Here is a 57,266-nt window from a genome sequence, read left to right as displayed (position 1 = left end):
GGAAACGGTCTTTCATATCAAGACCTTATAAAAAAAGCTCTGCAAATCAATGATTCACAGAGCTTACTCGAGTACTCGAAGCGGGACTTGAACCCGCACAGCCGCAATGGCCAAAGGATTTTAAGTCCTTCGTGTCTACCATTCCACCATTCGAGCATCCTAAAAAGGGAAAAGAGAGCGGAAAACGAGACTCGAACTCGCGACCCTAACCTTGGCAAGGTTATGCTCTACCAACTGAGCTATTTCCGCATTTGGAGAACGGGTGCAAAGATAAACAGTTTTCCCGTTTCTGCCAAATTTTTTTTTATAAAAGTACAGTACTCAAAGCGGGACTTGAACCCGCAGAACCTTTTACCTGCCCAGCAACTCTTTCTCTGCAGCTTGCATGGTCTCAAAATTGAAACTATCTACCACTTTCTGCATCAGGGCAGAGACTTCATCGTTGCAAAGGTTTCCGATACTGCCTTCATGAGTATGATGTACCTCTTTGCTGTGCGAGAAGTTTCCGGCTTCAATATCCAGTCCCACCTTCTTGTAGGCATCGCGGAAAGGCATCCCTTCACGTGCCAAGCGGTTGACTTCCTCCACACTGAAAATAAGCAGATACTTGTCATCATCAAGAATATGTTCGTTCACCTTGATTTCATTCATAATGTAAGTCGTCATCTGCAGACAGTCTTTCAGTTCCTGAAAAGCAGGCAGGAAGACCTCTTTGATAATCTGCAAGTCACGGAAATAGCCGGAAGGAAGATTGTTGGCTATCATCATAATCTGCTGGGGAAGGGATTGCAGTTTGTTGCACTTGGCACGCGTCAGTTCAAAGACGTCCGGGTTCTTCTTGTGAGGCATGATGCTGGAACCGGTAGTGCAATCGTCCGGCAGCTTCACAAAACCAAAGTTCTGACTGTTGAACATACATGCGTCAAAAGCCAATTTCGATATGGTTCCGGCCACACTGGCAAGGGCGAAAGCTACATTACGCTCCATCTTGCCACGCCCCATCTGGGCATACACTACGTTGTAGTTGAGGGAATCAAATCCCAAAAGACGGGTAGTCATCGTACGGTTCAGCGGGAACGAGGAACCGTATCCCGCAGCAGAGCCCAAAGGATTGCGGTTGCACATCTTGAAAGCTGCCTGAAGGAACATCATATCGTCCACCAGGCTCTCGGCGTATGCACCAAACCAAAGTCCGAAAGAAGACGGCATGGCTATCTGCAAGTGTGTATAGCCCGGCATCAGTACATCCTTGTAGCGTTCGCTCTGCATAACCAGCACATGGAACAATTGTTCCACAGCTTCCGCCACCTCCTTTATCTCTGCACGGGTAAAGAGCTTCAAATCGAGCAACACCTGGTCGTTGCGCGAACGTCCGCTGTGTATTTTCTTACCTATATCACCCAAATTGCGCGTCAGCATAAGTTCCACTTGTGAGTGAACATCTTCCACTCCCTCTTCTATCACAAATTCTCCACGCTCGGCCATCGCATAGATTTCCTTCAATTCGGTCAGCAATTGCCGCAGTTCTTCCTTCGTCAACAAACCAATGCTTTCGAGCATCGTGATGTGCGCCATAGACCCCAGCACATCGTGCTTTGCCAAATAAAGGTCCATTTCACGGTCACGGCCTACCGTGAAGCGTTCGATATCCTCATTTACCTGAACGGATTTTTCCCAAAGTTTCTGAGCCACGTTGTTTCTAATGATTAATGATTAATATTGTATCAGTGCCAGCATATCTGCCATCTTCTCCAATCCTTCCTGCAAAGGTTTCTGCACCATGGTCTTCATAAACGGATTTATATCCATGCCGATGGTCAGCTTCATTTTACATTCGGTTTCGGTGACGGGTACCATCTGTATCCACAGATTGAAGGGCAGCGGTGAAGTGGTTGTTGCAAACTTGATACACTTGCAGGGTTCCTTCTCCACAATCTGCAACGTAATCTTTCCTACGGGAGCCACCTCTATCGTCATGCTCTCCGCATCAAAACTCAAGTTCTTCACTTTGTCTTCAGGCAGACGGTCTTTCACCTTCTCCAGATTGCTCAGGTCGGAAAGCTTTTCATAAACAGCTGCTTGTGAAGCCGGTACAACTTTCACTCCACTCTCAAATTTCGTCATAATCAATCGTATTCAAACAGAAAAAAGAACTATCCGGACAGAATCTATCCGAATGGCTCTTTTATCCATATTTATATTCTTACAAATAAGTTCTTATTTTCCAGATTCCCAATGTGCAGGGTCTTTACGCCATTCATTCAGAGTCTCCACATCTTCTTCCTCGATATAGCCCGTACGCAGTGCCACTTCCATTACAGCCTCGTAATTGGTCAGCGTCACCAAAGGCACTTTGGCATCCTTGAAAGCCTTTTCGGCAACCGGGAAACCATAAGTATAGGCAGCCACCATACCGATGACCTCACATCCGTCACGGCGGATAGCTTCTACAGCCTTCAAGCTGCTTCCACCCGTAGAAATCAAATCTTCCACGACTACCACCTTCATACCGGGACGAAGTTCACCTTCAATCAAATTCTCCAGTCCATGGTCTTTCGGAGTGGAGCGTACATATACAAACGGCAAGTTCAATGCATCGGCCACCAAGGCACCTTGCGGGATAGCTCCCGTTGCCACACCGGCAATGGCATCCACTTGTCCGAAACGTTCCAAAATCAGACGCGTAATTTCAATCTTCACGAAATTACGGAGAGAAGGATAAGAAAGGGTTTTGCGGTTATCACAATAAAACGGAGACTTCCATCCGGATGCCCAAGTGAACGGGTTAGCCGGTTGTAGTTTAATCGCTTTTATCTTCAGCAACTTCTCTGCAAACAATCTTTCTAAAGTTTTCATAGCAAAACTAATCTATATATGATAAATATGGCACAAAAATACGGAAACAGAATGAGAATAAAAAAGAGAAAGCCGATAATTTTTATTCGGAGTAGTCATTTTCCTCAGAAACCTCTATGCAACGACATATATCCTTCATTTCGAACCCCCTGCTCAAGGCAAAACGCACCAGTTTGCCATTCAACTCATACTCACTTTCGGCACGGACGCTTTTACGCTTTGCCGCCAGCAGTTTCTGCAAGACGGCGTGGTATTCCTCCTCATCAATCTCGTTCAAATAGGGCCAATAGACAGATGAAGATATCTTTTTCAACTGGAGCGCCTGCCCTATCTTCATCTTGCCCCATTTGGCAAAACGGTATTTGTCGTTGATGAAAGCACGGCAGAAGCGCTCTTCATCAATGTACTTCTCTTGTTCCAGACGGTTGATGATACGGTCTATGGCATCATAGGCAATGCCCCAGCGTTGCAGTTTCTCCGCAATCTCCGCCCGGCAATGCTCGGCAGTGGAGCAATATGCCGCCACTCTGTTCAAAGCTTCAGTTTCAGTTATTTCTATCATCGTTCTGCAATTACGTACCGGTCGTTGCCGGAAATATCTTTTCGGATACGGACATTCGTATAGCCTTGCTTGCGAAGCATCGAAGCGACAGCCTCTCCAAATGCCCGGTTGATTTCAAAATAGAGTCGGCCGCCGGCCGTCAGCATGCTCCGTCCCAGTTCACCTATACGCCGATAGAAACGGAGCGGGTCGCTATCTGGAACAAACAAAGCCCCCGAAGGTTCCCAGTTCAAGACGTTTGGTTCCATATCCCGCTTTTCTATTTCCGTAACATAAGGCGGATTACTGACGATTACATCAAAACATTCACCCTCAACCGGTTGATACGTCAGGACATCACGCTGTACAAATTGCACGGAGGCCTGCAAAAGGCGGTTATTGTCGCCGGCTATGGCAAGAGCTTCTCCGGAAATGTCCCAAGCGGTCACTTCCGCTTCCGGCAACTCCTTAGACAAAGTGACGGCAATACACCCGCTTCCGGTGCCAATATCGAGAACACGGGAAACCGGAGCGACTTCCTTCAGCATCCCCTCCACCAACTCTTCCGTTTCGGGACGGGGAATAAGCACCCCCGGAGCCACCCGAAAAGTACGCCCCAGGAAACGGGCAGTACCCTGTACATACTGTATGGGCTCAAAATTGCACAGACGGGAAAGAATGCTTTCCAATTCCCTTTCATCGTTTGGAGATAAAATCATATCTTTGCCCAGGTAATAGTCAATATGACTCTGACCAAACATTTCACAGCAGACAATACGGGAAAGATTGGCTGCCTCCCGGGGAGGGTAGCATTCCTGCAAAGCACTGCGGATATGTGAAACGGTTGCATTCATTCGGAGTCCGGTTTTATTCGGGCTGCAAAAGTAATCATTAATTTTGATTATTCAACCAAAAGACAAGCAAGGATATGAATTCAGAAGAAGAGAAATACATGCTGCGATGTATCCAACTGGCACAAAACGGGCTATGCAATGCAGCGCCCAACCCGATGGTGGGGGCGGTAATAGTATGTGACGGGAAAATCATAGGCGAGGGATACCATGTGCGCTGTGGAGAAGCCCACGCCGAGGTCAACGCCATCCGTTCCGTGAAAGACACGTCCCTGCTGAAACGTTCCACCATCTATGTCAGCCTGGAGCCGTGTTCGCACTATGGCAAGACTCCTCCTTGTGCAGACCTCATCATCGAGAAGCAGATTCCACGCATCGTCATCGGGTGCCGGGACCCTTTTTCTAAGGTTGCGGGCCGGGGCATACAGAAACTGAAGGATGCCGGACGTGAAGTTATTGTCGGAGTGCTGGAAACAGAATGTCGGCAGCTCATCCGCAGGTTCATCACTTTCCATACTTTGCGACGCCCCTACATCACCCTGAAATGGGCGGAATCTTCTGACAGATATATCGATTACTCCCGCACGGACGGTAAACCGGTTATTCTCTCCAGCCCGCTAACTTCGATGCTGGTACACAAGAAACGGGCAGAGCATAGCGCCATATTAGTAGGTACCCGCACGGCTGAGCTGGACAATCCCGGCCTGAATGTCCGCCATTGGTACGGTCGTTCACCGGTACGTATCGTGCTGGACCGGCAGCAAAAGTTATCCCCCAACCTTCACCTATTTGACGGTAGCGTGCCGACCCTCGTTTTTACAGAAGCCCCGCACGCTCCGCTACCGAATGTAGAGTATCTGCCAATCAGCGACTACCAGCGGAATGTACTCCCCGAAATCATGGAAACGCTGTATACACGCGGATTACAATCCCTTTTGGTAGAGGGTGGCAGCCAAACGCTCCAATCCTTCATTGATGCCGGATTGTGGGACGAAATCTTTGTGGAAGAAGCTCCGCACCTTCTTCATTCCGGCGTCAAAGCACCCGAAATAAGTGACGGACATCCATTTGCAACAGAACATTCTTTCGACAGGAGTTTTCGCCATTACACGGCCTCAAGAAACAGTCAATAGCCTCATTTCAGGGCTTTTTTATCGAGAAAAAGGGGGATATTATCTATAATTTTATATAAAACTTCTTCGTAAAGCTGTTTATAGAAAAAAAATGTTCCTATTTTTGCAACTTGTAAATAAACACTAACTTTCAAAATGAGAATAAAGTTTCTATCAGTAATTGTGAGTTTTCTTATTGTGTCTGTGTCATTTGCCGTGACCTCGTGCCTTGACTCCGACAATGATTACGAATATAGCTCCGATGCTACTATACATGCTTTTGCCATCGACACCATACATGGTAAAGACTATACATTTACAATCGACCAGTTGAATCGCCTCATTTACAACAGAGATTCACTGCCCATGGATGCCGATACCATCATCGACAGTATCTTGATTAAAAAAATGGACGTCACCGGTTGGATTAGTTCCGGCTCACCTACAGACACCTTATTCAACATAAGCAATGTGGTAGACCTGACACCCGCCATGAACAACGATGCCGGCATGCTGTTCAAAGCACATGCCGCCGACGGTGTTACAGCCCGCGAATATAAACTGAAAGTAAACGTACACTTGCAGGATCCGGACTCACTCGTCTGGACAGACATGCAGAAAAGGGGGAATATATTCTCCAGCACCATCAATCCTGGTCAGCAAAAAGCGGTTGTACTGGGTGACGAACTGTTTGTCTACACTTCCAACACTACCGCTTACAAGACATCGACTGCGCCCGATAAATACAACTGGAGTGAAGTCTATGTCAGCAACCTCCCCTCAGACGTAAAGCTGACATCTGCCGTAGAGTATAACAATACACTCTACATGGTTACAAAAAGCAAGAGAGTATTCAGCTCCACCAACGGCGCCGCCTGGACAGAAGTCACTACATTGGGAGACAATGTCATAGTCCTCATCAATGGTTTCTCCGACCGGCTCTCGGGTATTGTGGAAATCAACGGAAAGCAATATTTCAACATCTGTAAAGACGGAAAGAATTGGGAAGCGGAAAACACGGCTGACAACCTTACCCTTGAGGAAGTCCCGGTAGGATTCCCTACCGAAAACATATCCACCACCCAGACTAGCACCGGCAATGGTGTAGAGAAGGTGGTTCTGGCAGGAATGCCGCTGGCCAACGAAAAAGAGACAATACCCTGGTTCTCATTGGACGGCAAAGGCTGGGCAAGCTTGGCCAACACAGTGTACGACACATATTGTCCCGGCATGGTCAACCCTGCCATCATGTACTATGGCGACATGTTCTATTGCTTTGGAGGAGAACTTGACGCCATCTACAACTCCATCACAGGCATTGCGTGGAGCAAGACAGAAACCAAGTTCCTGCTGCCCCAGGAATTCAAAGGGAAAGGCGCGTACTCCATTATAGTGGAACCGACGAAAGACAAGACTGTGGCCCCGGCAGACAAACGGGACTTCATTTGGGTGATATTCGGCGGCAACGGCACCAAGAATGAGGTATGGCGCGGACGTCTTAACAGATTGGGCTTCGAAATACAATAATAATGATGTCATATAAGGAAGAAATCGATCTAAGCCGGATACCCCAGCACGTGGCGATTATCATGGACGGTAACGGACGGTGGGCCAAGCAGCGTGGACACGAACGCAGCTATGGACATCAGGCCGGCGCAGAGACTGTGCACGTCATTGCAGAGGAAGCCGCTAAATTAGGAGTCAGATACCTTACTTTATATACGTTCTCTACCGAGAACTGGAATCGTCCGTCGGAGAGGTAGCCGCCTTGATGGGACTGCTCTTCGACTCCATAGAGGAAGAGACGTTCATGAAGAACAATATCAGTTTCCGGGTAATAGGAGATATTGAAAAACTGCCTGCCAACGTACAGCAACGGCTCAACACTTGCGTGTCACACACCTCCCACAACACGGGAATGTGCCTGGTACTGGCATTGAGTTACTCTTCCCGCTGGGAAATAACGGAAGCTGCCCGGCAAATAGCCGACCTGGTACAGAAAGGTGAACTGAAACCCGAACAAATCGACAGTGAGTTCATATCCCGTCATCTGACAACCCACTTCATGCCCGACCCCGACCTGCTGATACGTACCGGAGGAGAGCTCCGCCTCAGTAACTACATGCTCTGGCAATGCGCCTATTCGGAACTTTATTTCTGTGATACCTATTGGCCCGACTTCCGTGAAGAAGAACTACGCAAAGCCATTTGTGACTATCAGAAACGCGAACGCAGGTTCGGCAAAACCAGCGAGCAAATCAATTAATCACCGGACACACAAATAGTAAATAGTAAATTGTAAAATAGTAAATAAAAAGATGCACTATCGTATTTTCTCCATACTCGTAACGTTTGTCTGCCTTTTCGGCTGCGCACTGACAACAGCAGCACAGGACGTAAACAACACCGATGAAACCGAAAAGCCGGTTATACTCTATTCGGGAACCCCCAAGAAGTATGAAATAGCCGACATTAAGGTCGAAGGAGCCCAAAACTATGAAGATTATGTAATTGTCGGATTGTCCGGACTATCCAAAGGGCAGACTATCACCGTGCCGGGTGACGAGATTACACAAGCTTGTAAGCGCTACTGGCGCCACGGCCTGTTCTCTGACGTGGAAATTACAGCAGACAAGATTGAAGGCGACCAAATTTGGCTGACCATTCATCTGACCATGCGTCCGCGTGTTTCCGACATACGCTACAACGGTGTGAAGAAGTCAGAGCGCGAAGACCTGGAAAGCAGAATCGGCATGATAAAGGGCGGTCAGATTACACCTAACCTGGTGGACCGCGCCAAGACCTTGATAAAGCGCTACTTTGACGACAAGGGCTTCAAGAATGCAGATGTAATCATCACCCAACGTGATGATCCGGAAAAGAAGAATGAAGTGATTGTCAACATCGACATCGACAAGAAGGAGAAAGTGAAAGTACATCAAATCACCATTGTAGGCAACGAGGCCCTCACGACCAAGAAGCTGAAGCGTGTGATGAAGAAAACAAACGAAAAGGGCAAGCTGCTCAATCTGTTCCGCACCAAGAAATTCATTGAGGACAACTACGAAGCGGACAAACAGCTGATTATCGACAAATACAACGAACTGGGTTATCGTGACGCCATCATCGTGACAGACAGTATCAAGCCTTACGATGACCGCACGGTGGACATCTTCATGCAGATTGAGGAAGGACAGAAATACTACCTCCGCAATGTAACCTGGGTAGGTAACACACTGTATCCTTCCGAACAACTGAACTTCCTCCTCCAGATGAAGAAGGGTGACGTCTATAACCAAAAGTTACTTGAAGAACGTACAATGACCGATGACGATGCCATCGGTAACCTTTATTACAACAACGGTTATCTGTTCTACAGCCTCGAACCGGTGGAAGTAAACATCGTGGGCGACTCCATCGACCTGGAAATGCGTATCTACGAAGGCCGCCAGGCTACCATCAACAAAGTCAGCATCAACGGTAACGACCGTTTGTATGAAAACGTAGTACGCCGTGAACTCCGTACCCGTCCGGGCGAACTCTTCAGCCGTGAAGACCTGATGCGTTCCATGCGTGAAATCCAGCAGATGGGACACTTCGACCCCGAACAAATCCAGCCCGACATCCAGCCGAGACCGGAAGACGGCACGGTAGACATCGGTTATGACCTTGTATCCAAAGCCAACGACCAGGTAGAGTTCTCCGCCGGTTGGGGACAAACGGGTATTATCGGTAAGCTGAGCCTGAAGTTCACCAACTTCTCTCTGTCCAACCTGCTGCATCCGGGTGAGAACTACCGCGGTATCCTCCCGCAAGGTGACGGTCAGACATTGACCATCAGCGGCCAGACCAATGCCAAATACTATCAGTCATACAGCGTTTCATTCTACGACCCGTGGTTTGGTGGTAAACGCCCGAATGCGTTCTCCGTATCGGCTTTCTATTCCCGCCAGACCGACATCAGTAGCCGTTATTACAATTCGGCCTACATGAACAGCTATTACAACAGCTATTATAGTGGTATGTATGGCTACGGTATGTACAACTACGGCAATTACAACAACTACGAGAATTATTACGACCCGGACAAATCTATCCAGATGTATGGTCTTGCAGTGATGTTCGGTAAGCGCTTGAAGTGGCCGGATGACTACTTCCAGTTCACAGCCGAGTTGTCTTACCAACGCTATGTTCTGAGTGACTGGCAGTACTTCCCGGTTACCAACGGTAAGTGTAATAACCTCAGCCTCAACCTGACCTTGTCCCGTAGCTCTATCGACAACCCGATTTATCCGCGCCAAGGTTCCGAGTTCTCGTTGTCTGCACAAATCACACCGCCTTTCTCTCTGTTCGACGGTACCGATTACAGCAAGTATAGCACCAGCAGCCAGGAAGACATGAACAAGATGCACAAGTGGATTGAATACCACAAGTGGAAATTCAAATCCAAAATCTATATCCCGTTGATGGACCCGATTACCGTTAAACGTACTCCGGTATTGATGGGACGTGTAGAATTCGGTTTGCTGGGACATTACAACAAATACAAGAAGTCTCCGTTCGAAACGTTCGACGTGGGTGGTGACGGTATGACCGGCTACTCCAGCTATGCTACAGAAAGTATCGCCCTCCGTGGTTATGAGAACAGCTCATTGACTCCATACGGCTCTGAAGGTTATGCCTATACACGTCTCGGACTGGAATTAAGATATCCTTTGATGCTCGAAACAAGTACCAGTATTTATGCGTTAACGTTTGTGGAAGCCGGTAATGCATGGCATGATGTCAATAAGTTCAACCCGTTCGAATTGAAGCGTTCAGCCGGTGTCGGTGTCCGCATCTTCCTCCCGATGATTGGTATGATGGGTATCGACTGGGCTTACGGTTTCGACAAGATAATGGGCGCCTCGCAATATGGCGGCAGCCAGTTCCACTTCATCCTGGGACAAGAGTTTTAAACAATTGACAATTGACAGTTGACAATTGATAGGTGATAGGTGATAAACAAGAAAACGATAAAGCAATAATTGTCAATTTTCAATTGTCAATTGTTAATCGTTAATTGTCAATTTAAAAAATAAGGTTATGAAGAAGAGTTTATTGATCCTTTTTACGCTGTTTGCAGTAAGCATAACAGCCGGTGCACAGAAGTTCGCCTTGATTGACATGGAATATATCCTGGAAAATATTCCTGCTTACGAACGTGCCAATGAACAATTGGAGCAAGCCTCCAGACAATGGCAGAGTGAGGTCGAAAAGATTTCCGAAGAAGCCAAGACTCTATACAAGAACTATCAATCTCAGATAGCTTCTCTTTCTGAAACACAGAGAGGTAAAAAGGAAGAAGAGATTGTCGCTAAAGAGAAATCAGCAGCCGAACTGCGCCGCAAATACTTCGGCCCCGAAGGCGAACTGTATAAAAAACGTGAAAGTCTGATGCAACCCATTCAAGACGAAATATACAATGCTGTAAAGGAAATTGCTACACAGAACGGATATGCGGCAGTTGTAGACCGCGCTTCCGCATCAAGTATCATTTTCGCCTCACCGAGCATTGACATCAGCAATGAGGTACTTGCAAAACTGGGATATTCAAATTAATTTCATACATTTATTTCAGATATAGGCTGCATTCAGAGTTAAAAATAACCAAGCTTATTTTGTATTGCGTTCAGTTTGCGCTATATTTGCCCCCGACGAATAATCATTCAAATAAATAATAAACATTATGCTAAAAAAAATCGTATTACTCGTAGTTATGTTCGCCCTCCCGCTGGGAGCTATGGCGCAAGCTAAATTCGCCCACATGAATTCTCAAGAAGTAATCGCTGTTATGCCTGAATTTACCAAAGCCCAAGCTGACTTGGACGCCATGTCTAAGAAATACCAGGATGAAATGCAGCGTACCAACGAAGAATTCCAGAAGAAGTATCAGGAATTCCTGGCACAAGCCGACTCTCTGCCGAAAAACATTGCAGAAAGACGTCAGAAAGAGCTGCAGGATATGGCTCAACGCCAAGAACAGTTCCAACAAGAAGCTTATCAAAGTATGCAGAAAGCACAGCAAGATGCTATGGCTCCCATCTATCAGAAACTGGACGAAGCCATCCAGGCTGTCGGCAAGGCTGAAGGCGTGGTCTATATCTTCGACCTGGCACGTACCCCGATACCTTTCGTTGGTACGCAGAGCGTTGATGTAACAGCCAAAGTTAAAACGCAATTGGGTATTAAATAATAGAATTATCTATGATAGAGCAAGCGCGGATAGTTTTATCCGCGCTTATTTTTTATACATTACTGAGAAATTTGCATTATCTTTGCATGGTACATAGTCTTTAGAAAGCATGAAACAGACATTACCTTCTGCAGCCGGTCCCATCGGAGTATTCGATTCCGGATATGGCGGACTGACCATCTTGAGCAAGATACGGGAAGCCCTTCCCCAATATGATTACATTTATCTGGGTGACAACGCGCGCGCGCCTTACGGAACCCGCTCATTCGAGATTGTCTATGAGTTCACCCTGCAGGCAGTCACCAAACTGTTTGAGATGGGTTGCCACCTCGTCATCCTGGCCTGCAATACAGCTTCGGCAAAAGCCCTGCGCAACATACAAATGAACGATTTGCCCCGCCTCGACCCCATGCGCCGTGTGTTGGGAGTAATCCGCCCGACCGTAGAATGCATAGGCAGCATCACCCAAAGCCGCCATGTGGGAGTGCTTGCCACGGCAGGAACCATCAAGTCCGAATCCTACCCGCTGGAAGTGCACAAGCTCTTCCCCGACATCAAAGTGAGCGGTGAAGCCTGCCCTCTATGGGTGTCCCTCGTAGAAAACAATGAGGCACAAGGTGAGGGTACCGACTACTTCATACGCAAGAACATCGGCAACCTGCTGGCCAAAGACACACAGATAGACACCGTCATCCTGGGCTGCACACACTTCCCGCTGTTGCTGCCCAAGATACGACAATACATGCCCGACGGCATCACGACCGTCACCCAGGGGGAACTGGTAGCAGACAGCCTGAAAGACTATCTTCACCGCCATCCGGAAATGGACAGAAAATGTACCAAAGGCGGAAGATGCGTCTACCGCACCACGGAATCGGAGGAGAAATTCACAGAATCGGCTTCCACCTTCTTGAATGAATCGATAAGAGTTGAGAGGATTGAACTATAAATTCGTCAGCATTAAACTTTAAAACAAAAACATTTGTTATATTTGTAAGACAGAAACCTCTAAATTCATATCATCATGAAAGAAGAAGATAAAAGCAAACTCATTGAGGTGTTCACCGGTTCACCGTGGGAAGCAGAACTTGTAAAGAGCCTGCTGGGAAATAGTGATATTGAAGCTGTAACAAAAGACGGAATGGTAGTAAACGTTGTACTGCCTGCCACTGCGGTCGATGTTTCCGTTCTCGTCAATGAGAAGGACTACGAAGCCGCCATGGAAGTAGTCCGCGAATACGAAAAGAGAGAAAATGGAGATTGATTTCAATAGAATTGCTGTCAAGATAGGCAGCAATGTTTTGACACGTCGTGACGGCACTCTCGACGTCACCCGCATGTCCGCTTTGGTGGACCAGATAGCCGAGCTGCACAAGGCCGGCATAGAAATAATACTTGTCTCTTCCGGAGCCGTTGCTTCGGGACGTAGTGAAGTGCGCCCCACCAAGAAGTTGGACAGCGTAGACCAGCGCCAGCTCTTTTCCGCTGTAGGGCAGGCCAAACTCATCAACCGCTACTACGAGCTGTTCCGGGAGCATGGCATCCCCGTGGGACAAGTGCTCACAATGAAAGAGAACTTTTCCACCCGCCGCCATTACCTCAACCAGAAAAACTGTATGACCGTAATGCTGGAGAACGGCGTCATTCCCATTGTCAATGAGAACGACACCATCTCCGTGAGCGAACTGATGTTCACCGACAACGACGAGCTGTCCGGCCTGATAGCTCCATGATGGATGCCCAGGCACTAATCATTCTCAGCAATATAGACGGTATCTACAACGGTTCACCCACCGATCCGGACTCTCAAGTCATCCGTGAAATAGAACAAGGCAAAGACCTCTCCTCCTACATACAAACCTCCAAGTCCAGCTTCGGACGCGGCGGCATGCTGACAAAAACCAACATTGCCCGCAAAGTGGCAGATGAGGGCATCACAGTAATCATAGCCAACGGGAAGCGGGACAACATCCTCGTAAAAATAATGAAGAATGAAGAATTAAACTATACCCGCTTCATTCCGTCTCCGCAGCCGGTATCGAGCATCAAGAAATGGATTGCGCACAGCGAAGGGTTTGCCAAAGGGGAACTGCACATCAATCATTGTGCCACCGAGCTGCTCTTCTCGGACAAAGCAGTAAGCATCCTACCGGTAGGCATCACTGACGTTATAGGCGAGTTCGAGAAGGACGACATCGTACGGATTATCGACTTCGGCGGTAAACCCATCGGTGTGGGAAAAGCCAACTGTGACTCCAGCCAGGCACGGGAAACGATGGGAAAACATGGAAAGAAACCCGTAGTGCACTACGACTACCTCTATATAGAATAGGCCACAGACGGATACTATCTACGATATATATACTTGCATATTTATCACTCTATACTCAGTAAGAAAATGAACTTAAACAAAACTTTTGTCGCCGTACAAGATGCCAGCCGTAACATGTTAGCGTTGGGCGACAAAGAAATCAACCAAATATTACTGGCTGTTGCAGACGCTGCCATAAACAAAACAGACTTCATTCTGAGTGAAAACCAGAAGGATTTGGAGCGTATGCCTTCTACCGACCCTAAATACGACCGCCTGAAACTGACCAAAAGCCGTTTGCAGGACATCGCTGCGGACATCCGCAACGTAGCCGCCCTCCCTTCTCCTTTGGGAAAAGTCCTTAAAGAGAACGTATTACCCAATGGATTGAAGATAAAAAGGGTCAGTGTACCTTTCGGCGTCATAGGCATTATCTACGAAGCCCGCCCCAACGTCAGTTTCGATGTATTCTCACTCTGCCTTAAAAGCGGCAATGCTTGTATTCTGAAAGGCGGAAGCGATGCAGACTATTCCAACCGTGCCATAATCAGCGTGATACACGAGGTACTGGAGCATTTCAACGTAGATACACATATCGTGGAACTGCTTCCTGCCGACAGAGAGGCGACTGCCGAACTACTGCATGCCAACGATTATGTAGATTTGATAATTCCGCGCGGCAGCAGCAGCCTGATAAACTTCGTACGCCAGAATGCCACAGTACCGGTTATAGAGACAGGTGCCGGCGTATGCCATACGTTCTTCGACCGCTATGGCGATACAAGCATAGGTCCATCCATCATTGCCAATGCAAAGACACGCCGTGTCAGTGTATGCAACGCTTTGGATTGCCTGATTATCGAAGCCGACAGCCTGGCTGATTTGCCCGGCCTATGCCTGCCGCTACAATCAAGCCATGTAGAGATATTTGCCGATGAACCCGCCTACCACAGTTTGCGTGGCAAATATCCCGCCGAGCTGTTGAGACTTGCCACTGAAGACTGCTACGGCAGAGAGTTCCTGGACTACAAGATGGCCATTAAAACCGTGAATTCTTTCCAAGAAGCATTGGCACATATCCGGAAGTACGGTTCCAAACATAGCGAATGCATCATTACGGACGACAAGACACGTGCCGAATGGTTCTGCCGAGAAGTGGACGCCGCTTGCGTATACGTCAATGCACCGACCTCTTTCACCGATGGTGCACAATTCGGACTCGGTGCCGAGATCGGCATCAGCACACAGAAGTTGCACGCCCGCGGTCCGATGGCTCTGGAAGAAATCACCACATACAAATGGATTGTCGAAGGTTCTGGACAGACCAGACCTTGACAGCCGAATAACGAAGATATAGATACACTAAAAAGACTGTAAATATGAAGAACTTTACTTGCGTGCAGGACATCGGTAACCTGAAGTCTGCACTGGACGAAGCATTCGAGATTAAAAAAGACCGTTTCAAATATGTGGAACTGGGACGTAACAAAACGCTGATGATGATTTTCTTCAACTCCAGCCTGCGCACCCGTCTCAGTACACAGAAGGCCGCATTGAATCTGGGCATGAACGTAATTGTACTGGACATCAACCAGGGAGCCTGGAAACTGGAGACAGAGCGTGGCGTCATCATGGACGGTGACAAACCGGAACACTTGCTGGAAGCCATTCCCGTAATGGGCTGCTATTGCGACGTCATCGGCGTACGCTCTTTTGCACGTTTCGAAAGTAAGGAAGACGATTACAATGAAGTGATACTGGAGCAGTTCATCAAGCATTCCGGTCGACCGGTATTCTCCATGGAGCTGCCACACGCCATCCGCTGCAGAGTTTTGCCGACCTGATAACCATTGAGGAATATAAGAAGACGGCACGCCCCAAAGTAGTGATGACATGGGCTCCACATCCGCGTCCATTGCCCCAGGCTGTCCCCAACTCCTTTGCCGAATGGATGAATGCAACTGATTATGACTTCGTGATTACGCACCCCGAAGGCTATGAGCTCGACCCCAAGTTCGTAGGAAATGCCCGCATAGAATATGACCAGATGAAAGCTTTTGAAGGGGCCGACTTCGTCTATGCCAAGAACTGGGCTGCCTATACGGGCGACAACTATGGACAAATATTGAGCAAAGACCGCACCTGGACCGTAAGCGACCGCCAGATGGCCGTTACCAACAATGCCTACTTCATGCACTGCCTGCCGGTCCGCCGCAACATGATTGTGACGGATGATGTGATAGAAAGCCCGCAGTCCATCGTAATCCCCGAAGCGGCCAACCGGGAGATTTCAGCAACAGTAGTGCTGAAGAGACTGCTTGAAAGCCTCTAACCAGAGGAGAAGATACTTTATTCTTTTTGGGCGCGGATTACACGGAAAACGCGGATTTTTTTCTTTAATGTTTCCGTGAAATCCGCGTAATCCGCGCCTGAAAAGAAATTATGGCAAGTGCATTTCAGCCACATCGCCATTACTTTTCCACTTCCTTGCCCGCAGCTTCCCAGCTAATGAAGCCCTTGTCGAGCTCATAAACCGTATATCCTTTTTTGCCCAATATGGCAGCGGCCTTTTTACTGCGCTTACCACTACGACAATATACAGCAACCGGTTTGTCCTTCTGCAGAGTGGAGTCGGCCATCGTTTCAAACGACTCATCCAGCACATTGATATTGATACTGTGGGGCACGTGTCCTTCCGAGTATTCGGCAACAGTACGCACATCCAGAAGCTGCACCTCCGGATTGGCTATCAATGTGGAAAAGTCATCTACCGAAACAGACTTGAACTGTCCCTCTTTCTGCTGGCAGGAAAAGAGGGTGGTAAAAACAAGGCAAAGGCCCGCGAACAATGTTTTCATCGAATATTTCATTTTAATCAGGGTTATAAACAAAATCGTAAGTCTTGATGTCACCGGAATAAGTGTGCACACTGAAATGAAGCATAACCTTCTGTATACCCTCTGCCGCATACTGCCGCAAAGGTACGGAAGCGTAGGCACGCCGGGTATAAGAAGCCACCTCCTCCTTTGCGTCATGATACAGCGTCAGATATACTTCACTACACCCGGTAGCAGTATCCACAATCACTTCATCCTCAATAAAATGGAACTTATGCTCACCATTCTCCTTGACTATCAGTGTCATATTGAGATAGTTGAGTCCCATCCAGATACCCAGCACATCAGCAGGGTCTGTCTTGACGCCCTCCTCGAACTTGTCGGCCGTTTGGGGAGCGACAGAAAGAACACCGCTCAAGGCATACAGCACCGCACTGGCAGTTCCATCGGCAGTCACCTCCGAAGCATAATTACTGATGACACGTACCGAGGCGTTTGCCTCTATGTTCGTCTTTGTCTTGTCCTCCACTACCGGCAAGGTTTCCCCTTCATCTGTCACAACAGACTGCAGATAGCCGTCAGCCCCCGAAAAGGCAGTCAGGAACTCCAGCTTCACGGAAGGATAATGATAATCATCATCGCCACAACCAGCCAACAGACAGGCCAACAATGGCAAAAGCCACCAATCACAGTACTTCTTCATGTATTCATTCTTTTATAGCCGCCAGATAATTCTTCAACGGATTGGCATACATCAGCAGCATTTTTCCGCGCAGGAAGTCCACGTCCTTGTTAGGAATGGAGATACGCTCCAACTGTTGTTCTATATAGGTCGTGAAGCGCTGCTTATCCTCGGCAGTGTAATGGTCGGAAAAATCCTCCTTCCCCTCGAGAAGGTCGTGCGCCACATAATTATTGGGATACATCCGATAACCGGCATGAATGCGTTTGTCTACCAATGCAGACATGCGTGCAAAGAGTTCGGGCTTCGGAAGCGAGCGGTCCATCTTCGCCAGCTCGTCGTTTATGCAGGCAGCCACTTGGAAATGTACCCGCCCTTTATAGCCGAACAGTCCGGTCTGCATATTCAGCAAGTCGTCAGCCGTCGTTTTCTTATAGCCTTCAATGTCCCGTTTCAGTTGGAACTCCTGCGCTTTCAGAAAGTCGCAAGGGTCGTACTCATAGGAAATGGCAAGCGGGGCTATATTCATTTCCATCAGGCGGTCAATGACGTCGCCTTCACCGCCCATTGCCAGCATCTTCAGCACACTGTCCTGCGTACGGTCGTTGGAGTCCTTGGCACGCCCTTCGCGTTGTGCAATCCAGATAGACTGTTTCTTCTCACTGATGGTATGGTGCATATAGCGGGACATGCGTGCGGAAGCCTCCAGCATCTGGCGCATGGTCAACGCACGCTGCACGATGAAGGACTTGTTGACACGCACGAATTTCTTAATCCACGGATAGACAAGCAGGTTGTCGCCAATGGCTATCTCTACCGTATCCATACCCTGGTCTACCAAAAGAATGGACAAGAAGCCGGAATCGAGAATAATATCGCGATGGTTGGAGATATAGGTATACGCCGCCGACTTGTCTGCCGGCAACGCGGTATGGTCCAAAGTCAATCCATCCGTAGCCTCCTTCGCCAGCTTCCACAGAAGCCCATAGCAGAAGGTCTTCTGAAATTCCAGCTTGGTTTTACACGCGCGCATTTTCTGCGACCAGACTTCAAAAGGTACACCAGGCATCACAGTATCCACTGCCTGCCGGAACGCCGCATCGGCAATCAGTTCCTCATAGACTTGAGGAAGTTCCTCATCATGATAAGGACGGATTTCATCAAATTCTACGTTCGCATTCATAATGATTAATGATTAAACCTATTTTCTATAATATCTGTCATTACATCCTTCATCTCCATTCCGGCAGCACGAACCTGCTGGGGAATAAAGCTGGTGGCAGTCATTCCGGGGGTGGTATTCACCTCCAGCAGATTGATTTTTTCTCCTTCGGTGATGATGTAGTCCACACGGATAATGCCGTAGGCCCCGAGTATATCATAAATGGCAGAAGTCAGCGTCTGCACCCGGCGGGTCAAATCGTCCGAGATGCGGGCGGGAGTAATCTCATCGGACTCACCATTATACTTGGCTTCATAATCGAAGTACTCGTTGTGGCTCACCACCTCCGTAATGGGGAACACTACGGACTTGTCTTTTGTTTTGTAGCAGCCGCAGGTAATCTCGGTTCCGTCCATAAAGGCCTCCACCAGCACTTCCTGCGCTTCCACAAATGCCTTGGCTATGGCAGGTTGTATCTGCTCTTTCGCCGTCACCTTGGTCACGCCGAAGCTGGAACCTCCCAAGCTGGGCTTGATGAAGCAAGGCAGACCGATTTTCTCTATCACATCTTCATCCGTCACCGACTGTCCGCCGCGCAGCAACAACGATTCGGCAATGCGCACACCGAAACCTTTCAGATACTGGTTGCAGGCAAACTTATCGTACGTGAGCGACGCTGCCAGTACTCCGCAACACGAATAAGGGATATGGAGCATATCGAAATAGCCCTGCAGACGGCCGTCCTCACCCGGAGTTCCGTGGATAGTGATATAGGCAAAGTCGAATGTCACTTTCCCGCCATCCAGCATGAAGCTGAAGTCATTGCGGTCTACCGGAGCCTTAGCGCCGTCGGGCAGCTGTACATGCCAGTCCAGTCCGTGCATTTCTACAATATATAAGGTATACTTCTCCTTGTCGATGAAGGAGTAAATCCCCTGTGCACTACGCAGGGAGACGTGGAATTCGGAGGTATCTCCTCCGGCTACAATAGCAATCGTGCGTTTCATTCTAATTCTCTGTTACTGATATAGCCTCTCCATTTGTCTATCAGCCGGGTCATGTCATCGGGCAATTCCGAAGTGAAGTACATTTCTTCTCCGGTGACGGGATGCACAAACCCCAGCGTCATGGCATGCAATGCCTGCCGCGGACAAGTGTCGAAGCAGTTGTTTACAAATTGTTTGTATTTGGCGAAATGGGTTCCTTTCAGGATTTCGTGTCCGCCGTAACGTTCGTCGTTGAAAAGTATGTGTCCGATGTGCTTCATGTGCACACGGATTTGATGGGTACGTCCCGTTTCAAGGATACATTCCACCAATGTGACGTATCCCAAACGTTCAAGCACCCGGTAATGGGTGACGGCATGCTTTCCCTGGTCGTCGGGGAGGACGGTCATCTGCATGCGGTCTCTGGGATTACGGCCTATATTGCCGACAACGGTCCCTTCATCCTGCTCCACATTTCCCCAGACCAGCGCCCGGTAACGGCGTTTGGTCGTCTTGTTGAAGAACTGGCTGCGAGATTCGTCTTGGCATCCGGAGTCTTGGCTATCACCAGCAGGCCGGAGGTGTCCTTGTCGATGCGGTGCACCAGCCCCACATGCGGGTCATTGGCATCATAATCGGGATTATCCTTCATGTGCCAGGCTATGGCGTTGACAAGCGTACCGTGATAGTTGCCATGACCGGGGTGCACCACCAGACCGGCAGGTTTGTTCACTACCATCAGATACTTGTCCTCATATACTATATCAAGGGGGATGTCTTCGGGGATGACTTCATTCTCATAGCGTGGACGGTCCATCATCACAGTGATTACATCCATCGGCTTCACCTTATAGCTGCTTTTCACAGCCTTGCCGTTCGCCATCACGAAGCCTGCATCGGCAGCCTTCTGGATGCGGTTGCGCGAGGAGTTCGTCAGGCGGTCGAACAGATACTTGTCCACCCGCATCATCTCCTGCCCCTTGTCCACCACCACACGGAAGTGTTCATAGAGTTGCGCCTCGTCACCCACCGGTTCTACGTCGTCCAGCTCATCATTATCTATATCATCCGGCAATTCTTCTATCATCGCGGCATTTACAATTTGACAATTTACAATTTACGATTGGAGCCAGGTGTTTATCAGAACCAGGACTCGTCTGTTGCGGAGTCTTCGGACAACACGGGTTCAACGGTACCTCCCACGGAATCCACTCCCAAGGAGTCTGCCTTCAAGGCGCCTCCATCTCCCACTATCAGTGTCAGCACTGCGCCGGTGGGCACTTTCTCGCCGATGGAAAGCTGACGGCCCTTATACTTCACGCCATATACCCAGTCCTTCTCGCCCGGAATATACTGTATCTCGCCAGCTTGAAGCCCGAAGCCAGAATACGCGCTTCCGCCTGCCGCAGCGAACTGTTGTCCGCCACATCGGGCACTATGTGCAGAGGGACTTCAATCGTATTGATTGTAAGATAGATGGTACGTCCTTCCTTTACCTTTTGTCCGGCTGCCGGATTATATTCGAGGATGCAGCCGGCAGGAAGAGTCTTGACATAACTGGAATCCGAAACGATGCAGACCAAGCCGCGGTTACGGAACACTTTCTCGGCTTCCTCCACTCCCATGCCCTTCACATCAGGCACTATCACAGCCTCGCCGTGGCGGGTATATATATCCAGTCCTTTCAGCACCCCGAACAACAATCCCACTACCACAACGACCATCGCAAGGATGTTCGCCCAGAAGAACCTGTTCTGCCGGAAAGAGAAAAAATCTTTTATTGTCATAGTCGATAATGCATTATTTGGGGCAAAGATACAATTTTCACCACATAGTACACGGAGTTGGCAATAGTTTTTTCCGGAGAACCGGGCACAATCCAAAAGAAAAGCTGCAAAAGACCAGAATCAGTCTTTTGCAGCTCCCTTATTTCTTTAATACGAACGAGAACGGCCTATTATGCCTTTACTCCGTTGTATTCGTCAGAAACAGTCAGTTTCTTTCTGCCTTTAGCACGACGTGCTGCCAATACTCTGCGGCCGTTTGCTGTAGCCATTCTCTCACGGAAACCGTGTTTGTTCTTTCTCTTTCTGTTCGAGGGTTGAAATGTTCTTTTCATTACTGTATCTTGTTTTATGTTATTATTCTCACGAATTCGGGCTGCAAAAATAGGTACTTTTTTCAAATAAACCAAGAGATAACTCATTTTCTCTCAAAAGTTTTTGTGTTTTTTACCGATTTCCATTACTTTTGCACCCGCAAACCAGCACTAAAGAAGTAAATACCAATATAATAATATTAAAGACTATAAGTATGATTAATGCCCAAGACATTAAAATCGGAACTTGCATCCGTATGGACGGCAAGCTGTATTTCTGTATCGACTTCCTGCATGTAAAGCCGGGAAAAGGTAATACCTTCATGCGTACCAAACTGAAAGACGTGGTGAACGGCTACGTTTTGGAACGCCGTTTCAATATCGGTGAGAAGCTGGAAGACGTACGTGTAGAACGTCGTCCCCACCAATACCTCTATCATGACGGTGACAACTACCAATTCATGAACCAGGAGACTTTTGACCAGATTCCTATCGCCCACGACCTCATCAACGGCGTTGACTTCCTGCTCGAAGGAATGATAGTAGACGTGGTATCAGACGCTTCTACAGAAACCGTGCTCTATGCCGATGTACCCATCAAGGTTCAGCAGAAGATTACCTATACGGAGCCGGGACTGAAAGGCGACACTGCCACCAACACACTGAAGCCCGCTACCGTAGAATCCGGTGCAACGGTCCGCGTTCCTTTGTTCATCAACGAAGGAGAGACTATCGAAATCGATACGCGCGACGGCTCTTACGTAAGCCGTGTAAAGGCATAAGTTCTTTGGGAAATCCAATGCCCTTTTCATATCATCCCCGGTGCCGCTTGGCATCCGGGGATTTTTCTTGCCATTTATTCATCTGCAAAGCTTAAATGATATATCTTTGCGGAGATAATCAAAACATAGAGCCATACCCCAATGAGATACTCCGTCATCATCCCCGTATACAACCGCCCCGATGAGGTGGACGAACTGCTGCAAAGCCTGACGCAGCAAAGTTTCAAGGATTTTGAAGTGATTGTGGTGGAGGACGGCTCCTCCATCCCCTGCAAGCCGGTCACAGAAAAGTATCAAGAACTATTGGACGTGCATTACTATGACAAGCCCAACTCCGGCCCCGGGCAGACCCGTAACTACGGGGCGGAACGAAGCAAGGGCGAATACCTGATCATACTGGACTCGGACTGCATCCTGCCCGAAGGTTATTTCCTTGCTGTGGAAGAAGAGCTGCAGCACGAAACCGCCGATGCCTTCGGAGGCCCCGACCGCGCGCACGAATCATTCACAGACATACAGAAAGCCATCAACTACTCCATGACCTCCTTCTTCACCACCGGCGGTATCCGTGGGGGGAAGAAGAAGATGGACAAGTTCTATCCGCGCAGCTTCAACATGGGTGTGCGGCGGGAAGTGTACCAAGCCCTGGGCGGATTCTCGCGGATGCGCTTCGGGGAGGACATTGACTTCAGCATCCGAATCTTCAAGGGAGGATATACATGCCGGCTGTTCCCCGGCGCCTGGGTATACCACAAGCGACGGACAGACTTCCGGAAGTTCTTCAAGCAAGTACACAATTCCGGTATTGCCCGCATCAATCTGTACAAGAAGTATCCGGAATCGCTGAAACTCGTCCACCTGCTGCCGGCCGCATTTACTCTGGGAGTAGCCATATTCCTGCTGGGAGCGCCCGTCTGTCCGTACAGCCTGCTGCCCATCGCCCTTTATGCGCTTCTGGTATGCATGGACTCCACTATCCGGAACCGTAGCCTCAGTATCGGACTCTACTCCGTTGCCGCCTCCTTCATCCAGCTCATCGGATACGGGACGGGATTCCTGCGCGCCTGGTGGAACCGCTGCATACTTGGCAAGGACGAGTTCGAGGCGTTCAAAAAGAACTTTTACAAATAGGGATTAGGGATTAAGGATTAGGGATGATATGGAGAAACTGAATATCAACCAGTGGGCTGCAGAGGACCGCCCGCGGGAAAAGATGATGCAGAAAGGGGCGGAAGCCTTGAGCGATGCCGAACTGCTAGCCATCCTCATCGGCTCCGGCAATACGGAAGAAACCGCCGTGACACTGATGCAGCGCATACTCGCCGCCTGCGGCAACGACCTCAACCGCCTGGGCAAATGGGAGGTGCGGGACTTCTCCCGATTCAAAGGCATGGGCCCCGCCAAAAGCATCACCGTCATGGCATCCCTGGAACTGGGCAAACGCCGCAAGCTGCAGGAACGCTCCGGACATACTGCCATCCGCTCTTCCGCCGACATCTACGAGCTGTTCCATCCCCTGCTCTGCGACCTTGCCACAGAAGAGTTCTGGGTACTGCTTATGAACCACGCCGCCAAAGTGATAGACAAGGTACGCATCAGCCGCGGCGGCATCGACCAGACCACCGCCGACGTGCGCAGCATCCTGCGCGAAGCCCTGCTGCAACGCGCCACACAGATAGCCCTTATCCACAACCATCCCTCCGGCAACCCGCACCCCAGCAACGACGACCGGCGGCTGACGGAACTCGTGAGGAAAGCCGCCCAAACCATGAACATACACCTGACCGACCACGTCATCGTCACGGACGGAAGCCATTACAGCTTCAACGACGAAGGATTGCTATAAACAATCCAAGTTACGGACATACTATACGAAAGACAAAAGCGGTCATAGCACTAACTATCAACACATTGTATTTACCTGCTATTTACCAGCTAATGTAAAAGCCGTTACCGCAGCATGTAAACGCCTTTACCCTATATTGTAACGCCCTTTACCACATATTGTAAAGGCCTTTACCGCGTATTGTAAAAGGAGTTTCCCCAGGGGTAAAGGGAGTTCCCCCCAGAAGGTGAAGCATGTTCACCCACCGTCAAACCCTCCCCGAAGTAATGAAAAGGAGGGCGTTCCTTTGCATTTTCAATTAAATTCCATAGCTTTGTTCTTTGAAAACCTATATATAAAACCCTACGAATATGACCAGATTTGAAATAGAAGAGAAAATTGTCTCCATGCTCAAGACCGTATATGACCCCGAAATACCGGTCAACGTATACGACCTGGGACTGATTTACAAAATAGACGTCTCCGACCAGGGAGAAGCCTCCATCGACATGACGCTGACTGCCCCCAACTGTCCGGCAGCCGACTTCATCATGGAAGATGTGCGCCAGAAGGTGGAATCCATCGACGGCGTAACCTCCGCCACCATCAATCTCGTCTTCGAACCCGAGTGGGACAAGGACATGATGAGCGAAGAAGCGAAACTGGAGCTGGGATTCCTTTAGGAAAATTGACAGTTGACAATTGATAATTGACAATATGAAGAATGTATATTTCCTCTCGGATGCTCACCTGGCTCACGAGCCATCGAACACGGACGAACCCAAGAACGGAGGCTGGTCAACTTCTTGGACAGCATCAAGCACAAGGCATCGGCCGTATACCTGCTGGGAGACATGTTCGACTTCTGGTACGAATTCCGTACCGTAGTGCCCAAAGGCTACACCCGCTTTCTGGGCAAGCTGTCCGAACTGACCGACCTGGGAGTGGAAGTCCACTTTTTCACGGGGAACCATGACCTTTGGTGTGGCGACTATCTGACCAAGGAGTGCGGCGTCATGATACACCGCAAACCGCTGACCACCGAAATCTTCGGAAAAGAGTTCTACCTTGCCCACGGCGACGGGCTGGGCGACCCGGACAAGAAGTTCAAGATGCTGCGCGCCATGTTCCGCAGCCGTACCCTACAGACGCTGTTCTCTGCCCTGCACCCCCGCTGGAGCATGGAGCTGGGACTGAACTGGGCCAAGCACAGCCGCTTGAAACGCATAGACGGGAAAGAACCCGAATACATGGGAGAAAATAACGAATACCTGGTGCTCTACACCAAGGAATACCTGAAAAGCCATCCCAACATCAACTACTTCATCTACGGTCACCGCCACATCGAACTGGACCTGATGCTGAGCAGTACCGCCCGCATCCTCATCCTCGGCGACTGGATAAACTACTTCTCGTACGCCGTCTTCGACGGCGAGAACCTCTTCCTTGAGAATTTTGTGGAGGGAGAGACAAAGCTATAGCCTGCATTTCCAGACTGTTAACCATCATACCATTACCACCCATGAAACCTTTAAGACTGAAAAACATGATTGCCGGATGCCTGCTCGCAGCAGGAGCATTGCCGGTATGGGGACAATCTGGCGCCCCGACACTTGTCATCCGCATTGACGATCTCGGCGCCCTGCATTCCGTCAACGAAGCCTGCATCCAGACCTACCGCTCGGGTATTGCCCGCAGCGTGGAAGTGATGCCCGTAGCAGCCTGGTATCCGGAAGCCATCAAGATGTTGAAAGAAAATCCGGGACTGGACGTCGGCCTGCACCTCGTCATCACCAGCGAGTGGGAGAACGTGAAGTGGCGTCCGCTGACCCAATGCCCCAGCCTGACGGACGAGAACGGCTATTTCTACCCGATGATGTTCCCTAACCCCGCCTATCCGGGACAGTCCATCATGGAGCAGAAATGGGACATCAAGGAGATAGAGCAGGAGTTCCGCGCGCAGATAGAGACGACGCTGAAAAGCATTCCGCAACTCAGCCATCTGTCCGGACACATGCTCTCCACCGGTTTCAGCAAAGAAGTGAACGAGCTAGTGCAACGGCTCGCCAAAGAATACAACCTGCCGTCCATCGACCGCATGGACTCCTCCAAGGACTACCGGTTTACCTACATCGGGTACGACGGCCCCAAAAGAACCGCCGAAGAAAAAGAGGCCAGCTTCATCAAGGCATTGGAGAAGTTGCAACCGGGCCAGCGCTACCTTTTCTTAGACCACCCGGCACTGGACAACGATGAAATGAAAACCGTCTTCCACGTCGGATATGAGGACGTGGCACTGGACCGCCAGGGAGTGACCGACCTGCTGACAAGCCCCCGTGTCCGGAAAGCCATCGAGGACAAAGGCATAAAGCTGATTTCCATCAACCAACTGACCAAGGGCCTGCCCCGCGCCGCCGCTACTCCGAAGCTGGACAAGGCCATGAACAGATACCTGGATGCCGTAAAGAAAGCCGGGCAAGACCTGCACAGTATCATGATTGTGCAACACGGCAATGTCATTGCCGAAGAATGGATGGGCGAAGGGAAAGAGGATGAGCCTCACATCCTGAACTCCGTCAGCAAGACATTCACCGCCACCGCCGTGGGACTTGCCGCCTCCGAAGGCAGGCTGAAGCTGACGGACAAGGTCATCTCCTTCTTCCCCGACAAGCTTCCGGCAACCGTCAGCGAAAATCTGGCAGCCATGACCGTACGCGACCTGCTGACCATGAACTGCGGGCACGACACCGACCCCACCGGAACGGTACGCAAAAAGGCGGACGCCGATTGGGTGCAGGAGTTCCTTGCCTTCCCCGTAGAGCACAAGCCCGGTACCTTCTACACCTACAACAGCCTGGGAACCTACATGCTCTCGGCCATCGTACAGAAAGTAACGGGTGAGAAGGTAGTGGATTATCTCTATCCCCGTCTGTTCCGCCCGCTTGGCATCGTCAACGCCCGGTGGCAGGAAAGCCCGCAAGGCATCAATACCGGAGGCTGGGGGTTGTACCTCAAAACGGAAGACCTTGCCAAGATGGGACAACTGTTCCTGCAGAAAGGAAACTGGAACGGACAGCAGATTCTGCCCGAAGAATGGGTAAAGGAGGCATCTGCCTGCCAAGTGCCCTCACTGCCCGCCGGCATGAAACCGGAGATGCTGGAGAAAGCGAAGATGAGCGCCAAGACAAGCGACTGGCTGCAGGGCTACGGCTACCAGATGTGGCGCTGCCGCCACAACGCCTACCGTGCCGATGGCGCCAACGGACAATACATACTGGTGTTGCCGGACAAGGATGCCGTCATTGCCGTCACCGCCAACATCCCCGACATGCAGGCAGAGCTGAATCTAATATGGAAGTACCTGCTGCCCGCGCTATAAAACGTTTATTCTTATAAATGATTACGAAAAAGTGAAGGTTACCGGAACTTTTTCCCGGCATGGTTGTAGTAACATCATAACATTAAAAACATTAGCGTCATGGATGATATGATTTACAGAAACGACCCGATTGCCGAAGAGAACATAGACCCGCACGGACGTCCGGCAACGGATGAATTCGAGGAATGGAGCGAAGAGGTCTCCGAACGGACAGATACCGGATACAAGGACCAGAAAGTAAAATCCGCCAAGGAACGGAAGAAACGTATCCGGGAGATGGATGAAATTATAAAGAAGGACCTTAAGGAATAGTCACCACAGATTACACGGATTCTCACAGATTAGTCTCTTATACTTGATATCAGAGCTTTCAATCTGTGAGAATCCGTGTAATCTGTGGTGACCTTTTATTATTTGTATCCGCCAGCCTTGGCTATGCGTTTCGGGATTTCCGTGTTGTCCATCTTACCCACGAACAGCTTGGAGCCTGCACCTACTGCGAATACCGGCACATATCCGGCTGTATGGCCACCGCTGGTCCAGCCTACCATGGCAATCTGGCTCATCACCTTCTTGGCGACAACAGCCAAAGGCTCAGTTTTGGCATACAGGCTTTCTTCAAACACAACGTGTTTCTTCACGAACGACTCTTCAAAAGCGTCACGCAACATTTTTTCCTGTTCCCAGCTCACCGGAACCTCTTTCCAGAAGCCCATCTTCTCGCCCAGGAACTCCTTCATTTCCGGCCAGTTGATAACCTTGCGCATCTTGCGTAAGTCCGTGATGGAACGTGAAAGGATATCCTGAGACTGCTTCTGCTTGGCAAGGGCTTTCAGTTGAAGCTCGTACTTACCGGTACCCAGACCCAGACCGCCGGTTTCATGGTCGGCAGTTACCACAATCAGCGTTTCTTTGGGATGCTTCTTATAGAACTCGTAAGCCACCTTGATGGCGTTGTCCATATCCACCACTTCCTCAAAGACTGTGGCAGGGTCGTTTCCGTGGCAGGCCCAGTCAATCTTTCCACCCTCAACCATCAGGAAGAACCCCTTGTTACTGCCTTTGGTCAGGAAAGAGATGGCGCTCTCGGTAATTTCGGCCAGTGTCAGGTCACCTTCCCGGCGGTCGATGGCATAGGGAAGGCAATCAGGAGCAGCCCCCTCTTTCTGGATAAGAATCATCTTGTCCGCCTGGGCAGACTTCGACTTGTATTCGTCAAGGCCTCTTGCAACGGTATAGCCGGCTTCTTCAAAGATAGGGAAGATGCTCGGAGCCTCTTTCTTGTCGGCAGTGGTAGTCGGTTTCAAGAAGCCGCCGCCTGCATAGAAGTCGAAACCGGCTTTCGGCAGGTCGAGGGCTATCTCGTAATACATACTACGGTTCGGCTGGTGGGCATAGAATGCGGCGGGAGTAGCATGGTCTACGCTGACGCTGGTAGTTACCCCGACTTTCTTACCGGACTTTTTGGCTCTCTCGGCCACACTCTGGAGAACACTCTTGTTATCGTCCATACCGATGGCGCCGTTGTAGGTCTTTGCACCGGTAGCCAGGGCTGTTCCGGCAGCAGAAGAGTCGGTCACAGAGTTGGTGGCAGAGAAGGTTGTCGCCATGCTGGCAACCGGGAAAGAAGTGAACAGCAAAGGCTTTACACCGATGCGCCCTTCTTGTTCGGCCAGATACATCTCCGTACCGTTCACCTGGTTCACACCCATTCCATCACCGATGAAATAAAACACGTACTTCGCCTGCTGGGCATAGGCCATGCCGCTGGTCAGCAGTACAAAGAACAACACATACATTAATCGTTTCATAAGCAGTTCTTATTTAAAGTTATTCGAAAAATTGCCTTTATTATTTTTAACCGAGTAACAAAGATAGGTATTTTAAAGGATTCGGAAAACATTTCGCCCCTACAAATACATTACATACTTGCAGGGGCGAAACCACATCCGGACTCCGGGAAGCCGGAACCGGGAGATATTGCAATGATATTACTTCTTCAGAATATCCATCGTGTCCGAAGCAATCATCAGTTCCTCGTCAGTAGGGATTACCACCACTTTCACCTGAGAATCTTCGGCAGAGATTACCATTTCTTCACCGCGTACTTTGTTCTTCTCGCATCCAGCTTTATGCCCATGAATTCCAGGCCTTCGCATGCACCCCAGCGGGCACTTGCCTGATTTTCGCCAACACCACCGGTAAATACAACGATATCCACACCCCCCAAAGCAGCGGCATAGGCACCGATATATTTCTTGATACGGTAGAAGTACATTTCTTCAGCCAGGACAGCCTTCGGATTGCCGGCAGCTACGGCATTTTCCAGGTCGCGCATGTCACTGGATTCACCGAAGATACCCAGCACACCGCTCTTCTTGTTCAGCAGGTTGGAGATGCCGTTGGCATCCAGACCCTCTTTCTCCATGATGAAAGAAACGGCACCGGCATCGATATCACCACTACGGGTACCCATCATCAGACCTTCCAGCGGGGTCAAGCCCATGCTGGTGTCTACACACTTGCCGTCCTTGATGGCAGTAATGGAACCGCCGTTTCCGATGTGGCAAGTGATGATTTTCTTTCCTTCCGGCTCTACACCCAGGAACTCGCAGACGCGCTGTGATACATAGCGGTGTGAGGTTCCGTGGAAACCGTAACGGCGTACGCCGTACTTCTCATACAGTTCGTAAGGCACGGCATACATATAAGCGTGCTTCGGCATGGTCTGGTGGAAAGCCGTATCGAACACACCAATCTGCGGAACATCAGGCAGAATGGCAGAGATTGCATTTACACCCTTCAAGTTGGCAGGATTGTGGAGCGGAGCCAGGTCGTTGCAGGCAGTGAAGGCGGCAAGCACTTCCGGCGTCAGCCGTACAGACTCGCTGAACTTTTCGCTCCATGCACCATACGGTGACCTACGGCATTGATTTCGTCCAAAGACTTGATGGCTCCATATTCAGGGCTTGTCAAGGTGTTCAGGATAAATTCCACACCTACGGTATGCTCTGGAATGTCCTTCTCAAGAACTTTCTTCTCGCCACTGGGCAAGGTGAACTTCAGGAAAGAGTCCTTCAAACCTATTTTTTCGATACCACCCTGGGCGATAACTTCTTTCCGGTCCATATCAAACAATTTGTATTTGATGGACGAGCTACCGCAGTTCAATACTAAGATTTTCATACTATATATCAGATTTAAAAGTTATTCGGCATTCTTTTTGGCAGCAATGGCCTGGTTGGCAGTGATGGCGATCATGCGGTACACATCCTCGATGGAGCAACCGCGTGAAAGGTCGTTCACCGGACGGGCGATACCTTGCAGGATAGGTCCTACTGCATCGGCATGTCCCAGACGTTGCACCAGTTTGTAGGAGATGTTGCCCACTTCGAGACTGGGGACAACCAGTACGTTGGCATGTCCGGCGATAGAAGAACCCGGAGCCTTGCTTGCACCTACTTCCGGCACCAAAGCTGCATCGGCCTGCAACTCACCGTCGATGGCGATGTCGGGAGCTATCTCCTTGGCAATCTTCAATGCCTCGACCACTTTATCCACCACTTCGTGCTTGGCAGAGCCCTTGGTAGAAAAGCTCAGCAATGCCACTTTCGGGTCAAGGCCGGCAACTGCCTGGGCTGTACGTGCCGTACATACGGCAATCTGTGCCAACTGCGAAGCATCGGGCACCGGAGTCACAGCCACGTCACCCATCACCAGGATACCGTTCTTTCCATATTCAGGAGCATGTGTCAGCAGCAGCATGGCACCCGAAACGCAAGTGATGCCCGGGGAAGTCTTGATAATCTGCAAAGCAGGGCGGAGTACATTACCCGTAGTGTTGCGTGCACCTGCCAACTGGCCGTCAGCATCGCCATTCTTTATAATCAGGCAGCCCAGATAAAGCGGATCGACAACCAGCTTGCGAGCCTCTTCGATGGTCATGCCTTTCTTTTTGCGGAGCTCGCAAAGCAGCTGGGCATATTCTTCTTTCTTAGGATGGTCTTCCGGGTCGATAATGGTAGCCTTGTTTATATTTCCCAGCCCCCACTCTTTGGCACAAGCCTCTATCTCGGCAGGTTTTCCAAGAATAATCAAGTCGGCTACTCCGTCAGTCAGGATTTGATTGGCAGCTTTCAGTGTACGCTCTTCCGTACCCTCGGGAAGAACAATTCGTTGGCGGTTTGCTTTGGCACGCTCAACAATTTCGTTAATTAATCTTTGCATGATATTTTAATTGTCTATTAAGAATCGGCAGTATGTGTTATTCACGCCGCAAAAGTACACAATTTTGCAATATCTACATTGCAAACATCGGTCTTTTTACCGTTCAGACCATAATTATTATAATATTTAACATTAGGTATTCCTGATATTCGTGTGTGCGCACACGTACCCCTCTGCAACAAACAATTACCCGTCCGGCAGGGACAACTCACCCGACTCTACAAACGATATGAAAAAAATCAGGATACAACGATAACAAGCAATACATAGAATACCTACCTTTGCAGCGTTTTCAACGTGTAACAATAGGTATTATAATAATAGTATGATTCGTCAATGCGCCATCCTTTTCGGATGCTTAGCTTTGGGTGAACTGATTGTTTTCTTTACGGGTATCAAGTTACCTTCCAGCATCATCGGTATGCTGTTGCTCACCCTATTCTTGAAATTGAGTTGGATTAAACTGCACTGGGTGCAGGGCATGTCCGACTTTCTGGTTGCCAACCTGGGCTTCTTCTTCGTACCGCCCGGTGTAGCTCTCATGCTCTATTTCGACATCATCGCCGCCGAATTCTGGCCGATAGTGACCGCTTCCGTAATCAGCACCCTGCTGGTGATTGTAGTCACCGGATGGGTTCACCAACTAACACGTAAAATCAAATGAACTTCTTAGAAAACGAATTTTTCCTACTTACCATCACCTTCGGCATCTTCTTTCTTGCCAAACTCCTGCAAAAGAAGACCGGCATCATGCTGCTGAACCCTATCCTGCTGACAATTGCCATCCTCATTGTCTTCCTGAAGATGACACATATCAGTTATGAAACCTACAATGAAGGGGGACATCTGATAGAATTCTGGCTGAAACCCGCTGTTGTGGCCCTAGGAGTACCCCTGTACCTCCAATTGGAAACGATTAAGAAACAGCTGTTCCCCATCATGCTGTCACAGCTTGCCGGCTGCATTGTGGGAGTTATCTCTGTCGTACTGATAGCTAAACTGATGGGGGCTTCCGACGAGATTATCTACTCCCTGGCTCCCAAGTCGGTCACTACACCGATAGCCATGGAAGTAACCAAATCGCTGGGCGGCATTCCCTCACTTACCGCCGCCGTAGTGGTCTGTGTAGGCTTGCTGGGAGGAATACTGGGCTTCAAGACCATGAAACTGACCCACATCGGCAGTCCTATGGCACAAGGCCTTTCCTTGGGAGCCGCCGCACACGCGGTAGGAACTTCCACAGCCATGGACATCAGCTGCAAATACGGTGCATTCGCCAGCCTCGGCCTGACCCTGAACGGTATCTTCACTGCATTGTTGACCCCAACCATCCTGAGATTATTAGGGCTACTCTAACAAAACCTTCCTATTTTTGTTATCTATAATCATAACCAATTAAACAACAACGTATGATTCCATTTAAAGATATCGAGTTGCAAGACAAAGAACTTATTACCTCCTATACACAGAACAGTCCGCAGCGGAATTGTGACCTCTCATTCTCCAACCTGTGCAGTTGCGCTTTCTATACAACACGAAGTTTGCCATCATGGACGGCTTCCTCCTATTGAAATTCTGGGCAAACAATGAACTGGTGTACATGATGCCGATAGGCAACGGAGATTTGACAAAAGTACTGGACGCACTGGTCGAAGACGCACACCGGGAAGGGGAACCTTTCTGCCTGCTGGGGATATGCTCGGGCATGTGCTCGGAACTGGAAGCCTTCATGCCCGGAAAATTCCAGTTCACAGCAGACCGCGACTATGCCGATTACCTCTATCTGCGTACAGACCTCGCCACGCTTGCCGGAAAGAAATTCCAGGCCAAACGGAATCATGTCAACAAATTCAAACGCACTTATAATTACGAATATACTCCCATCACTCCCGACCGTATCCAGGAATGTCTGGACCTGGAAGCTGAATGGTGTAAGGCCAACAACTGCGACCAGCATGAAGGAACGGGCAACGAACGTCGCGCACTGGTCTACGCCCTCCACAATTTTGAAGAGCTGGGATTGACCGGAGGTATCCTGCATGTAGACGGCAAAATTGCCGCCTTCACTTTCGGCATGCCCATCAACCAAGATACCTTCGGGGTACATGTGGAAAAGGCCGATACCAGCATAGACGGAGCGTACGCAATGATTAACTATGAATTTGCCAACCATATCCCCGAACAATATGTCTACCTCAACCGTGAAGAGGATTTGGGTATTGAAGGATTGCGCAAGGCCAAACTTTCGTACCAGCCTGCCATTATTCTGGAAAAATACGTGGCATGCCTGAAGTCGGAACCGGTAGAAGCCATCAAGTGGTGAGAGTAAAGATTAGGGATTAGGGATTAAAAGGATAAGGGATTGATGATACGGGAAAAGGTAAAAAATTTATGGAAGCTCTGTTTCAATGATAGCGACGAATTTACTGAACTGTATTTTCGGCTCCGCTACAACAATGATATCAATATTGCCATCCAAAGCGGCGAAGAAGTGATTGCCGCCCTACAGATGTTGCCTTATCCTATGACGTTCGAAGGAAAAGATATTCATACGGCCTATATATCCGGCGCTTGTACACACCCTGATTACCGTAACCGGGGCGTAATGCACGAGCTGTTATCACAAGCCTTTGCACGGATGCTACACAATAATGTCGCCTTATCCACCCTGATACCGGCAGAGCCGTGGCTGTTCGACTACTATGTCCGCAGCGGTTATGCGCCCGTATTCCGCTATGTCGAAGAGACCTTTATCTCTTCAGGCACACCGGTAGCCGATACGGACCTTACTCTGGAAATGTCTGCCGAATATACTGAAAAAAGATATGAATATCTCGACCGGAAATTGCGGGAGCGCCCTTGCTGCATTCAGCATACGGAAGAGGATTTCCAGGTTATCATTGCCGATTTACAACTGGGGCAGGGCTTCGTTGGCACTTTGAACAATGGGGAGGAAATCGTGGCTTTGGCCATTGCCTATCCGATAGGGAAAGACAACTGGCGCATTGGAGAAATCGTGTCGGATACTCCCGCAACAAAAACCTTGCTGCTTCAACATATCTGCCAACGCCTGAATCTTCCGTCCATCCGGCTCCTCACCCCTCCCGCTACCGGTGAAAGCCAACTTTTGGGCATGGCACGCATCATCAATGCCAAAACCATGCTGCAACTCTATGCTACGGCCCATCCGGAACAGGAACTCAGCATTCATCTCACCGATGAACAGGTCAGTGCCAATAACGGCTACTACTACCTGAACAATGGCAAATGTATGAATAGTGCCAAGCGTCTGCCGGGCAGCCACTTGGCACTTACAATCGGTGAACTCACCGAAAAAATATTTGCAACATCAAGCCCATATATGAGCCTGATGTTGAACTAGCATTACAATCCGCTGAAGTTGACTCCCTCAAATACCAACGAAGGAATCTGCCATGAACGGTTCAGTTGAGGGTCATTGCCCACAGCAACCAAGGAATTCCATAAAGTAACCATGTTACCCGTCACATTCATTTCGTTGACGGGCTGTGTCAGCTTGCCGTCTTCAATAAGGAAGCCCTCTATACCATAAGAGAAGTCACCGGTACTGCTATTGCTGTTACCGCCATTGAAGCCCGTAACCAAGATGCCTTGTTTAATATCTGCAACCAATCCGTTCAAGTCCTTATCGCCCGGTGTCAGAATCAGACGTGAAGGTGTACTGATAGTAGGAGCTATATCCATCTTCTTACCATTGTAGGTATCGATGAAATAAGTTTTCAGCACGCCTTTGTCAAAGACAGTGCGGGGTTCGGTAGCCACACCCTCATTATCGAAATAGCGCGAACCGTTTGCACCGATAGCATGCGGCTCGTCACGCAACGTGAAGAGATCGGAAGCCACTTTCGCATCCAGCTTATCCATCAGGAAGGAGTTCTTTTGTTGCAGTGCACTGCCGTACAATGCACTAAGCATCGGGCTGAGCAGGTTTCCCACATTCATAGGGTCAACCACCATTGTATATTTGCCCGACTTTGCCTTCTTCTGCCCCAACTTGCGCAATACGCGTTCCAGTGCCTTGGTACCGATTCCTGTCTTCGTCAATTTATCATAGAACAGAGCCGAGTCGTACCAGTAATCCTGAGGGCGAGCTTCGCCTTCTCCCTTAATGGACACACTGGCTGAGACAGAGAACCAGGTGCTCTTCGACTCACCTTCAAATCCGTTGCTTATCAAGCGATAGGAAGAACCCTCGCCATCACTATAAGAAGAATCAACCGAAATGATGCGCTCATCCTTGCCCAGCACCTCTTCTGCGGCAGCACGGGCAATCGCCACTTTATCATCCGGATTGACTTCATAGAGTTTCTTGTCAAAAAGCTGCAAGTCGGGCTTGCCTCCTTTATAGTAGCGCGCAGGGTCGGCCAGCATACGCGACTCATCCACCGCCAGATAGCGGGTAGACTCTATACCGTTCGTGATAAGAGTTTCCAATTCTTTCTTATCCAGCCGGTTGGTGGAGAAAGAGCCGAAACGTCCGTCCACATAAAGATTCAATCCCAAGCCATTCTCCGTAGACTGCTGCAAACGGTCCATTTTGCCGTCACGCAGTTCAAAAGAAGAATTAGAATTTGTATATAGCACCAGTTTGGCTGCCTGGCAACCGTTCTTCAAGGCATATTCCATAGCCCATTGTGCCAATTTCTTATTGTCGTCTGTAATCATTCTTTTTTTAAGTTGAAAATTGAAAGGTGAAAATTGAATTTTTTTCCTCACTCATCATTGTCTATCAACAATTGCCAATCGTCATTCTCCTCCCACAGTCAGTTTGCTGACCAATGCCGACGGCATACCGCAGGTGACGGGACAAGACTGGCCGTCCTTGCCACAAGTCCAGGTACCGTTGTCAATCTTGTCATTGCTTGCCACCATCGTGATGTCGGCCAATGCCTTCGGACCATTGCCGATGATATTTATATCCTTGACGGGCTGCGTCAGCTTGCCATCCTCAATAAGGTAACCCGACTTCACAAAGAAGGTAAAGTCTCCGGCACCAATCTGTACCTGTCCGTTGGTGAACTCGTCGCAATAAATACCGTTCTTCACGGTGGAGATGATGTCCGCTTCCTTCATATTGCCGGCTTCCATATAAGTGGCGCGCATACGAGGGATAGGAGTATTACGGAAAGTATCGCGTCGTCCGTTTCCGGTAGGAGCCACCCCGTAATGCTTGGCACTGATGCGGTCGTGCAGATAGCTGGTCAGGATACCTTCTTTCACAATATAGGTCTTCTGGCCTTCCACACCCTCATCGTCAAAGTTCACGGCTCCACGGTTGAAGGCGATGGTACCGTCGTCTACCACGTTGATGTGTTCGTTGCAGACTTTCTTGCCCAAGAGATCGCAGAAGATGGAAGTACGCTTACGGTTGAAGTCAGCCTCAAAAGCATGTCCTATGGCTTCGTGCAACAAGATGCCCGAACCGCCCGCTCCCATCACGACAGGCATTTCGCCGCCTTTGGGCTTCACTGCCTTGAACAAGATGGAGGTCTTGTCCACAGCTTCACGCGCAAGGGTATCCACAATGTCGTCCGTCATGAATTCAAAACCTTTGCGGTAAGAACGACCGGCATAACCGTTCTCCATTTTTCCATTCTCTTCCATGATGCAGACTGCCATGAAAGAGACCATCGGGCGGTAATCGTAGTAGCTCACGCCCTCTGAGTTACAGAATAACACATGAGAAGTGCTGTCTATAAGAGACGCCTGAACCTTACGTACCCGGTTGTCCAGAGAGAAAATCTTTTCGTTCAGTTTCTCCAGATAAGGAATCTTTGCCTTGAGGCTCACGTCTTCCCAAGGTTCGGTGACGGCATAACGGCTTTTGGCAATCGTCTTTTCCGTCAGCCCCACAGGCTTTCCGGCCTTGCCCGAAGAAGCTATACGGGCAGCCGTACGGGCAGCACGCAGCATTTCTTCTACGGTCACGCCTTCTACATAAGCATAGCCAGTCTGGTCGCCTGCCAATACGCGCACACCCATACCGAAGTCAATGTTGGCTCCACAATTGTTTACTTTACCGTCCATCAGCACCACACTATTATTAAACGTGTGCTCAAAATAGAGGTCGGCATAATCGCCGCCTTTTTCCAGAGCGACAGCCATCACTTTCTTCAAGTCAGCTTCCGTCACGCCGAAGTGAGCCATTGCCGAAGCTACGGCAGACTGATTATCTGCTCCTCCCAAAGCTCCGCGTACTGACGCAGGCATAGCCAACGAGGGTATTGCCAGCAACCTAACATCGCCAGACTTCCCGTCCGTAAGAAATTTCGTCTATCCATCCTTTTCAGTTATTAGTTATAAGATATTGTTTTTGTTTTATATCATAGTTATATGACGTAAAAATAGGGGATTTTGTCACACTTCAGCTCTCCTTTGTTAACAAACTTTCCAATTCCTCAGCATTCAGGCGCAGATAGAATTGTCCTTTGTAAGCCACTGAAATACCTCCGGTCTCCTCCGATACAATGATAGCATGCGCGTCAGACACCTGGGAAATTCCCATGGCAGCACGATGCCTCAGCCCCAGTTCCTTAGGAATGTCCAGATTATGGGAAACGGGCAGAATACATCCCGCCGCTTGATACGTTTCTTACTGATAACCATCGCTCCATCGTGCAACGGACTGTTCTTAAAGAAAATATTCTCAATCAGACGCTGGTTTATATCGGCATTGATAATTTCTCCCGTACGCACCACATCATCCAAAGGCAGATTATGTTCAATGACAATCAGAGCACCTACCTTCTGCTTCCCCATGCTGATACATGCCATTACCACCGGCATAATATCCTCATGTTCCAGTTTCTCCTTTTTGTTTCCCGTGAAGAAGCGCACCAGTGCACTGGCATGCTGATGCGAGCCGAGCGTCAGCAAGAACCTCCGTATCTCTTCCTGAAACAAAATGATAAGCGCCAGCACACCCACACTGACCAGCTTGTCGAAGATGGAGCCTAACAGTTTCATCTCCAGCACCTGCGACACCACCAGCCATATCAGGATAAACACCAGGATACCCGTAAACACATTTATGGAACCGGATGCTTTCATCAGCTTGTACGTGTAATACAACAGGAAAGCTACCAGCAGAATATCTATGAAATCTTTTATGCCAAATTCAAAAAACACGTCGGTCAGTGATTAATGATTAGTGATTAGTGATTCTTTTCTCATGGCTTGCACAATCCGTACGGTTTCCACGGCTTCTTTCACGTCGTGTACGCGGAGGATGTCAGCACCTTTCAGCAAACAGATGGTATCGAGTACCGTAGTACCATTCAGCGCCTCCTGAGGAGTAATGTCCAACAAGCGGTATATCATCGATTTACGTGAAACACCTACCAGCAAAGGCAACTCAAAAATACGGAACTCTTCCAGATGGGACAGCAATTCATAATTATGCTCCATTGTCTTTCCAAAGCCGAAACCGGGGTCCAGAATGATGTCTTTCACACCTAAGTCACGTAATTGCTGCACCTTGCGCGCAAAATACAAGAAGACCTCTTTCAGAAGATTGTCGTAATGAGGATGCTGCTGCATACTTTGCGGAGTGCCTTGCATGTGCATCATAATATAAGGTACGTTCAATGCCGCAACAGTATGGAACATATCCACATCCATCTCACCGGCCGCAATATCATTGATGATGGCAACACCATACTCCTCCACACACATTCTTGCCACATCCGCCCTGAAGGTGTCTACCGACACCACGGCATCCGGCTGTATCTCAAAAAGTATTTTCAGGCCCATACGCAACCGTTCCATCTCCTCTCGGGCAGAGACATTGTCGGCATTGGGACGGGAAGAGTAAGCGCCTATGTCAATAATGGTCGCTCCCTCCGAAACTATCTGTTTCACCCGGCGTGCTATTTCCGACTCTGTCTGCATGCGGCTACCGGCATAAAAGGAATCGGGGGTGACGTTCAGTATGCCCATGACACGGGGTTGAGAGAGGTCGAGCAGCGAACCGTTGACATTTATATATCGGGCAGTTGTAATTTCCATAGGCAGTCTGTTCTATATAGTACCTGCAAATGTAAACAAAAAAGTGGTTTCAAAATACATAAACTCATAAAACTGATAAGTTTTTTGCTTGTGTCCGAAAAGGAAGAGGATTAAAAACCATATCTTTGCACGATGGTTCACCACAGATTACACAGATTCACACAAATTGATTTAAGTAGATGTTGAAATTTAGTTAATTATAAAGCTATGGATATAACAGCTATACATCAGATATTCCTAACATGCACCAGTGTCACCACTGACAGCCGTAACTGCCCCCAGGGCTCTTTATTCATTGCGCTGAAAGGCGAGTCGTTCAACGGAAATGCCTTTGCCGCCCGGGCGCTGGAAAGTGGAAGTGCCTATGCCATAGTGGACGAAGAAGCCTATGCCCCCGCAGGCGATACACGATATATCGTGGTGGAAAACAGCTTGAAGACCTTGCAACAACTAGCCAATTACCACCGTCGGCAGATGCGTACACCCGTCATCGGCATTACGGGTACAAACGGAAAGACCACTACCAAGGAGCTGATGTCCACCGTACTTTCGCAAACTCACAACGTGCTCTATACCTTGGGGAATTTGAACAATCACATCGGTGTTCCCCTCACCTTGCTCCGCCTGCGCCCTGAACACGACCTTGCCGTAGTGGAAATGGGTGCCAGCCACCCGGGAGACATCAAGGAACTGGTAGAGATAGCCGAACCTGACTACGGCATCATTACCAACGTAGGAAAAGCTCATCTGGAAGGATTCGGCTCTTTTGAAGGAGTCATCAGGACCAAAGGAGAGATGTACGACTATCTGCGGACGCGGAAAGAAGCTACCATATTCATCCATAACGACAACCCCTACTTGAAAAAGATAGCCTACGGACTCCGCCAAATTGCCTACGGCAGTGAGGACGGGCTGTACACCAACGGACGCGTCACCGGAAATTCTCCTTACCTCACCTTCGAGTGGAAAACGGGCAACGAAAGCAAATATCACGAAGTACAAACCCGGCTTATCGGTGAATATAACTTCCCCAATGCCCTGGCAGCTGTCACCATCGGACATTTTTTCGGTGTAGAACCGGAGAAAATAGACAAGGCACTGGCCGGATATACCCCGCAAAACAACCGTTCACAACTGAAAAAAACAGCGGACAACACATTGATTATCGATGCCTATAATGCCAATCCCACAAGCATGATGGCTTCCATCAGCAATTTCCGGAACATGCAGACCGAAAACAAAATGCTGATATTGGGAGATATGCGGGAGTTGGGTAAAGACAGTGCCGACGAGCACCAGAAGATTGCAGACTATCTGGAAGAATGCGGATTTAAGGACGTAGTTCTTGTAGGGGAATTATTTGCCGCCACACGCCACTCTTACCGGAGTTATCCCGATGTAACCGCACTCATCGCAGAGCTGCAAAGAGAGAAACCTTGTGGGAAAACAATTCTGATAAAAGGGTCGAACGGCATCAAGCTAAGTTCCGCAGTTGAATACTTATAATCTTATTTCATCCTTGGCCTTAAAATGAAATAGCCGACCATTGATGCAAGCACCGCTCCCGTGGTATTGGCGGCAAAGTCCAGCCAGTCGCCGCCACGGTATGTCGTGCAGTATTCTTGCAGCAACTCCACCATTCCGCTGAACAAAACGGGACAGACAAACGCTCCTGCCATGCATGCCATAAAGGGGCGTTGTCTCTCCGGTGAGCGCGAAGAAACTCCAGCCACAACATTCCTGACATACCGAAATACATACAGATATGCACCACCTTGTCTATATTGGGAATCTTGCTTATTTCTGTAGAAGGCGGCTTGAAGAATGAAAGATAAATCACCGTCAGAATAATAAAAAGCGACACCGGATATTTCTTAATATAATATAGCATATATCAAATTATCAACGAACTGTGCGCAAAAGTACAGAACATTTTTTATATTTGCATGTTTTAGCTGGTATTAATAACGAATTGAAAGAAAAATCTACGTTTTATGACAAAAAGTGACAGAGCCAACTTCGGAAGCAAATTAGGCGTCATACTTGCCTCGGCAGGCTCCGCAGTCGGTTTAGGCAATATCTGGCGTTTCCCGTTTGAGACCGGAAATCACGGAGGTGCGGCATTTATCCTTATATACCTGGTTTGCGTGCTCATTCTCGGCATCCCCATCATGATTGCAGAATTCCTCATTGGCAGGCGCTCGCGTGCCAATACGGCAGGAGCCTATCAAAAATTGGCACCCGGCACACATTGGCGCTGGGTAGGACGTATGGGCGTACTGGCAGGATTCCTTATTCTGGGATATTACTCCGTTGTGGCAGGATGGACGCTTGAGTTTATCGGCGAAGCGGCTACCAACAGTTTCGCCGGGAAGTCGGCAGCTGATTTCATTGCATCCTTCAACAACTTTGTCAGCAACCCCTGGCGTCCGGCCATCTGGCTGGTGCTGTTCCTGCTGGCTACGCATTTCATCATCGTCAAAGGAGTGGAGAAAGGTATTGAAAAATCAGCCAAAATCATGATGCCGATGCTGTTTGTCCTATTGATAATCCTTGCCATCTGCTCCATATCCCTGCCCGGAGCAGGAGCAGGCATTGAATTCCTGCTGAAACCGGACTTCAGCAAAGTGGACGGCAATGTGTTCCTTGGAGCCATGGGGCAGGCATTCTTCTCCCTGAGCCTTGGGATGGGATGCCTCTGTACATACGCTTCTTACTTCCGCAATGATACGAACCTGCCCAAAACGGCACTCAACGTGGCCGCTATCGACACCATGGTAGCCATCTTGGCAGGATTCATCATCTTCCCTGCCGCCTTCTCTGTGGGTATCCAACCGGATGCGGGTCCCAGTCTGCTATTCATCACCCTGCCTAATGTCTTTCAGCAAGCGTTCGGCAATATTCCCTGGCTGGCAATACTGCTGTCTCTGATGTTTTATATCCTACTGGCATTGGCAGCACTTACTTCCACCATTTCCCTGCACGAAGTGGTAACCGCCTATCTGCATGAAGAGTTCAAGCTCTCACGCAGCAAGGCTGCCAGATACGTAACAACCGGCTGTATTTTCCTGGGCGTACTCTGTTCACTGTCTCTCGGCATCGGCAAGGCTATACCCTATTCGGGCTGAATATGTTCGATTTGTTCGACTTTATAACAGCCAAGCTAATGCTGCCATTAGGCGGTTTCTTCATAGCCATCTTCACAGGCTGGTATCTGGACAAGAAAACTGTATGGGAAGAAATCAGCAACAACGGTACTCTGAGAGTATCCGTCTACAAGCTATTGATATTCATCCTGAAATACATTGCCCCGATAGGAATTGCATTGATTTTTATCAATGAGCTGGGTTTTCTGAAATAGGCCATCATGCAGAACCCCTTTAAAGAATTCCTTTATTTCTCCCGGGGAGAAAGGCGCGGAATACTGGTTTTGATTACCGGCATCATTCTCGTCTTTCTCTCCGGGTATATTTATATATACCAAAGAGAGAACCGCCCTCTCTCCGATGAAGCAATCCGGCAGCAGGCCACTGCCATGGCAGAATACGAATCGTTCGTCGCATCCATACAAGAAAAGGAACAAAAATGGGACAACAGACTTAATTCTTCCTCCCAAAAACAACCGACAACCGTCTCCCTGGCCCGTTTCAATCCCAATACTGCCGACTCCGTCACTTTTTGCCGACTGGGACTGCCCGGATGGATGGCGCGGAACATACTCCGCTACCGTAGCAAAGGGGGGAAGTTCCGTGAGGCAGAAGATTTCCGGAAAATATATGGAATGACAGAAAAACAATATCAGGCACTCCTACCCTATATACACATCACTCCGAAAGACACAGAAACAAGAACCGTCCAATTGTACAACTCTCCTGCAAGCAATGACAGCGCCGTTACTTTCCGAATTGCACCGGAAAAATATCCGTCTGGGACCCTTGTCGACCTGAACCGCGCCGACACCACAGAACTGAAGAAAATACCAGGCATCGGTAGCGGCATTGCCCGTCTAATCATCGGTTACCGGCAACGCCTGGGAGGATTCTACGACATCACGCAACTACAAGAAATCCATTTGAACACCAGCCAATTGCAGTCTTGGTTTTCCATCGACACCCGGGCCATCCGCCTCATCAACCTGAACCATAGTAGCATAGAGAGGCTGCGCAACCATCCTTACATCAACTTCTACCAGGCAAAAGCCTTTGTAGAATACCGAAAAAAGAAAGGCGACCTTCACAGCCTGAAACCTTTTGCACTTTACGAAGAATTCTCCGATACCGATTTAGAAAAAATCAGCCATTACGTTTGCTTTGAATAATAGCATCATGCAACATTTTTCAATGTCTGATGCAACCTTTTCACCAGCCATTTCGTCTAACAAACAGAAACACCCTAAAAGCAGGAAGGCCAACTGCAATAAGGATTAGAATCATCGTATCAATATGAAGAAATTAATGATTATAACCATGCTGCTGGGCAGTATGGCACAAAACGCTTTTGCTCAAAAAATAGAAATAAAAGGGACCGTCCGCGATGCTTCCGACAAGAGTATAGAGTATGTCAATGTGGTATTACAGACCATCGACTCTACTTTTGTCGCCGGTGTGACCACAAGTCCAGAAGGAGAATTCATCTTCAAGAACACGGCTGCCGGAGATTACAGACTTGTTCTTTCCAGCATCGGGTATAATACCGGATACATCACCCTCAATGGAGTAAAGCGCCATACCGACCTTGGACCAATCGTATTAGACAGTGCTTCTATCGCACTGGAAGGAGTGACTATCACCGGCTCCAGCCAAATCAGCCGTGCCGACCGTAAACTGGTTTTTCCGTCCGAAAGACAAATGAAAACGTCCACAAACGGAGTGAATCTATTGCAGGAACTGATGCTGCCACGCATTTTAGTAAACCCCATGAACAATGAGATTGGATTGTCCGGCGGTGGAGAACTGCAATTACGCATCAATGGAGTCAAAGCCGAAATAGACGAGATAAAAGCCATTCGCCCTGCCGACATTATACGTATAGAGTACCATGACAATCCGGGACTGCGCTACGGTAATGCCGAAGTCGTTTTGGACTACATAGTGCGCCGTCCCGAAACGGGCGGAAACTTCGGTGCCGACATTTCCCAAGGATTGAACACGATGTGGGGAAACTATAATCTGTACGGCAAAGTAAACCATAAAAAATCAGAATTCGGCTTCTCCTACTACATGGGACCGCGGGATTTTAACGGCATGTACCGCGACAATGAAGAAGAATTCCACCTGGCAGACGGCACTACACTCAGACGCCTGGAGAAAGGAGAGCCCAGCAAGGCAACCATGCACCAGCACAACCTAAACGTAAATTATAGTTTGCAGGCTTCTGAGAATTCCCTTTTCAGCGCCACCTTCCGCCTTCGAGGAAACAATCAGCCACACTGGGATTATAAAGGAACTCTCTATAATGCCAATGATGAAACAGACGTGGTAGACATGACCGACCGTACCGACCAGAGCTGGACACGTCCCTCACTGGATTTGTACTACCAACAGAATCTGAAAAACAAGCAAACCCTGGTATTCAATGTAGTAGGCACCTATAATCGGGAAAAATCGCAGCGGCTCTACCAAGAAAGCACCCTGGGGAACATATTGACCGATATTGACAACAATATCCGAGGCAACAAATACTCCCTGATTGCCGAGGCCATTTATGAGAAGCAATATTCCAAGGGGAACGCATTGAGCTTCGGTTTGAACCATACACAGTCCTACTCTAACAATGAATACAGAAACGGGCATTATTATGAAACCAATATGCACCAAGGGAACACATACATATTCGGAGAATACCGTGGAAAGACAGGCAAACTAAACTACCGGCTGGGAGTGGCCATGACTCGTTTCTACTATAATCAGAGCGGCAAGGACAAATCTACCGAGAACTACAGTTTCAACCCGAGTATCGTTCTGCACTATGCCATGTCAGACAACTCCTACCTCCGCTGGAATGGAAACATCTATAATGCTTCTCCTTCATTGGGCGACCTCAGCGATGTGGAGCAAGCAGTGGACTCATTCCAGATACGTCGTGGCAACCCGCATCTGAAATCATATATGTGCTATCATACGGAACTGACTTACGAATGGAAAAAAGGCATCTTTTATACCAATCTATGGGGAGCCTATGACTATCGTCCCAATGCCATTATGGACGAGAAGATTCAAGAAGGCAACAAAATAGTGCAGACTTGGGACAATCAGAAGGACTGGCAGAAACTCTCCGGACGTGCCATGCTCCGCGTAGGCCCCATCCGAGATATTCTGCAATTTTCCTTTACGGGCGGTGTCAACCATTACATGAGCCATGGCAACCACTACTCGCATACCTACACCAACTGGTTCTGTGAGGCAGAAGCCTCATTAAGTTACAAACAGTTCTCTCTGTTCTGGCAAATAAACACCAATTGGAACAATTTCTGGGGAGAAACCCTCTCGGGAGGAGAAAACATCCAGATGTTAGCTGTATATTACAAGCACAAGAATCTTCGGGTGGGAGTCGGTGCATTCAATCCTTTCACCGATAACTATAAAGTACAAAGCGAAAACTGGAACAGGTTCGCCTCCTACAAGACAAATAATTATATAAAAGAAAGCTCCCGCATGTTCCTGGTGAACTTTTCCTACAACTTCTCGTTCGGTCGCAGTTTCAAGACGACACAGCGGAAGGTGAACAACAGTGACAATGATTCGGGGGTAATGAGCACGGGGAAATAGGCTCAGACCATTTTATTGATTTCCCCGTCAATCAGATGTATCGTCCGGTCGGTGAGCTGCGCCAGTCCTTCATCATGGGTTACGATAACAAATGTTTGTCCGAAACGGCTGCGTAAATCAAAAAAGAGCTGATGCAGTTCTTCCTTATTATGGGTATCCAGGCTGCCGGAAGGTTCATCTGCCAGCACCACTGCCGGATGATTAATGAGAGCACGGGCCACCGCCACACGTTGCTTCTCACCTCCCGACAACTCATTCGGTTTGTGGGAAGCCCGTTCAGCAAGCCCCATGAATTCAAGAATTTCCGTAGCCGCCTCCTTGGCTTCCTGCTGTCCTCTTCCGGCAATGAAGGCCGGTATCATAACATTCTCCAAAGCTGTAAACTCCGGCAGCAGTTGATGGAACTGGAACACAAAGCCGATATGGCGGTTGCGGAATGCGGAAAGTTCCCTCTCCCTCATACGGTTGACTTGTGTACCGTCAATAACCACCGAACCGCCATCCGGCATATCCAACGTACCCATGATTTGCAGCAAGGTAGTTTTACCCGCTCCACTGGGGCCTACAATGCTGACAATCTCCCCTTTCTCTATCTCCAGGTCAATACCCCGCAACACTTGCAGGTTACCGAAACTCTTCGTTATATTCTCTAAATGAATCACTAGGCTATTTACAATTTGACAATTTACTATTTACTATTTACAATTTACTATTTGATAGTTTTCTTTCAAGTGCTATTACTATAGTCTTTTAATTACATATTCGGCCAAATAGCAACCAAAAACTGCGGGCATGTAGCTCACTGTTCCACAAGTGGACTTCTTGTTCATCTCGTCGTCCGTCAGCAAAACGGCATTCGGGTCAGCCTGTTCGGTGCTGAAAACAACTGGAAGTTTCCGCTTTATGCCCATTTTCTGCAGACGCTTACGCACAGCCTTGCTCAACCCGCAATGATAGGTATCCCATATATCGGCAAAGCGCACTTGCGTAATGTCACTCTTTGCTCCTGCCCCCATGCTGGACACTATCTTGATATGCCGCTTCATGCTTTCCGCTATCAAGTGGCATTTTGGAGCAAGCGTATCAATGGCATCCACCACAAAGTCATAAGCCGCATCATCCAGCAGTTCCGGTATGTTCTCATCTTTCAGGAATACGGGCAACACTCTCAGTTCCAGCCCCGGATTTATGTCTCTGAAACGTGATGCCAATATCTCCGCCTTCTTTTGCCCCAGGGTGGAATGCAGAGCCGGCAACTGGCGATTTATATTCGTAGGCTGCACGGTATCGGCATCGACAATCGTCATCCGCCCCACTCCGGCACGACATATCATCTCGGCCGCATAAGCACCTACGCCACCCAGTCCTACGACAAGTACATGTGCCCGGCGCAGGCGTTCCATTTTTTCATCTCCTAATAAAAGTTGCGTTCGTTGTTGCCAATCTTCCATTTTCAATTTTCACCACAGATTACACGGATTTACACAGATTTTTGTCAAATTGTCAATTATCAATTGACAATCGTTAATTCTTCTTGAACCATTTATAGAACCATTTGCCTACCTTCTCGTAATGTTGCGACTCATTGTTGCCACGCGGGTTGGAGAAGGAGACGGCATCCTGCGGCTCGCCCAGCTGGTCGGGATAGAGTACTATCAGGCTGTTGTTTGCAAAGTATTTGCTGATTTGTGCCGGCAACTTCTCAAAGGAGCTGTCGTAGGAGATGGAGCCGCGACGGGCGCTGATAATCACTAACAGATGGTCAAAGTTCACTTGTCCGGTCAATATCAGTAAGTCCCCCCAGTCGTCCAGGCGGGAAAAGTCTGTCAATGTCTGTCCATATTTGGCTTTCACCAGCCCTTGAAGATGGGCGGTAGTCTCTTCATTGGCATAGAAATGCACCCGGCAGCCCAAAGTACTCCCCAACCGGCAGAAATGTTCCACCCACTTCAGGAATCCCGCCTCATACTCGGCTTTCGGAGGTACCGCCACAATCACCCGCCTGATTGTGTTAATGGGCATCAGGAACTTGGAAACCATCACCTCGCGATGCAAGCCCTTCAGCAGATTCTCCGTCAGCATACCGAAGAATGAATCCACAATATTGACTTTACGGTGCAGACCTATAATGACATCCGTTGCCGCATATTCTTTTGCCGTATGGATAATGCCCGAAGCGATATTCAAGTCGTAACGCGTGATTTGCCTCAACGGCACATCTGCCGAGGCAGTTATCATGGCAGCCTTTTCCAGATAGCGTTTCCCGCGCAGTTCGGCACTTTCAGAGCTGCTATCGTCGTTGATGACATTCAGTGCCAACAGATTATCCCGCTGCTTCGGGTCGCGTATCACCAAAGAAAGATTTATCAAGTCTTCAATCGTATCGGGGTTGGCTATCGGAATCAATATCTTCTCCACTTCCACGGAGCGGTTTTCTTCCGGATGCGCCTCCTCCATGGCAATCTTCCGTGCGGCACGCTCCGTAATGAACGAGCTCACAATGCAAGTTACAAGAATCAGCAGGACGGTACCATTCAAAACATCATCGTTCAGCAAGCGTTCCCCACCAGGCAGAATGATGTTGTACCCCACCAACACAGCCGCCAGCGTTGCCGCTGCTTGTGCATTGCTCAATCCGTACATCAGCTCCCGTTCAATCCCTCCCATCTTATATATTTTCTGCGTCAGCCAGCAGGCAATCCATTTACCTGCCAATGCCACCACAATCATTACAGCCGCTACTTTCAAAGCATCGCCATGACCGAAAATCACATGCACATCAATCAGCATGCCCACACCTATCAGGAAATAGGGAATAAACAAGGCGTTGCCCACAAATTCCAGATGGTTCATCAACGGAGAGACATGCGGAATCAGCCGATTCAATACCAGGCCGGCAAGGAAAGCCCCCAGAATACCTTCCATCCCCACAAACTCCATCAATCCGGCTCCGAGGAAAACCATGGCAAGCACGAAGATGAACTGCATCACGTTGTCATCGTACCTCCGGAAGAACCAACGGCCTATGCGTGGAAACAGATATACAATCAAAATACCCAGGAAGATAACCTTTATGACAAGCCATACCCAGAAGAAGCCGTCCGACTCCCCCTTGAACATACCACCCACAACGGCCAAAACCAGCAAAGTGAGTGTATCCGTAACCGCTGTCCCCCCCACTGCAATGCTCACACTGCGATGCCGCGACACACCGTAACGAATCACAATGGGATAGGCCACCAGCGTATGCGACGCATACATACTTGCCAGTAGGACAGAGGTCAGCACCCCGTACTTCAACAAAGCCATATTCGTCACCAAGCCTATGCCTATGGGCACAATAAAAGCCAGGAGCCCCAGAACAAGCGCTTTGCCCCGGTTCTGTTTGAAGTCTCCCATATTCATTTCCAGACCGGCAAGGAACATGATGTAATACAAGCCTACTTTGCCGAAAAGCTCAAAACTGCTGTCGCGCACCAGGATATTGAAACCATGCTCCCCAATGACAAGCCCCGCCAGTATCATCCCGATAATGTGCGGAATACGGAGCTTGTTCAACAATATGGGGGCAAACAATATAATGAGGAGTACAAGGAGGAATATCCAAGTAGGGTCTGTAATGGGAAGTTTCAAACTGAAGTCAAACCAATCCATAGGCTATAAGTTTTAGGTTCTGAATGCAAAATAACGAAAAACTTTTCACTTTATGCGGTGTTATACAGCATTTTGTTATAAATTTGCGACCAATTCTATCAAAGAAGAGTTATAGCAGGGGATAAACGGTCGGTCTCCCTACCTACCCGCTCCCTGTCTGCTCCCTATCCGGTCCGTACCTACTCCGTAGTTATAGACACGGAGATGACACGGAGATGACATGGAGTTGGCAAGCAGGCTTGTCCGGACGCCATTCGCCCATCAACTTAATAATTAATTTAAAACAAAAGAAAAATGAAAGTAGCTATTGTTGGAGCAAGCGGAGCCGTGGGACAAGAGTTCCTGCGAGTGCTCGATGAAAGAAATTTCCCGTTGGACGAGTTAGTATTGTTCGGTTCTAAACGCAGTGCCGGAACCAAATATACCTTCCGCGGTAAACAGATCGAGGTGAAACTCTTGCAACACAATGATGACTTTAAAGGGGTTGATATCGCTTTCACTTCCGCAGGCGCAGGCACCTCCAAAGAATTTGCCGAAACCATTACCAAGTACGGAGCAGTGATGATTGACAATTCCAGCGCTTACCGCATGGACGACAATGTACCTTTGGTAGTGCCCGAAGTGAATGCCGCCGACGCCAAAGAACGTCCTCTCGGCATCATTGCCAACCCTAACTGTACTACTATCCAAATGGTAGTGGCACTGAAAGCCATCGAACAGCTTTCCCATATAAAGACCGTACACGTTTCTACCTATCAGGCTGCCAGTGGTGCCGGCGCTGCTGCCATGGATGAGCTGTACGAGCAGTACCGCCAAGTATTGGCAGGCGAACCCGTAACCGTTGAGAAATTCGCTTACCAGCTGGCATTCAACCTCATTCCGCAAATCGACGTGTTCACCGAAAACGGCTATACGAAGGAAGAGATGAAGATGTACAACGAGACCCGCAAGATTATGCACTCTGACGTAAAGGTCAGCGCTACCTGCGTACGTGTTCCCGCTCTCCGCTCCCACTCCGAAAGCATCTGGGTAGAGACCGAGCGTCCTATCTCCATCGAAGAAGCCCGCGAAGCATTTGCCAAAGGCGACGGACTGGTGTTGATGGACAACCCGGCAGAAAAGGAATACCCCATGCCGTTGTTCCTCGCCGGCAAAGACCCGGTTTACGTAGGTCGTATCCGTAAGGATCTCAGCAACGAGAACGGATTGACGTTCTGGATTGTGGGCGACCAGATTAAAAAAGGCGCTGCACTGAATGCGGTGCAGATTGCAGAATACCTGATTAAGGAAAAGGCACTGTAAGAGAACAATGAATAAAAAATAAGGGATGTCTTCGTTTTATGAAGACATCCCTTATTTTTATAATCCACTTTATGGTATTACCAGCCTGGGTTCTGAGTCAGCACTTGACCCTTATTCTCATAAATAGTCAGCTGTGCAGCCGGTATGGCACGCAAGTAGTAGCGTTCTGAGTTCAACTCACCTGCCTTGAATGTACGCAATCCCTTTTCACGAAGATAATAAATATACCCTTTTTCGGTATCCTCATTACCCGGATTCTCCGGATCGAACAGATAGAGCACCCTCTTACCGGAGTCGTCTTTTGAAGATATTTCCGGATAATCGGCCATATTGACATAAGCACCCAAGAAAGACATGGTAGGATAACCATTTGCATCTTCTGAGTTTAAGTATTCAAACTTGGCCCAACGACGGAGGTCTTCACCACGACGGCCTTCCATAATCAACTCAATACGACGTTCACGACGGATTTCCCACAAAACCGGATTGACATCAGGGTCACGGGCAGGGTCATTGATAACAACTCCATTCACACTCAAGTTGCCGCCATTCAGTTGAACTTTCGGCATTGTCTTGGCTTCAGTATCTCCCCACTTCGTCAGCTGACGGTCACGGAGCTCATTGATAGACTTGTCAAGGTCGCTCTGAGTGAAAGCATTACCACCCACCTGGGCAATCTCATAACGCGCCTCTACATAGTTCAGCAATACTTCCGCATAGCGGATACACGGCGCATCAGCCGGACTTAATCTACCGGTACAATAATCCAAACCAGCTACCCACCACTCGTCGTTCAAAAACTTTTTGGTAGGATATCCCGTTGGTGATGTACCTTCGGTATAATTTGTACCCATGGCGCTCATAATACGGAGACTATCGGCAATAGTTTGATACAAACGCGGGTCACGGTCTTGGAATGACTTCTGAATACTGGGATCTTCCTTACCTTGATACAGCGGAGACTGACCTACCGGCAAACCGTCACTGCAAAGATAAGTGTTGATTACATCTTGCGTAACGCCTCCCTGAGTCTGATCTTCCGGGCCATTGTAGGACATCAAAGCATTACATTGCAAACCGCTTGTATATTCACGATACCAGATAACTTCCGGATTGTTAGCCAAATCGTCCGTAGTAAACAAAGCATTATAAGTATCGCCTATTGAATATACACCGGAGTTCATCACTACCTCTGCACCATTAATGGCACCTTGCAGCAAATTCTTAATATCACCATCCGCCACTTTCTCTGAAGTAGGACCTACAGTAGTACCGTGATACTTCAGCCATGTGGCATGATACAGCATTTCGCGTGACATATACGCACCAACCACATATTTGTTGACTTGGCGTTTTGTATCATTCGTACGTACATTATCCAATGCATATTGAAAATCCTCTTGTATCTTCTGCGCTACATACAAATAAGAATCACGGTCTTTATAAAGAGCCGGGTCTGCCGGGTCTGTCACCTTATCGTAGTAAGGAACACCGCCATAATACTTTGCCAGCGTGCTGTAGGCCATTGCCCGGAAATAACGTGCAATACCTTCCAGTGTCTCTTGGCTTCATCCGAGATATCCATTCCGGGAATCTTCTCAAGCATGACATTGGCTTTATAAATAATGTCATAATTATCCGACCAAGTTCCCGTCCGGCTATTCCAGTCCGTAGTGGCAGAAGTGGAGAAATAAATGTACCCCGAACCGTTTGTATTTGCATTATTCAGATTGATAAAATCATCCGTATAGTCATCTCCAGAGAAATAACCGGCAAAAACAGTATAGTCGGTACCATATCCTGCAAAGTAGGAAGAATAGAAGTCTTGCGCATAAGTACGCAAAGAAGTTTCAGTCTGCCAATAAGTGTCATTGGTCTGCTTGTCCTGCGGGTCTTTATCCAGAAAATCGTCGCAACCGCAGAGCGAGCTCATTGCCAATGCACAAACGATGTATAATAAATTTTTCTTTTTCATAACTGCAATTACTATTAGATTATAAACTAAGCTGAATACCAAACGACACTGTCTTCTGATATGGATAGCTACGGCCAAAGTTACGCTGATCACTCTTATCATTGGCTGTACGTATTCCTATTTCAGGGTCAATAGCAGGTTTCACACCGTCGATGGTGAAAAGGTTTTCACCTGTGAAATAAACACGCAAACCTTGCACCTTGAATTTACTCAACCAAACCTTGGGAAGAGAGTATCCCACAGTAAATGTCTTCAGACGCAGATAAGCCATATTCAGCAAATAGCGGTCATTCACGCTATAGTTACCTGAAGCAGACTGCTTGTAATCCATCGGACGGGGATAGAAAGCATCTGTGTTTTCGGGAGTCCAATAATCCTCAGCACCTTTGTAGAAGGGTTCACCGGTAGTAAAGCCCGGCAATACCTGGTTACCTGCCGCCCAAAGCTTTCTCTTGGCTACCCCCTGGAAGAACATGCTTATATCAAAGCCTTTCCAAGCAGCATCCAGGTTCAAACCAAACTGTAAACGCGGCAGGGCGTTACCAATAACACTAAGGTCACCCTTGTCATTTGTATTGGTCTGTTTTACGATTTCACCATTGTTGTCGAGGTCTTTATAAAGCACATCACCGGGAGCAAACTGATAACCGGCAGGGAATACTTTAGTCTGGTCGGGCAAACCGGCTTTCAAAGAACCGTCAGCATTAAAGTCATCTTCCGTCAGGAAACGGTCGAACTGCAAACCCCAGATATCTCCCAAAACCATACCTTCTTTATAAGCACTCTTATCCCACCATCCGGTAGCTCCATAAGAAGGAATCTTTGTATTATACGTCCACTTGGTTACTTCAGTCTTGTCATCGGCAACAGAAGCCGTCACGCCAAAGTGCAGACCATTCTTGAAGGTATGGCGATAGTCAATGGCAAGCTCCCATCCTTTGGTCTGGATAGTACCCATATTTTCATATGGAGCGTCAGCACCCAATGTGGCAGGCAGATTGGCAGTAGTCAAAATATCACTAGTAGTACGGTTATACCAATCAAACGTTACTCCCAAAGCATCATTGAAGAAACGGGCATCCAAGCCAAGGTCAAGTGTAGTAACCTTCTCCCACGTAAGGGTTGAAGACACAATAGTCGGTTTTTGTGTTGACTGTACTTTCTTTCCATCGATAATCCAACTGTCAACAGAAGTGGACAGAGTGGAGATGTAACGGTCGGTACCTACATCCTGGTTACCAATCATACCCCAAGAGCCGCGAATCTTCAAAGTGCTCAAATAAGGTTTCAACGACTGCATGAACGGTTCTTCAGAAATACGGTAACCTGCAGACATAGAGGGGAAGAAACCGAAGCGGTTGCCCGAAGGGAAACGGGAGGAACCGTCATAACGACCGTTCAGCTCCAGCATATATCGGTCTTTATAAGAATAATTAAGACGGCCGAAGAAGCCTGCTACAGACCACCAGGTATGCGAGGAGCTTGTAGTCTGGTCACCTGTAGCCAGATTCAATTCCGGTTTTGCAGGGTCGAGCAGACCTTTGCGTTGTGCCCAGTAATATTCATATTCGCTCTTTTCAAGGCTGGAACCTGCCATCGCCTTAAAATCATGATCTCCCAGCGTTTGGCATAAGTTGCCACGAAGTTGGCTGTCAGATTCTCCGTGCGTCCGGTTTCCTGATATACATAATCATAAGTAGCAGCAGATAGATAACTGCCATAAGAATCACGTAATGCCTCAACAGACGGACGGGCAGTGAAGATTTCATAACCGCTCGTCAAGCTCGGTGTACCATACTTCTTATAGCGATTTTCCACAGTGCTATAAGCAACATCTATATCCAGTGTTAAATCTTTGATAGGCTTGATAGTTGCACCACCTGTCAAACGCAGATACTCACGTTCTTTTGTGGTAATAGGAGCACTTTTCTGTTCGGTCAAGGCGTTACGGAACTCCTTACCTTCAAAAGTACCGTAAGGCATCATCGGCTGCCAACGATACAGATAGTACATCGGGTCGTAAAGATCAGTGTTATAGTTGAACGGCTTGTCATAATCAGAACGGGTGAACATGACACCTGTACGGACAGAGACATATTTGTTCAATTCTGAGTTCAAAGAGATATTGGCATTGTAACGCTTATAGTTGTCCGAATTGATTTTCATCATACCATCCTGGCTCAGATAACCCAAAGCGATATTGTAATTAGTCTTTCCGTTGCCACCGTTGATAGAAAGGCTATGGTTCTGCTGCGGAGCCCAGTCCTTGATGTATTCATCATACCAGTCCCAAGTACGGATAAAGAACATACCGCCATCGCGGAACTCAAAGTCACGACCCAATTCCATCTCACGGCCAAACTGGTCACCATAACCATATTTATCCCAGTAATCCTTCATTTTCTGCACATGTGTAGCATCCACACGCATATTACCCACTACGTTATAAAATGCGGCAGACCCCTTAGTCTGATTGATTACACCTTGCAAGTTTATATCAGCCTGCTGCCATCCCGGAAGTTGTTCGGGTGTCTTGGTCGCGTACGCCATGCAAAGTTATTGGTATATTTCACAGAGAGACGTTCATGTTTACTTCTTGATTTTGTGGTAATCAGCAATACACCAAATGCACCACGGGCACCGTAAATAGAAGCAGAAGCGGCATCCTTCAATACAGAAATACTTTCAATATCGTCCGGATTCACCATAGAAATATCCGTTACTTCCACATTATCTACCAGAATCAAGGGTTTGGAGTCACCATTCGGAGAACCGATACTACCACGAATCTTGATAGTAGGCGCACCACCTATCTCACCGGAGTTAGTAGTAATAGTCAATCCCGGTACCGCCCCCTGCAAGGCACGCCCTATATCCGTGATAGGACGGCTATCAATTGTTTTGTTCACATCCACGGAAGCCACCGCACCGGTCAGGTTCACCTTTTTCTGTGCACCATAACCTACTACGACAACTTCATCCAACAATTCCGTATCATCTTTCAAAACAACCTTCATTACCGAAGTTGCCTTGACTTCTTGAGTAGTATATCCCACAAATGATACTTGCAGAATAGCACCGGGCTTTACATTTAATTTGGAAATTCCATCCAAATCCGTAATACCACCATTGGTCGTACCTTTCTCAATGACATTGGCGCCAATAATAGGTTCACCTTTTGTATCTACAACTGTGACAGTCACAGAGATAGATTGCATCTGTTCTTGTACTCCTTGCGAGTCGTTGGATGCTGTTTGGGCAGCCATCACGTTGCCACTGCCTAAAAACAGAGCACAGATTGCCACCGCCGTAAAGAACTTACCATTGGCAAGTCCTCGTTTTTTGCGATCTTCATTCATAAGTGATTGATGATTTTGTTAATTAAACCAGTTTTTCAAAATTAGGGTAAGGGAATCATATAGTTCGGAATTGTCAGACTATTTCCGAAGGCTTCTTTAATTTCTCATAGGCGTTTTCTTAATTTAAAGGTTCACATTTTTATATTATCTCTCTTTTTTCTATTTATTTACCAAGTCCAGACGGAACTTAGTTATATATTATACAAGGTTAAAAATCTTGTTAATTACTTAACTCTATTGGTTATTTTAAGAGATACAAAACTCGTTATTAACAAAGGT

At 48.5% G+C, this 57,266-nt stretch carries 40 protein-coding genes, 2 tRNA genes and 13 pseudogenes; 27 read left to right on the top strand and 28 right to left on the bottom strand.

Annotation, left to right across the window (positions count from 1 at the left end):
- Window positions 1-72: 72 nt before the first annotated feature.
- The 7 genes from JCM16496_RS14510 to prmC all read right to left on the bottom strand — a co-directional run bounded on the left by JCM16496_RS14510 (window position 73) and on the right by prmC (window position 4,251).
- Window positions 73-156: transfer RNA gene (locus tag JCM16496_RS14510), tRNA-Leu, on the bottom strand.
- Between the two features lie 20 nt (window positions 157-176).
- A tRNA-Gly gene (locus JCM16496_RS14505) sits at window positions 177-249 on the bottom strand.
- Window positions 250-351: 102 nt separating this feature from the next.
- Window positions 352-1,692, bottom strand: a complete 1,341-nt coding sequence (argH, locus tag JCM16496_RS14500; protein ID WP_025835167.1) for an argininosuccinate lyase — start codon at window positions 1,690-1,692, stop codon at window positions 352-354.
- A 21-nt stretch (window positions 1,693-1,713) separates the two neighbouring features.
- Window positions 1,714-2,124, bottom strand: a complete 411-nt coding sequence (locus JCM16496_RS14495) for an SRPBCC family protein (RefSeq protein ID WP_025835165.1) — start codon at window positions 2,122-2,124, stop codon at window positions 1,714-1,716.
- Between the two features lie 93 nt (window positions 2,125-2,217).
- Window positions 2,218-2,856: an orotate phosphoribosyltransferase gene (gene pyrE, locus JCM16496_RS14490; protein ID WP_005825142.1), complete on the bottom strand. Its 639-nt coding sequence runs from the start codon at window positions 2,854-2,856 to the stop codon at window positions 2,218-2,220.
- Window positions 2,857-2,938: 82 nt separating this feature from the next.
- On the bottom strand, window positions 2,939-3,418 hold the full coding sequence (locus JCM16496_RS14485) for a regulatory protein RecX (protein WP_005825143.1): 480 nt from the start codon (window positions 3,416-3,418) through the stop codon (window positions 2,939-2,941).
- Entirely contained in the window at window positions 3,415-4,251 is an 837-nt protein-coding gene (gene prmC, locus JCM16496_RS14480) for a peptide chain release factor N(5)-glutamine methyltransferase (RefSeq protein ID WP_025835162.1), read from the bottom strand. Before prmC ends, JCM16496_RS14485 begins: the two co-directional genes overlap by 4 nt.
- Before the next feature lie 74 nt (window positions 4,252-4,325).
- Between prmC and ribD the strand changes: the two genes are divergently transcribed.
- The 11 genes and pseudogenes from ribD to JCM16496_RS14420 all read left to right on the top strand — a co-directional run bounded on the left by ribD (window position 4,326) and on the right by JCM16496_RS14420 (window position 16,238).
- The gene (gene ribD / locus JCM16496_RS14475; protein WP_025835160.1) at window positions 4,326-5,381 is read left to right on the top strand and encodes a bifunctional diaminohydroxyphosphoribosylaminopyrimidine deaminase/5-amino-6-(5-phosphoribosylamino)uracil reductase RibD; all 1,056 of its coding nucleotides are present in this window, start codon (window positions 4,326-4,328) and stop codon (window positions 5,379-5,381) included.
- Between the two features lie 162 nt (window positions 5,382-5,543).
- Entirely contained in the window at window positions 5,544-6,887 is a 1,344-nt protein-coding gene (locus JCM16496_RS14465) for a DUF6242 domain-containing protein (RefSeq protein WP_244440396.1), read from the top strand.
- Window positions 6,888-6,892: 5 nt separating this feature from the next.
- A pseudogene (locus JCM16496_RS14460) lies at window positions 6,893-7,626 on the top strand (isoprenyl transferase).
- A gap of 52 nt (window positions 7,627-7,678) precedes the next feature.
- Window positions 7,679-10,318: an outer membrane protein assembly factor BamA gene (bamA, locus tag JCM16496_RS14455; RefSeq protein ID WP_025835157.1), complete on the top strand. Its 2,640-nt coding sequence runs from the start codon at window positions 7,679-7,681 to the stop codon at window positions 10,316-10,318.
- 127 nt (window positions 10,319-10,445) lie between these two features.
- The gene (locus tag JCM16496_RS14450; protein ID WP_025835155.1) at window positions 10,446-10,961 is read left to right on the top strand and encodes an OmpH/Skp family outer membrane protein; all 516 of its coding nucleotides are present in this window, start codon (window positions 10,446-10,448) and stop codon (window positions 10,959-10,961) included.
- A gap of 127 nt (window positions 10,962-11,088) precedes the next feature.
- Window positions 11,089-11,595 carry an OmpH/Skp family outer membrane protein gene (locus JCM16496_RS14445; RefSeq protein ID WP_025835154.1) on the top strand — a complete coding sequence of 169 codons (507 nt, stop codon included), beginning with the start codon at window positions 11,089-11,091 and terminating at the stop codon, window positions 11,593-11,595.
- A 109-nt stretch (window positions 11,596-11,704) separates the two neighbouring features.
- Window positions 11,705-12,544: a glutamate racemase gene (gene murI, locus JCM16496_RS14440; RefSeq protein ID WP_025835152.1), complete on the top strand. Its 840-nt coding sequence runs from the start codon at window positions 11,705-11,707 to the stop codon at window positions 12,542-12,544.
- A 75-nt stretch (window positions 12,545-12,619) separates the two neighbouring features.
- Window positions 12,620-12,859: a DUF2007-related protein gene (locus JCM16496_RS14435; RefSeq protein WP_008662868.1), complete on the top strand. Its 240-nt coding sequence runs from the start codon at window positions 12,620-12,622 to the stop codon at window positions 12,857-12,859.
- Window positions 12,849-13,927, top strand: a pseudogene (gene proB / locus JCM16496_RS14430) (glutamate 5-kinase). Before JCM16496_RS14435 ends, proB begins: the two are co-directional and overlap by 11 nt.
- 66 nt (window positions 13,928-13,993) lie before the next feature.
- Entirely contained in the window at window positions 13,994-15,241 is a 1,248-nt protein-coding gene (locus JCM16496_RS14425; RefSeq protein WP_025835148.1) for a glutamate-5-semialdehyde dehydrogenase, read from the top strand.
- Window positions 15,242-15,285: 44 nt separating this feature from the next.
- A pseudogene (locus JCM16496_RS14420) lies at window positions 15,286-16,238 on the top strand (Rossmann-fold NAD(P)-binding domain-containing protein).
- A gap of 139 nt (window positions 16,239-16,377) precedes the next feature.
- Here the strand turns inward: JCM16496_RS14420 and JCM16496_RS14410 are convergent.
- From JCM16496_RS14410 to rpmH, 7 genes and pseudogenes are all read right to left on the bottom strand, one after another.
- A complete protein-coding gene (locus tag JCM16496_RS14410; protein WP_025835147.1) occupies window positions 16,378-16,764 on the bottom strand; it encodes a rhodanese-like domain-containing protein in 387 nt (128 codons plus the stop codon).
- A gap of 13 nt (window positions 16,765-16,777) precedes the next feature.
- The gene (locus JCM16496_RS14405; protein ID WP_025835145.1) at window positions 16,778-17,446 is read right to left on the bottom strand and encodes a NigD1/NigD2 family lipoprotein; all 669 of its coding nucleotides are present in this window, start codon (window positions 17,444-17,446) and stop codon (window positions 16,778-16,780) included.
- A gap of 4 nt (window positions 17,447-17,450) precedes the next feature.
- Window positions 17,451-18,608, bottom strand: a complete 1,158-nt coding sequence (locus JCM16496_RS14400) for a 1-acyl-sn-glycerol-3-phosphate acyltransferase (protein ID WP_025835143.1) — start codon at window positions 18,606-18,608, stop codon at window positions 17,451-17,453.
- A 5-nt stretch (window positions 18,609-18,613) separates the two neighbouring features.
- Window positions 18,614-19,594: a D-alanine--D-alanine ligase gene (locus tag JCM16496_RS14395; RefSeq protein WP_025835142.1), complete on the bottom strand. Its 981-nt coding sequence runs from the start codon at window positions 19,592-19,594 to the stop codon at window positions 18,614-18,616.
- Window positions 19,591-20,540 (bottom strand): annotated as a pseudogene (locus JCM16496_RS14390) (RluA family pseudouridine synthase). The gene JCM16496_RS14395 and the pseudogene JCM16496_RS14390 overlap by 4 nt, the downstream one beginning before the upstream one ends.
- 173 nt (window positions 20,541-20,713) lie before the next feature.
- Window positions 20,714-21,360: pseudogene (locus JCM16496_RS14385) on the bottom strand (PASTA domain-containing protein).
- 170 nt (window positions 21,361-21,530) lie between these two features.
- The gene (gene rpmH, locus JCM16496_RS14375) at window positions 21,531-21,692 is read right to left on the bottom strand and encodes a 50S ribosomal protein L34 (RefSeq protein ID WP_004292199.1); all 162 of its coding nucleotides are present in this window, start codon (window positions 21,690-21,692) and stop codon (window positions 21,531-21,533) included.
- Window positions 21,693-21,886: 194 nt separating this feature from the next.
- Here rpmH and efp point away from each other — a divergent pair, with 194 nt between their 5' ends.
- From efp to JCM16496_RS14340, 7 genes and pseudogenes are all read left to right on the top strand, one after another.
- Window positions 21,887-22,453: an elongation factor P gene (efp, locus tag JCM16496_RS14370; protein WP_005825176.1), complete on the top strand. Its 567-nt coding sequence runs from the start codon at window positions 21,887-21,889 to the stop codon at window positions 22,451-22,453.
- A 141-nt stretch (window positions 22,454-22,594) separates the two neighbouring features.
- On the top strand, window positions 22,595-23,584 hold the full coding sequence (locus tag JCM16496_RS14365; protein ID WP_025835138.1) for a glycosyltransferase family 2 protein: 990 nt from the start codon (window positions 22,595-22,597) through the stop codon (window positions 23,582-23,584).
- 28 nt (window positions 23,585-23,612) lie between these two features.
- Window positions 23,613-24,299: a RadC family protein gene (gene radC / locus JCM16496_RS14360; RefSeq protein WP_025835136.1), complete on the top strand. Its 687-nt coding sequence runs from the start codon at window positions 23,613-23,615 to the stop codon at window positions 24,297-24,299.
- Window positions 24,300-24,649: 350 nt separating this feature from the next.
- The gene (locus JCM16496_RS14355) at window positions 24,650-24,961 is read left to right on the top strand and encodes a metal-sulfur cluster assembly factor (protein ID WP_025835135.1); all 312 of its coding nucleotides are present in this window, start codon (window positions 24,650-24,652) and stop codon (window positions 24,959-24,961) included.
- 34 nt (window positions 24,962-24,995) lie between these two features.
- A pseudogene (locus JCM16496_RS14350) lies at window positions 24,996-25,759 on the top strand (UDP-2,3-diacylglucosamine diphosphatase).
- Between the two features lie 41 nt (window positions 25,760-25,800).
- A complete protein-coding gene (locus JCM16496_RS14345; protein WP_025835133.1) occupies window positions 25,801-27,657 on the top strand; it encodes a serine hydrolase domain-containing protein in 1,857 nt (618 codons plus the stop codon).
- 99 nt (window positions 27,658-27,756) lie between these two features.
- A complete protein-coding gene (locus JCM16496_RS14340; protein ID WP_025835131.1) occupies window positions 27,757-27,969 on the top strand; it encodes a hypothetical protein in 213 nt (70 codons plus the stop codon).
- A 98-nt stretch (window positions 27,970-28,067) separates the two neighbouring features.
- On the opposite strand, the gene JCM16496_RS14335 is transcribed toward JCM16496_RS14340, so the two are convergent.
- The 3 genes and pseudogenes from JCM16496_RS14335 to pta all read right to left on the bottom strand — a co-directional run bounded on the left by JCM16496_RS14335 (window position 28,068) and on the right by pta (window position 31,884).
- A complete protein-coding gene (locus JCM16496_RS14335) occupies window positions 28,068-29,468 on the bottom strand; it encodes an alkaline phosphatase (protein WP_025835129.1) in 1,401 nt (466 codons plus the stop codon).
- A 180-nt stretch (window positions 29,469-29,648) separates the two neighbouring features.
- A pseudogene (locus tag JCM16496_RS14330) lies at window positions 29,649-30,786 on the bottom strand (acetate kinase).
- 78 nt (window positions 30,787-30,864) lie between these two features.
- The gene (gene pta / locus JCM16496_RS14325) at window positions 30,865-31,884 is read right to left on the bottom strand and encodes a phosphate acetyltransferase (RefSeq protein ID WP_025835127.1); all 1,020 of its coding nucleotides are present in this window, start codon (window positions 31,882-31,884) and stop codon (window positions 30,865-30,867) included.
- A gap of 325 nt (window positions 31,885-32,209) precedes the next feature.
- On the opposite strand from pta, the gene JCM16496_RS14320 reads away from it, so the two are divergent.
- The 4 genes and pseudogenes from JCM16496_RS14320 to JCM16496_RS14305 all read left to right on the top strand — a co-directional run bounded on the left by JCM16496_RS14320 (window position 32,210) and on the right by JCM16496_RS14305 (window position 35,266).
- The gene (locus JCM16496_RS14320; RefSeq protein ID WP_025835126.1) at window positions 32,210-32,548 is read left to right on the top strand and encodes a CidA/LrgA family protein; all 339 of its coding nucleotides are present in this window, start codon (window positions 32,210-32,212) and stop codon (window positions 32,546-32,548) included.
- The gene (locus tag JCM16496_RS14315; protein ID WP_025835124.1) at window positions 32,545-33,240 is read left to right on the top strand and encodes an LrgB family protein; all 696 of its coding nucleotides are present in this window, start codon (window positions 32,545-32,547) and stop codon (window positions 33,238-33,240) included. Before JCM16496_RS14320 ends, JCM16496_RS14315 begins: the two co-directional genes overlap by 4 nt.
- Before the next feature lie 53 nt (window positions 33,241-33,293).
- Window positions 33,294-34,207: pseudogene (locus JCM16496_RS14310) on the top strand (DUF2156 domain-containing protein).
- A 42-nt stretch (window positions 34,208-34,249) separates the two neighbouring features.
- Window positions 34,250-35,266 carry a GNAT family N-acetyltransferase gene (locus JCM16496_RS14305; protein ID WP_025835122.1) on the top strand — a complete coding sequence of 339 codons (1,017 nt, stop codon included), beginning with the start codon at window positions 34,250-34,252 and terminating at the stop codon, window positions 35,264-35,266.
- 2 nt (window positions 35,267-35,268) lie between these two features.
- Here the strand turns inward: JCM16496_RS14305 and JCM16496_RS14300 are convergent, their stop codons facing one another.
- From JCM16496_RS14300 to folP, 4 genes and pseudogenes are all read right to left on the bottom strand, one after another.
- Entirely contained in the window at window positions 35,269-36,588 is a 1,320-nt protein-coding gene (locus JCM16496_RS14300) for a TldD/PmbA family protein (RefSeq protein WP_025835120.1), read from the bottom strand.
- 81 nt (window positions 36,589-36,669) lie between these two features.
- Window positions 36,670-38,204 (bottom strand): annotated as a pseudogene (locus JCM16496_RS14295) (TldD/PmbA family protein).
- A gap of 83 nt (window positions 38,205-38,287) precedes the next feature.
- Window positions 38,288-39,051, bottom strand: a pseudogene (cdaA, locus tag JCM16496_RS14290) (diadenylate cyclase CdaA).
- A gap of 12 nt (window positions 39,052-39,063) precedes the next feature.
- Entirely contained in the window at window positions 39,064-39,930 is an 867-nt protein-coding gene (folP, locus tag JCM16496_RS14285) for a dihydropteroate synthase (RefSeq protein WP_025835119.1), read from the bottom strand.
- A 207-nt stretch (window positions 39,931-40,137) separates the two neighbouring features.
- Between folP and JCM16496_RS14280 the strand changes: the two genes are divergently transcribed.
- Window positions 40,138-41,436, top strand: a complete 1,299-nt coding sequence (locus tag JCM16496_RS14280; protein ID WP_025835116.1) for a UDP-N-acetylmuramoyl-tripeptide--D-alanyl-D-alanine ligase — start codon at window positions 40,138-40,140, stop codon at window positions 41,434-41,436.
- A 2-nt stretch (window positions 41,437-41,438) separates the two neighbouring features.
- Here JCM16496_RS14280 and JCM16496_RS14275 read toward each other — a convergent pair.
- Window positions 41,439-41,821: pseudogene (locus tag JCM16496_RS14275) on the bottom strand (VanZ family protein).
- 103 nt (window positions 41,822-41,924) lie between these two features.
- On the opposite strand from JCM16496_RS14275, the pseudogene JCM16496_RS14270 reads away from it, so the two are divergent.
- The 3 genes and pseudogenes from JCM16496_RS14270 (at window position 41,925) to JCM16496_RS14260 (ending at window position 46,697) form a co-directional block, all read left to right on the top strand.
- Window positions 41,925-43,291 (top strand): annotated as a pseudogene (locus JCM16496_RS14270) (sodium-dependent transporter).
- Between the two features lie 6 nt (window positions 43,292-43,297).
- On the top strand, window positions 43,298-44,248 hold the full coding sequence (locus JCM16496_RS14265; RefSeq protein ID WP_025835115.1) for a ComEA family DNA-binding protein: 951 nt from the start codon (window positions 43,298-43,300) through the stop codon (window positions 44,246-44,248).
- A 124-nt stretch (window positions 44,249-44,372) separates the two neighbouring features.
- Window positions 44,373-46,697, top strand: coding sequence for a TonB-dependent receptor (locus JCM16496_RS14260; RefSeq protein ID WP_025835114.1), 2,325 nt, complete (start codon window positions 44,373-44,375; stop codon window positions 46,695-46,697).
- A 2-nt stretch (window positions 46,698-46,699) separates the two neighbouring features.
- Here the strand turns inward: JCM16496_RS14260 and JCM16496_RS14255 are convergent, their stop codons facing one another.
- From JCM16496_RS14255 to JCM16496_RS14245, 3 genes are all read right to left on the bottom strand, one after another.
- Window positions 46,700-47,359: an ABC transporter ATP-binding protein gene (locus JCM16496_RS14255; protein ID WP_025835112.1), complete on the bottom strand. Its 660-nt coding sequence runs from the start codon at window positions 47,357-47,359 to the stop codon at window positions 46,700-46,702.
- Window positions 47,360-47,437: 78 nt separating this feature from the next.
- Complete coding sequence (locus JCM16496_RS14250) at window positions 47,438-48,148, bottom strand: tRNA threonylcarbamoyladenosine dehydratase (RefSeq protein WP_025835110.1); 711 nt, start codon at window positions 48,146-48,148, stop codon at window positions 47,438-47,440.
- A 73-nt stretch (window positions 48,149-48,221) separates the two neighbouring features.
- Complete coding sequence (locus JCM16496_RS14245) at window positions 48,222-50,351, bottom strand: cation:proton antiporter domain-containing protein (RefSeq protein WP_025835108.1); 2,130 nt, start codon at window positions 50,349-50,351, stop codon at window positions 48,222-48,224.
- Between the two features lie 294 nt (window positions 50,352-50,645).
- Here JCM16496_RS14245 and JCM16496_RS14240 point away from each other — a divergent pair, with 294 nt between their 5' ends.
- On the top strand, window positions 50,646-51,653 hold the full coding sequence (locus tag JCM16496_RS14240) for an aspartate-semialdehyde dehydrogenase (RefSeq protein ID WP_025835106.1): 1,008 nt from the start codon (window positions 50,646-50,648) through the stop codon (window positions 51,651-51,653).
- 77 nt (window positions 51,654-51,730) lie between these two features.
- Here JCM16496_RS14240 and JCM16496_RS14235 read toward each other — a convergent pair whose 3' ends face one another.
- The 3 genes and pseudogenes from JCM16496_RS14235 to JCM16496_RS24985 form a co-directional block, all read right to left on the bottom strand.
- The gene (locus JCM16496_RS14235) at window positions 51,731-53,179 is read right to left on the bottom strand and encodes a RagB/SusD family nutrient uptake outer membrane protein (protein WP_244440395.1); all 1,449 of its coding nucleotides are present in this window, start codon (window positions 53,177-53,179) and stop codon (window positions 51,731-51,733) included.
- Window positions 53,122-53,628, bottom strand: coding sequence for a RagB/SusD family nutrient uptake outer membrane protein (locus tag JCM16496_RS23980; RefSeq protein ID WP_244440394.1), 507 nt, complete (start codon window positions 53,626-53,628; stop codon window positions 53,122-53,124). The genes JCM16496_RS14235 and JCM16496_RS23980 overlap by 58 nt, the downstream gene beginning before the upstream one ends.
- Window positions 53,629-53,647: 19 nt before the next feature.
- Window positions 53,648-56,987: pseudogene (locus JCM16496_RS24985) on the bottom strand (SusC/RagA family TonB-linked outer membrane protein).
- Between the last annotated feature and the right edge of the window lie 279 nt (window positions 56,988-57,266).

The organism is Bacteroides rodentium JCM 16496 (assembly GCF_000614125.1).
Classification (GTDB): domain Bacteria; phylum Bacteroidota; class Bacteroidia; order Bacteroidales; family Bacteroidaceae; genus Bacteroides; species Bacteroides rodentium.
This window is presented reverse-complemented; position numbering and strand designations above follow the sequence as displayed.

Coding starts and splice junctions, on each gene's coding strand:
- JCM16496_RS14260 (WP_025835114.1), top strand. CDS start 44,373: ATGAAGAAATTAATGATTATAACCATGCTGCTGGGCAGTATGGCACAA.
- JCM16496_RS14240 (WP_025835106.1), top strand. CDS start 50,646: ATGAAAGTAGCTATTGTTGGAGCAAGCGGAGCCGTGGGACAAGAGTTC.
- pyrE (WP_005825142.1), bottom strand. CDS start 2,856: ATGAAAACTTTAGAAAGATTGTTTGCAGAGAAGTTGCTGAAGATAAAA.
- JCM16496_RS14495 (WP_025835165.1), bottom strand. CDS start 2,124: ATGACGAAATTTGAGAGTGGAGTGAAAGTTGTACCGGCTTCACAAGCA.
- JCM16496_RS14485 (WP_005825143.1), bottom strand. CDS start 3,418: ATGATAGAAATAACTGAAACTGAAGCTTTGAACAGAGTGGCGGCATAT.
- JCM16496_RS14405 (WP_025835145.1), bottom strand. CDS start 17,446: ATGAAGAAGTACTGTGATTGGTGGCTTTTGCCATTGTTGGCCTGTCTG.
- JCM16496_RS14435 (WP_008662868.1), top strand. CDS start 12,620: ATGAAAGAAGAAGATAAAAGCAAACTCATTGAGGTGTTCACCGGTTCA.
- efp (WP_005825176.1), top strand. CDS start 21,887: ATGATTAATGCCCAAGACATTAAAATCGGAACTTGCATCCGTATGGAC.
- ribD (WP_025835160.1), top strand. CDS start 4,326: ATGAATTCAGAAGAAGAGAAATACATGCTGCGATGTATCCAACTGGCA.
- JCM16496_RS14425 (WP_025835148.1), top strand. CDS start 13,994: ATGAACTTAAACAAAACTTTTGTCGCCGTACAAGATGCCAGCCGTAAC.
- JCM16496_RS14400 (WP_025835143.1), bottom strand. CDS start 18,608: ATGAATGCGAACGTAGAATTTGATGAAATCCGTCCTTATCATGATGAG.
- JCM16496_RS14345 (WP_025835133.1), top strand. CDS start 25,801: ATGAAACCTTTAAGACTGAAAAACATGATTGCCGGATGCCTGCTCGCA.
- JCM16496_RS14365 (WP_025835138.1), top strand. CDS start 22,595: ATGAGATACTCCGTCATCATCCCCGTATACAACCGCCCCGATGAGGTG.
- JCM16496_RS14395 (WP_025835142.1), bottom strand. CDS start 19,594: ATGAAACGCACGATTGCTATTGTAGCCGGAGGAGATACCTCCGAATTC.
- murI (WP_025835152.1), top strand. CDS start 11,705: ATGAAACAGACATTACCTTCTGCAGCCGGTCCCATCGGAGTATTCGAT.
- pta (WP_025835127.1), bottom strand. CDS start 31,884: ATGCAAAGATTAATTAACGAAATTGTTGAGCGTGCCAAAGCAAACCGC.
- prmC (WP_025835162.1), bottom strand. CDS start 4,251: ATGAATGCAACCGTTTCACATATCCGCAGTGCTTTGCAGGAATGCTAC.
- JCM16496_RS14445 (WP_025835154.1), top strand. CDS start 11,089: ATGCTAAAAAAAATCGTATTACTCGTAGTTATGTTCGCCCTCCCGCTG.
- JCM16496_RS14410 (WP_025835147.1), bottom strand. CDS start 16,764: ATGAAAACATTGTTCGCGGGCCTTTGCCTTGTTTTTACCACCCTCTTT.
- JCM16496_RS23980 (WP_244440394.1), bottom strand. CDS start 53,628: ATGAAAAAGAAAAATTTATTATACATCGTTTGTGCATTGGCAATGAGC.
- JCM16496_RS14245 (WP_025835108.1), bottom strand. CDS start 50,351: ATGGATTGGTTTGACTTCAGTTTGAAACTTCCCATTACAGACCCTACT.
- JCM16496_RS14250 (WP_025835110.1), bottom strand. CDS start 48,148: ATGGAAGATTGGCAACAACGAACGCAACTTTTATTAGGAGATGAAAAA.
- folP (WP_025835119.1), bottom strand. CDS start 39,930: ATGGAAATTACAACTGCCCGATATATAAATGTCAACGGTTCGCTGCTC.
- JCM16496_RS14305 (WP_025835122.1), top strand. CDS start 34,250: ATGATACGGGAAAAGGTAAAAAATTTATGGAAGCTCTGTTTCAATGAT.
- radC (WP_025835136.1), top strand. CDS start 23,613: ATGGAGAAACTGAATATCAACCAGTGGGCTGCAGAGGACCGCCCGCGG.
- JCM16496_RS14355 (WP_025835135.1), top strand. CDS start 24,650: ATGACCAGATTTGAAATAGAAGAGAAAATTGTCTCCATGCTCAAGACC.
- JCM16496_RS14340 (WP_025835131.1), top strand. CDS start 27,757: ATGGATGATATGATTTACAGAAACGACCCGATTGCCGAAGAGAACATA.
- JCM16496_RS14265 (WP_025835115.1), top strand. CDS start 43,298: ATGCAGAACCCCTTTAAAGAATTCCTTTATTTCTCCCGGGGAGAAAGG.
- JCM16496_RS14335 (WP_025835129.1), bottom strand. CDS start 29,468: ATGAAACGATTAATGTATGTGTTGTTCTTTGTACTGCTGACCAGCGGC.
- JCM16496_RS14315 (WP_025835124.1), top strand. CDS start 32,545: ATGAACTTCTTAGAAAACGAATTTTTCCTACTTACCATCACCTTCGGC.
- JCM16496_RS14450 (WP_025835155.1), top strand. CDS start 10,446: ATGAAGAAGAGTTTATTGATCCTTTTTACGCTGTTTGCAGTAAGCATA.
- JCM16496_RS14280 (WP_025835116.1), top strand. CDS start 40,138: ATGGATATAACAGCTATACATCAGATATTCCTAACATGCACCAGTGTC.
- rpmH (WP_004292199.1), bottom strand. CDS start 21,692: ATGAAAAGAACATTTCAACCCTCGAACAGAAAGAGAAAGAACAAACAC.
- JCM16496_RS14235 (WP_244440395.1), bottom strand. CDS start 53,179: ATGGCCTACAGCACGCTGGCAAAGTATTATGGCGGTGTTCCTTACTAC.
- bamA (WP_025835157.1), top strand. CDS start 7,679: ATGCACTATCGTATTTTCTCCATACTCGTAACGTTTGTCTGCCTTTTC.
- JCM16496_RS14300 (WP_025835120.1), bottom strand. CDS start 36,588: ATGATTACAGACGACAATAAGAAATTGGCACAATGGGCTATGGAATAT.
- JCM16496_RS14320 (WP_025835126.1), top strand. CDS start 32,210: ATGATTCGTCAATGCGCCATCCTTTTCGGATGCTTAGCTTTGGGTGAA.